Source organism: Ruminococcus hominis (assembly GCF_014287355.1).
In the GTDB taxonomy this organism is placed as follows: Bacteria; Bacillota; Clostridia; order Lachnospirales; family Lachnospiraceae; genus Schaedlerella; species Schaedlerella hominis.
Map to the genome: position 1 here is coordinate 3,401,703 of NZ_JACOPE010000001.1, position 42,524 is coordinate 3,444,226.

A 42,524-nucleotide genomic window follows, 5' to 3' on the forward strand; every position below is an offset into this window, starting at 1 on the left:
GGTCTATCTCTTGTTTTCGGTTGCTTGCTTCTTTACCGTACATGAGCATTTGCACCCGGGTTGTCGTTTCCATAACCTTCCATCAGGTTGATTACGCCCCAGACACCAAGGCCGGCACCGATTGCAACGACCAGTGTCTGAAGGATATTGATTGCACTGCTAAAAAAAGCCATAATCAAATGTATGAACAAACGCTTTTCTTATGGTCTGTAAGCGTTTGGCTCTACTCCTTTCCCTTTTATTCAGACCTTTTTGTACCCTTATCAGTAGTAGCAGGGTGCTCGAATTCTTTCTTTCATATCAGTCCTCACCTTCCTCAGCTTCAATCGCTGATACATCTTCTTGTGTTACAGTTACTTCATACATTTCAAATTCTGTATCTTTCGACATCACCAGTCGGTGTGCCAGATATTTTTCGACATCAAACGCATTATTCTTATTGAAATCGGCAAGCTCTTTGTACCGTTTGTGCTTTGTGATGTCATATTTGTTGCTTAAAAACGGCCGGACTCCACGAAGCTGTAAGATACATTTTTCTCCATCCATGACCGCCAGCTCATCTCTACTCATCAGTTCTTTTCCTGTCTTTTGATAGTTCAGCCCATAGGACCGGTTGCTGCCTCTGGTGTCTGATGTGTTGTAAAGATCAATGGTTTCCTTTCCCAGGGTTTCTGATATTTCTTTCAGTGTGGAACTTTCCTTTCCACCAAGGAAAAGAACAGTGTCACAGTTACCTGTGATCGTCTCTGCAGCATCCTTATAGATGGTTTTCAGCTGAGATTGTGACTGCAGAATGATAGAAGCGGAGATTTCCCTGCTTCGGATCGTAGCAATCAATTTGTCGAATTTTGGAATCTGTCCGATATTGCTGAACTCATCAAGAAGCAGCCGTACATGATAGGGAAGTCTGCCTCCATGCTCATCATCCGCTTTATCACAAAGCAGGTTAAAGAGCTGGGTGTACATGATCGCTACCACAAAGTTGAATGTGTCATCGGTATCACTGATGATGACAAACATAGCTGTTCTCTGATCACCGATCATATCCAGTTCCATTTCGTCATACGACATGATTTCTCTTAGCTCCTGAATATCAAATGGTGCGAGTCTGGCACCACAGGAAATCAAAATCGATTTTGCAGTTTTGCCGGCAGCAAGCTTGTACTTGCGATATTGCCTTACTGCAAAGTGTTCCGGATTTTCTGCTTCCAGTTCTTCAAACAATTCATCCACTGCATTTTTAAATTCTTCATCATCCTCCCTGGTCTCACTGGCATTGATAAATTCCAGCAAAGTAGAAAAGTTCTGTTCTTCCTCTGGTGCCTCATACCAGATGTATCCGATCAGTGCAGAATACAAAAGACGCTCGGCCTATAGTGATAGGTAAGGTTTTGATATTATCTCCACCTTTTCCCCCACTTCACACCGGACATGCGACTTTCACCGCATCCGGCGCTCCATCGATTGTCTTCACGAGACATTTAATCAGTCACCAAATTTAAGTTTTATATTATTGCTGACAGGTTCGCCTGCTCTCGCAGACTATTGATTTTCACGAGCATCTTTTTTGTGATATTGAGTGTTTTTATCAGGTCTTTTATTACTGCTTGGGGCAGTTCTTGTAACAGAATCAGATATTTTTTGTGAATCAGAACCATGTTTTTATATCTTTCAAATCCACCAAGTGCTCTTGGTACTTTGAGCCATACAGCTACATGTTCCGCATCTGCGAATTCTTCTCCACTGATTGCACATTTTCCCTTTTGAGCAGAAAATAAAGATATTTTACTGTCATGGTATTCTGTGCTATGACCAACGGATATTTTTTCTCTCAGTCCTTTCAGAACATACTGATTAAGGTTAAGTTCTGTATGAATCGGAGCACGACCTTCTTTTGTATAACTACAAACGATTGATCGCTTCGCCATCGGTATTTTATTTTTGATGAATGCAATCGGATAGATCATCTGGTCAATTCCTGAAACATATCGAATCATTTTTGACTGTCCGAATCTTTCCTTTTCTGCTTGGGTGATAGTTCCACCCTCATGTTTTAGCATACTTCCTGTTTCTGTATTTAACCTGTTCGTCAAAACTGTCATTACTCGCCTATGGAGTTCTCTGCAATCAATACTGATACAGGTGGCAAGCTGATAGTAATTCTGTATGCCTAACACCATAGAGTTATATAGCTGAATTTCTGATAAACAACTTTTTTTCTCTCTGGGTTTTGCGATGTTTTTCGCTTGTTCCACTAGCTTTGCTCTTTCAATTTCAACCTTTTTGTCACAGATTGCCGACTGCACCACATATTTATGATGCTTCAGCCTTACCCTTATTTTGAATCCAAGAAACTCTGACCACCGTTTTCTGGTGTTCACAATCCTTGTTTTCTCAGGGGACACCTCTAATTTCAACCTCTCTTCAATCCACGCCGTAACCGCTTCTTTTGTCCTGACTGCGTCCTCTTTCGTTCTACAGAAAATCCTAAAATCATCCGCATACCGAATGATATGCATTTCTTTCATTTCTGTGTTTTTCATAATCCTATAACCATGGCTTTTATCAAAAACTTTAGTTTTTCCGATTATTCTTTCTCGCCCTCTGCTTATAGCAATCGGATTTTCCTCCCATTGACTAGCTATCCACCAATCCAATTCATTTAGAACGATGTTTGCCAGTAGTGGTGAGATAATTCCTCCCTGTGGTGTACCCTTGTTGGGCAGTACCGTTGTATTATCGGGCATTTTAATTGGAGCTGTTAGTATTCGCTTGATAATAAAAATCAGCGTTTTATCATGGATACCCAGCGACCATATCTGTCTGATTAACTTGCTATGATTTACGTTATCGAAAAATCCTTTAATATCAAACTCAATAACATAATGAAGATTCATCATTTGAAGCATGGTGTAGGTTCTGTTAATGGCATGTTCAACGGATCTATTCGGACGAAATCCATAACTATTATTGCAGAACTTTGCTTCGCAGATTGGTTCCATGATCTGCTTGATACATTGCTGTATCAACCTATCCCATATGCATGGGATTCCCAGCGGACGTGTTTTTCCGTTTGGTTTCGGGATATCTTTCCGTCTTACAGGCTTTGGTCTGTAGCCGTGTTCGCTTCCCGTAACAATAAATCTCACTCTTTTTACCACATCATCAGGAGTTTGACTCCCAATATCTGTGATGTTCTTTTTGTCTGTTCCTGCCGTGTAGCTGCCTTTGTTCGCTTTGATGTTTCGGTACGCAAGTAAAATGTTATCCCTGCTCAGTATCAAATCCATAAGATTCTCAAATACTTCACCGTTCTGACTTTTTTGATATAGTTCATCAAAAGTACCTTGCATTCCGTAGTACTCCGCATGACGCAGGTCATCTACACATAATGTTTTACTTTTCTTTGGCATAAGGCATCACCTCCTCTCGAAAGTGACCCTTTTGGTCTTACTCGTAATCCTTATCATTAGACTGAATAATGCCTGTTTATTTCAACCGACTTGTGACCATTCCTCCGAGTTCCTCTTTTTCGCAGAACTCATCATAAGTTCGATCACGGCTTTTCAGCACCAGTTCACCTGCTTATTTTCTTCGTCAGGCTATCCTCTAATGGAATCTGGTGCCTTTCCACGTTCCGATAATCCTATCTGTACATATATCCTTAGATCTCTGCTATAGTCCTGTCAGCTTGGATGTGCCTGTAACACAACATGGTCGTTCGTAGGGCGAATTTCTACTGAACCACACTGACTGCGCTTTAACGCACCCATACATTTCTATATGGTCTTCTTTTAGAACCGTACATTCGCAGTTTTCGTCAGTTTACTCGCCAAAGTAAACATTCTAATCATAGATATTTTATAGATCCTAGACCTATAGGTAGCGCACCCCACCTCTGGGGCGTTTTCGAGAATCTTTTGGCAGATTCCTACGACTACTCTCGGTCGTTGTCACGGAGCTTCTCACCCCAACCATTACAGCTGACGCAAGTCCGTCAAGGATAGACGTTTCAGGGCGTTACCCCATCATTCCACCTATCGGATTACCAGTTCACAGACTGGTTATGATTTAATAAACCAACACTGTGCGCAGACTTTTTACCGCCTGCGAACGTGTCGCACTGACCCAGAAATCTTCAGTTGATTTTTCGCCCTCACCCTTGGTATTTGCGATAATGGTATTGACCAGCTTTAAGATGTCTTTTTCACTCCGGATATAATGGAACGGATTGTAATGCATGGACTTTTTAAAGTTGATCGTATTTAATACCTTGATCCGGTATCCTCCATTTACCAGCATCTTCCCGCATTCAACGATGATCGTACCCTTTGGATCAGTGACCACATAGGATACGTGGTCCGTCATCTGCATAAGATTGGGTTTCACATAGAATCTTGTCTTACCGGATCCGGAACCACCGATGACAATCACATTCTTATTTCTGGCATACTTTGGTGCTTTTGGTCTGCTGTTCATGGTCAGACGTTCCGTTTCTGTGAGGATGACATTGTTTTCAAAAACCGGATCCATGAAGGGTTCGATATCTTTTCTATTTCCCCATCTTGCAGATCCATACTCCACACCCTGCCGGAACTTCTTTGCGTTTTTAGAACGATAGTAGACAACCAGTTTTAATGCACTTGCAACCAGAACACCTACTGTAAGGTCCTGCAAAGCGATACTTGGCAGCCAGCTTAAAAATGCCAGTCGAAAATTGACTAACATCACGCCAAGTCTCTGGACCATGCTTTCTCCCAGGCAATGCCGGTACAGCCAGGATCCTTTATCTGCTACATAGAAGATAAAGAAATATGGGAGATTTAAGATCACCAGCCGTTTGATCTGGACCTTCTGTAATTTCTCCCGCATCATCGTTCCTGACCTCTGGATTTTTGTCTCTGCTTCACACGCTGGCGGTGCTTTGCTTTTCTTTCTACAGATTTCTGCAGTTTCTTTCTGACAGATGGTTTCTTCACCTGTTTCTTTTTCAGTTCTACTCCGGCATATTCCCGGAAAGCCGCTGTCATCACATCCACATCTTTAGCCTTAAAGAAGACCAGATATTTTGGTGGATCCGCACCGACTTCTTTTTTCAGGCTGTAATCAATCCCGTACTTTCTTGCCACACGGTCAAAGGATTTGATATTTTCATCTGTGATCTTTATGTTGGAAAGCTGTACTCCCTGTGCATTCAGCTGCTTGATGGTCTGCTTTCCATGTGGCTTTTTCTTTTCAATCTTTTTTCGGGCTTTTTCCCTTCCTTTCTCCTGGGCCCGTCCGGTCTTTTCAGCCATTTTCACCTGCGTTGCTTTCTGTTTCCTCCGGTTGTCCATTTCCAGGAACTTCCGAAGGGCTGCTTTTAGCACACTGGCAGTGATCTTGACTCCCTGGATGCTCAGGCTGATCACTTTCTGATTTACTTCTTCCTGCAATTACCCACGTCCTTTCTTTCCTTTCATTTCAGAATGAAGACGGGCAATACAATATCCGATGCATGGAACATGTTTTCCATACGGACAGCCACCACATGGTGTTGTTTTTACCGCTTTTTTCTTTTCAGGAAGCAGATAATGGCACTGCTTCAAGTTACAGCCTTTCTTTTTGCCTCCCCACCAGTAACAGTACTTACAGGACCATGGCTTTTCTTCGCTGTACTTTCTTCCTTCTATAGCTGCATTTGGTTCTATGATCAGATCTTTATTTGTCTTCATTCTGTTCTTCCTCTTTTCTCATGATTTCTGTCAGTTTTTTCTCTGCCTGACTTCCGGCAGCAATGAGACAATACAAAACTGTAAATATTGCCGCTGCTCCCAGAAGAGCAACAAAAATAATGATATTTCTCATGGTTTCTCCCATCTAAAAAAGCGTCCACAGATTCCTTTCGGTTTCCATGAACGCTCATTCTTATTTGATTAGTGTTTCTTTTTTCTCATAAATGCAAGGGCTCCTGTACCAGTCGCACCAATGCCGAGAAGCATAAACCACAGCCACAGATTGGTGTTATCCCCAGTCTTTGGTGAATCACTGACAGGTTTTCCACCTTCCGGTGTCTTTTCTGCCGGTTTTTCCTCATCTACCATGGTTACATGCTGTACTTCACTAGTATCCTTTACTTCGAATTCCACATCTTTTGCAACCAGATAGCCATCCGGTGCTGTTTCTTCACGGAGAGTGTATTTTCCGATTGGAAGCATTTCGATGTAATGTGCTTTCTCTGTACTGGTCCAGCTTTCGACAACTTTTCCATCCTGATCAAGGATCGTGAGTTTTGCTCCCGGAAGTTCTTTTCCGGCGATATCCTGTTTGGAGATTTTCACCTTCGTCACATCATCCTTCATCTCAACTTTCTGCACATCGGCAGTATCTTTGATGGTGAACTTCACGCTTTCAGCTGTCACATAACCATCGGCCGGTTTTGTTTCAACCAGTGCGTATTCTTTTCCGACAGTCAGCTCACGGATCACATGTGCTTCTTTACCGGAAGTCCATTCATCCACGATATTTCCATCGGCATCTACCACTTTCAGCTTACATCCTGGAAGTTCTTTTCCGGTTGTCAGACTGGATTTGGTAAATTCTACAACGGTTGGCTGATTCTCAAAGGTAAAATCATAAGTGACTGTCGGCTGATCCTCACCTGCATACTCAAAAGTAAATTCCTTTACTTCATCGTTGGTTACGAATCCATCCGGTGCATAGAGTTCTTTTACATAGTAAGTGGCTCCTATTGGAAGATCTGCAACAAATGTGATCTTTCCTTCTTCATCCGTAGATTTCAGTTCAATGATCTCATTGGCTTCGATCAGGACTTTACCAGTTGTCTCAGACTTAATGTCTTCTTTGGCAAATAATCCAAAGATAGCGCCTTCCAATGTACGGTCAGAATCTTTTTCTTTCTTAAGTACACTGACTTCTACTCTCTGGCGGTTGTTCTGCCAGTCTTTGTCATAGACTACAACTGGTGTATTCTGATCCACGTAAGTCAGATCTACATGACGGATCTCACCATCCAGTACATGACCGTAAGCAGTTCCTGTTTCTTTCACATAGTATTTACCAAGTGGAAGATTTTCCAGTTTTGCAATACCGGTTTCATCTGTCTTTATTGTTGCAATCAGTTCATCCTTTTTATAGTAATCGTCACTGACGCCATCGGCAGCCTTAATGTCTTCCTCAGCATAGACTTCAAACGTAACATCTGTCAGCTTTCCAGTTACATAGTTGAAAATGTGTTCCACCACACCTTTGACCTTATCGGCCAGTGTAACAGAATCCAGGAATTCTCCCTTCTTGTTGATTATGAGTTCACCAACCGGTACCTCGTCCTTCATTTCCACTTTTTGAACCTCTCCGGTATCTTTGACTGTGAATGTCACATCATTGGCTACCAGATAACCATGTGGTGCAAACTCTTCATGTAGGGTATAATTCTCACCCACTTTCAGATATTTGATCACATGCGGTGCATCTTTGGAAGATGTCCAGCTGTCTACTACATTTCCATCTTTATCCGTTACTTTCAGATAAGCTCCATCCAGTTCTACACCGGTTGTTGCATCTGATTTTGTGATCTCAACAGTTGTCGGCTGGTTCTTCTTTACGGATTTTAATGTTACTGTCTGTACATCCTGCCCCTGATAAGAAGCATCAAATCTCAGTACTTCATCCGAAGATACGAATCCATCTGGTGCTTTCAGTTCTTTTACATAATAGCTTCCAAGTGGAAGATCCAGTGTACATGCTGCCTGACCTTTTTCATCAGAAGTCATTTCCTGTAAAAGAGTATCTGCTTTAACGATCACTTTTCCATCTTTCGTCTGAATGTCTTTTGCATTGTAAATACCGAACACCGCTCCGGCTACTGTATTGCCTGTCTCAGCATCCTGTTTTTCGACCGTAATCGACACTTTCTGTCGTTCATCTGTGACAGAGATTTCTTTCTCGATCACTGCAGTATCCTGATCCGCATAAGCAAATTCGACATTTTCCAGCACGGTATTTAACACATAAGTGTCCGGTGCATTCTTCTCTTTAACATAGTACCTGCCAAGTGGAAGATTCTTTACGGTTGCATAACCATCTGCATCCGTTGTGACGGTTGCTACCAGTGCATCCTTTGCAAAATACAGAGTTCTCTGTCCATCTGCATCTACCTGATGATCGGCAGTATAAATATCCTCTGCCGCATAGACTTCAAATTCAGCACCTGCAAGTCCAGCCATTTCATACTGGAAGTCCTTATCAAATCCCTTTAACACTTCACCCTGTTTATAGATCTTTAACTGACCTTTGACCGGGGCATTGGTATATTCCACATCAATGACTGCATCTCCTGTGACAGGATCGGTCAGATAAGCAGTATCTGTATCAACTGCAACTGTCACATAGTTTTTGGATATTGTGTACCCATCGGGTGCCGTCACTTCCTCAATCCGGTAGTTACCAGGTTTCAGATTCTTTGGCAGTACCAGGTATCCTTCCTCGTTTGTGAAATAAGATTTGTGTACTGTTGGCTTCGGATAGGATGTTGTCTGTTCCACATATTTCTGGTTATCCAGGTCGTATACCTTGAACTCAGTATTTGCCAGGAGTACAGATTTCTGTGTTTCTGCATCCTTTTTGATAATCTTTAATTTTGCTTTGAATTCTTTATCCAGAAGCACTCGCCATGTCTGCGGTGTATCTGGATAATTCTCTGTGATCTTCACTACAAAATCATCAACCGGTGCATAGTTGTGTTTGCTTGTGGTTTCTCTTACCACATAAGTTCCATATGGAAGCGGAATCGATCTTGCATATCCTTTTTCATCGGTAAACATTTCTGTCTGTCCATCTGCAGTCAGTACAACCGGTCTGGCTGAATCAAAATCATAACTTCCATCTGCCTTTACTTTCAGATTACTGACAAGCCATGCTGAAAAACCAACTCCCTTAAGAAGATCTGCATCGGTTTTTCCATTGTTTGCTGCCTTAATGATCTGGAATGGCTGTTTGACGACAGTTTCTTTACATACAGAAGTTCTTTCTACTGTCGGAACAGTAGCACCTTCGTAAGTACAGTCCACATCATGTTCTGTCGGATCCAGTACGTATCCCACCGGAGCACTAAGCTCTTTCAGATAATACTTTCCAAGATAGAGATCCGATACAGAAGCTTCGCCATTCTTATCCGTTGTCAGGGATGTGATCAGGGTGTCTTTCTTATAGATTGTTCCGGTTCTTCCATCCGGATGAACAATGTCTTCCCTTGCATAAAGACCATATACCGCACCTTCCAGTGTTGCATCACCCTGGGCTTCATTGCCTGTCTCAGCATCCTGTTTTGCAATGTTGAGCTTTGCATTTACTCGTTTGTCCGTTACATTTTTAGTCGTTGTCTTTCCGATAGCAAGAGTCACATTATAAGACTTTGTATCAATCTGATACCCTGTTGGAACAGAGATTTCTTTCAGATAAACAACTTCCTGTGTCTTTTCCATTGTGAGCTGTGAAGCACCATTCTGATCAGTTGCAGGCATCTCTGCAATCAGCTTTGTACATGCAGCATCGGAATAGATCCCGTACACTGCACCAGCCAGTGCGTTGCCTGTATCCTGGTCTTTCTTTACAATGGATACCTTGCATTCTTTTGTCCAGGTTACTTTAAAATCCACATATTTCTCATTTCCGACACCTTCACCGAAAACAAGAGCCAGGTCCTGTGTTCCAGATCCTGTTACAATCTTGTAAGCAGAGTATTCTTTATCAATGCTTCCCTTCATCCGAGAAGAAAATGTAGCACTGACGCTCTCTGCCTGATCAAGTGGTGCTGTCAGATAAAACTGTGTACCTCCACTGATTTCTACACTTGCTCCTGCAGCACTGGTTTTACCGGTTGTCACATTTACAAGCTTTACACCGCTTGGCAACTTAAATGTGATTGTCTGCAGTTTATCTGCTTTGAATGTGATCACGCTTGTTCGCTGGCTGTTTCCTTCCACATAAGCCTTTACATTAGATTCGGAAAAGCTCATATCTACAGACGGAATGTCCGGCATATTTACACAATAATTGTAAAGCTCCATTGCCAGGTTCTTTCCTGTTGCATTAGTTCCGGATGCCCAGTCACTGGATCCATTTGCATAAGCTGCTGCAAGATGGGTAATGATGAATCTCTTTCCTGCCGGAAAATCCGGATGTTTCTCATCGAAGAAACCATTCTCATCACTTGCTTTTGTTCCGTAATAGCAGACCTTTGCAAGTGTCTTTCCATCGGCAAGTTTCTGGATTGTATAAGTTCCATTTCCCGGTCCTTTTTTCGATGGTTCAACACAGTATGCTGTCGCATTGATGCTTCCCCATTTCACATAATATGGACAAGTCAGATAAGAACCTAATCCATAATCTGCGTAATAGTACCAGGAACCGGCTGTGACTGTGACTGATTTTGTTCCTGTCTCACCAGAAGCAAGCATCATTGGCATATCAAAAGTAATACTTTCGCCTGCTTCAAGATCTGCAAGAGCAACTTCCTGGTCAACAGCTTCCTGCATAACCTCTGAGAGTGTGATCCCTGTTTCCGGATCAACGGTCTCCTGATTCTCCGTTGCTTCGATCTCTGCATCAAATTCTTTTTCTGTCAGTTCTGTTTTGCTCTCCGTTTCAGCAGCACCAGTTTCCTCTGTAGACGAGTCAGCCTCAGAATCCTCTGTTTCTGTCTTATCGGAAGAACCAGCATCCTGATCAGAAGAACTTTCTGACTGCGAATCTTTCTGCTGATCCGCTTCTTTTACCACGATCTTTCGATTGATCTGGTAGGTTGGGTGATCCGTTGTCTGTGGTTCTACATAATAGACTGCCTTATAGGAATTGGCATAATCGGTAGAAAAATCATTCCCGTCCGCATCTTTTGCTTCCTGAAATGTAACTTTTACTTTGCTGTCATCCTGGATCGTAAGACCGGTATAATCACTCTTTACATCGAAATTGTCTCCAACCTTGATCTCATAATCCTTTGCAGTTACCACTTCATCTTCATCCAACTGATCCTTGATCTCCTCATAATACGGAATCTTTTTTACAGATCCAGCATCATCAGAAGCATAGGCAACAGCGGGAGAGAGTACCGTCGATAGAACCGTTACTGCAGTCAGTAAACCGGACATCACCCTGCGTGCTTTCTTTTTCACGTTCATTCTCTTAAATCCTTCCTTTCTGATTCTTTTGTGTATGGTTATCTGTTAGTTTCTGCATATTATCTTTTATACGAAGATGATCGCCTCCTTTCCTGAAATTTGTGCTATTTGGGACAGTCAGCACAAGCTGAGATAACAGCACAAATATATGGCGGTACCTGTTTGTCACAAATACCGCCACATGATTTCTACTGTCATCCTCTTTTTAGATTCAGACATTTTATTTTGATTTAAGATTTAAGCGTTTTCCTGTTTTCTTTCCCGGATCCGTTCCTATATCAGTTTCCATCTCTAATACGTTTTCTTCTGGCAGACACGCAGCTTTTCGCTCTATGCATGTTCAAACCAAATATCACTCCGGGCAGGCTATTCATTTTTCAAGGTACATGAAGGTATTCTATGCAAACCCTTCATATAACGAAACGCTCAGAGCCTGTTTTACAGTGGTCTAATTCAATTTTTTTGAAATTTTTTTAAAATTCTTCGTTTTCCGCCTTTTTTTTCATCGTTTTTAATGCCCTGTTCAGGAGGTCATTTACACTCTGCTGTTTGATTCCCAGATAATCTGCGACATCCTGCTGACGCATTTCTTCGAAATAAACCAGATTGAGTACCATCTTTTGCCTCTCTGTCAATTCCTTGATCAGTGCATGCAGAATTTCTCTGTCGATAACATCGTCAACAAAATCTTTTGAAGATCCTCTCATAATCTCCGCATCATCTGTAACATCGCTGTTAGAAAATACACCATGATTGGTGCTGATTTTGCGCTGGCTGTATGCCATACGGTCTTCAGCCTCCATCAGCAGACGGATATACCAGTTTTCATTATCAAAGAACTCTTTATTGAATTCCTTGTTATCGCCAGTTACACTCACATATTCATAGTCATCACAACTATGAAGCGGAAATACGGTTGATTGATTTCCCGCTGTATAAAGCACATATCCGTGATCATAAACAGAGATCGTTGTATCTGCATTGATCATTTCTTTTACTACAACTTTGTGTTCTTTCAAGGATTTCACGCTTGGGATTCTTTTCTCCACATCAGCAACTTTCACGATTTTTTTCAGTTCTTTTAATGTCAACATAAAGACCACCTTTCTGCCTTTCGGCTCCGGGTGGTCCATTCCATCTTTTATAAAATTCCTGCACAGACATAAAGAACTGCAGCACAAGAGGTCACGAACTCACCCGTTTTTTTTGAACGGGAGTCCGCGACTCCTTTGTAACGCATGTATCTGCGTTTAGATTAAGTTTGCCAGATTACCTGGCTTATTCAGTTGCTATGTGCATCTTCTGATTCATTCTCTGTTTGCTCTTTGCGAAACATGGAATAATCGCCCATAGCATCGTAAGGACAATGCCTTACAAATTCCTGGTATTCGATTTCAGTCATCTTTGCTTCCTCCTTTGTGTCATATTATCAAAATCTCTATTTACAATTATTTTTGCAGAAGAGAATTCAACCTCTATATAACGAAACGCTGAGAGCCTGTTTTACAGTGGGGTACGACAAAAAAATTTAAAAATTTTTCGAAATACGTCAAAAAAGCCCGACAAAACAAATACTTCAACAATCTCCAAAACCAGAAAATACTTCTGATCTTGCAGTGTATCCGTAAATGTTTTGCCGGGCTCTTAGTGATTCCAGTCAGGTTCAGCTCCTTGACAAACTCTTGCTGTCTGGTGCGTTCTTGATGGTTCCTGCCAAATCCAACGCTTACTACAGACAGCTCATTCTATTCTGTTATGATCCCTGATTCATCATCTTTCGGGAATATGTCCGCATCCTGGACTTTAATTGTTCATCTCGGATGTGGATCGGACGAACCGACACCATATCATCCTTTACAAATATCTCCAATGTACTGCGACATTTTTTGCACTCCACTTCTGAATCGCTTTGTGCGCTCTTTTCAATAAATGCTCCACATACAGAGCAGTGTACATGCCATTTAATAGCACCTGATCCCATATAGGCTTCCTCCTTTAAGCAATAAGATATTTCTCCATTTATTACTCAACGGACCAAAGGGAAATCAAATCCGCCTTATGAGCATCATGCCATCCATTCCGTAAGTGCCAAAGCTGCACGAACAGCACGATTTCTATTCTGATCAGATCTGCTTTGTCGATCTGTGCATCCTTTTTTATCCTTTCACCAGCTACCACTCACTCTTTCCGGTATAAAAAATTCCGCTGTGATTAATTAACATGATATTTCAATAGTTTCAAATACATCACCAGTCAGATCACAGATGTCCTGGATCTGAATCTCGGTATCATCAATCCGTAAGTGGACTGATGGATCAAAAAATTCTACGGTTCCAGATAATGTATGGTACTGACCAATTAATGGATTCTTCCATGACTTTTGAAAATAAGTTGCCTGTATCTTCATTCCATATGCCAGGATTCTTAATTTCATATCCAGCTCATTTTTCTTTTCCTCAGATAAATCTCTTTTCGGTTCGTAAATGATTTCCTGTTGCCGGATTGTTTCATCCAGTCCACGAAGTGCCGCAAATGGAGCAAACTGTTTTGCCCTGCGTCCTACATCCATGGGATGTCTCCTGGAAACCGGTCTTGGTAAATATAAATACGGTTGATATGCACTTGCCAGCACTTTTTGCACCTCCTCTAAGCACGGTGACCACCTATTTGCTCGTTGCGTTCTCTATAAGTAGAACACTCTAGCAGGTTGGACCCCCGCATGATTGCATTCTTTCCATAACGCTGCTTTACATTCAATACTGCTTCCTGTAAATGTCGTTCCTTATCGGTCTGTTTGGGATCATCAAACAGGCTGTACTGCACATAACTTTCAGGAGCAACCCTGTTCGCACACACCTCGATTCTTCGGATTCCGGTATATCTGTCTGCAATCCTGAGATATAAATCTTCCACTGCATCTATGATCTTTTTGGAACTGTTACTTTCTCTTTCGAGTTTTACGGTTCCTTTGGATGCCTCATGCTCATACCTGTGGTCATAGGCGATCCATAAGGTGAGAGAGCTTGTTACCAGTCCTTTTTCAAACAGATCCAGGACCAGATTATCTGTCATTTCCCTTACGATCACAAGTGCTTCTTCAAAAGAATAATTTCGCATCAGCACCTGACCATTTGAAAGGCTGTGTTCCTCCGAATGATAGTTCTTGATGTCACTCATCCGGCATGTTTCATAGCCCCATGCATGATCGATCAACAACTCTGCATCAATTCCAAACATCTTATACAGCCAGTCTTCGGATCTTAAAGAAGCCATTGCAATATCGCCCATCGTATGGATTCCATAACCGGCCAGTTTTTTTTCAGTACGGGATCCAATCCTCCAGAAGTCACTTAATGGTTTATGATCCCATAGCTTCTCTCTGTAAGAGAATTCATCCAGGATTCCGATATGGTCATCCACATGCTTTGCTACGATATCCATTGCGATCTTAGCAAGATACAGATTGGTTCCCACACCTGCAGTTGCAGTGATGCCAGTTTCCTCCATGACTGCCTGCATAAGCTTTACCGCCATTTCTTTTGCAGTGAGATGATAAAGCTGCAGATAGTTTGTCACATCAATAAAACACTCATCAACACTGTACACATGGATATCTTCTTTTGAGACATACCGCAGATAGATTCCATAGATCTTTGCGGAATAATCCATGTACAACTGCATCCTCGGCATGGCTGTAATGTACTTCACACAATCCGGTATCTCATGGATCCGGCACCGGTTCTTGATGCCAAGAGACTTCATAGCCGGAGTGATTGCCAAACAGATTGTTGACTTTGATCTGGTCGGATCTGCAACCACCAGGTTTGCTTTAAATGGATCCAGTCCACGTTCTACGCATTCTACAGAAGCATAAAAGGACTTCAGATCAATACAGATAATAGAAGTCTGATCCTGACTCACATTTCCACCTCCCATACGTCTTTCCTCTTTTTGTAACATGTATCCCATTTTAACTATCAATGACTGTCTATCTTTCCTGTTTTCTTCAAAATACAGGAAATTCATTTCACATATTCATTGACAAAAGAGGAAATATTGTGTATCTTATAGGAAAGATGTTTCCCTTATCTGTGATTCACATTATAGGAGAGATATTTCCCTTTGTCAAGATTAATTTTTATTTTTTAGGAGACACATTTCCCGTTTTGCCTTGAAGCGGCTAATGAAACTTATAAGACAAGGCTTAGAAAGAGGTATGTTTATGACATTCGGTGAAAAAGTAAGATCATTAAGAAAAGAAAAAAAGATGAGTCAGCAGGAACTGGCCAGTATGGTTGGTGTTTCATATAGGACCATTCGATCCTGGGAAGTAGAAGGACGTTTTCCAAAACAAAATGTTCTGTATCAAAAACTGGCAGATGCATTACAGTGTGACGTTTCTTATCTCATGAGTGAGAATGAAGCTTTTATCACAGAAGCATCCGAACAGTTTGGTAACCGTGGTGCCAGACAGGCTCAGCAGATTCTGGAACAGGCTGCAGCTATGTTTGCCGGTGGATCACTGACAGACGAAGATAAAATAGCTTTTATGGATGAGATCCAGAGCCTTTATCTGGATTCCAAAAGACGTGCAAAGAAATTTACACCGAAAAAATATCTGAAAAACCAAGAGGAAAAATAATAGAAGGCGGGATTATTGTACACCTAATCTGTTACCTTATAGTTACAAGGATATTTCTGCCCTTTTTATTTTTTACTTTTGAGGTGATTTATTTGAGAAACACTTACATATATACAGAAACAAAGAAATTAATCAAGAAATATGGAACCCGAGATCCATTTGAGATCATGGATCAGATGAACATTGTGGTCGGTGAAACTTCCAGATATAAGACACTGAAAGGATACTGTTTTATGAGCTGTAAGACAATCTATGTCATGATCAGCAGTTTCCTTTCAGAAGAAGAAAAGATGATCGTTGCCGCCCATGAATTAGGGCATATCATCCTGCATCGTTCCCAGCTGAAAATGGCTCCAATGCAAGATGATACCCTCTACAATATGACGGATAATACAGAATACCAGGCCAATCTGTTTGCTGCCGATCTTCTGATTGATGATGAGGAGATTGAAGATATGGTTCAGAACGAAGACCTGGATTATTTCGGACTCTGCAGCTCTTTGAATGCGACTCCGGAACTCATGAGCTTTAAACTATACAGCCTGACAAAACGAGGCCAGGCTTATCATATGCCGATGGAGATACAGAGTAATTTTCTGGCGAAATAATAGCGGATAAGATTATTCTACAATAGAAAAACTATAGATTTATCTCACTGAAAGGAGGATCATTTATGTCAAGACATCATATAGAAAAGGTAACTTGTCCTTCCTGCCATCATGAGGGAGATTTTGAGCTCTGGGACAGTATTAATACTGCACTGGATCCTGAAATGAAAGAGAAGGTACTTAATCAATCTATTTTCCTTTATACCTGCCCGAGCTGTGGAGAGACCTTTCGTTTAAACTACTCCACACTCTATCACCAGATGGAAGATCTTGTCATGATTTATCTGGTTCCTGAATCAGAAGTAAAGAAGACATATGAAATATTTTATGAAAAAAATGCTTTGGCTGATTATCGTACCGAAAAGTACTTATACCGGATTGTGACATCAGCAAATCAGCTCGTTGAAAAGATCCAGATCTTTGATGCAGGTAAAGATGACAGGGTAATGGAACTTGTTAAATTACTTGCGACAGATTCTATTCTCAAAAATGATCCCTATATAGAATTTGATGAACTGCGCTTTGCTGTCGACGACGACGGAACAAATATTCTTGTAATCATTAATAAGGGTGAGATTACTGGTGCAGTTGACATTGACAATATGTATGAATTTGCTTCTTCACACTGCAATGATTTCAAGGATCTCCGCGATGATGATGAAATAGTTATCAATAGGGAGTGGATCCTTAACAAACTTGCCGAAGCAGAAAACGAATAGTATATTTGGTGGCTACACCCCCAAGCCCCTGTAGAATAAATAACGCCAGTACTGGATATCAAAAATCCCGCACCGGCGTTATTTATTAAAATATTTTGTTTTTTAATCTTCAACACTCTCTACTGAAACTTCTTTTTTCTTCCTACTTTTACCAGAAATCATCTTGTGTCCTGTATAAATAGCCATAATCATGCAAAGCAAAGAACTTGCTGCAAAGTACTTATGGCCTTCTTTTGATCCCTTATAACCTGTATAAAAAGTTCCAAGCATTGTAATCAGTGCACCGATAGACCAATATTTATGTGATTTCATTCAGATACCTCCTGCCGTTTTTCTTAATCATATACCTTTTAAAAGATATATACAAACTGGTATTTTGAATCAATCGACAAGCAGCTCGGATCTTCCACTATAAATTCATACCTTCAGCAAATAGGATATGGCAATAAAAATATATCCGGAGATTTCTCTTCCTACTGGATGCAGTCATCCTTAAAGATTTCACCAGTAGAACAAGTTGAACTTTTGAAAAATTTATATCGAAACAACTTCAACTTTACTCCTGCTAATATTCATGCCGTCAAAAATTCCATCCATCTTACCGCCTCTGAAAATGGAGAATTTATGGAAAAACCGGAACCGGACGAGTGAACGGGCAGGATATAAATGGCTGGTTTATAGGTTTTATAGAAAGCCAAAATAATACATACTTTTTCTCCACAAATATTCAAAGCGAACAACGTGCAACTGGTAGTAAAGCATCAGATGGTGCTTTATCTACTCGTATTGATTCGTCACATAAATATAAGCATCTTCCAACGTTGCAGGAATTGACATACACTCCAATTCTGGCTGTATTTCAGAAATCACTCTTAACTGCAATCCCCCCTCAACATACTGTTTAGATGTAATACGATACTTCTGTTCCACTTCTCTTGCTTTTCTCTCATCAGGTACTTTGCAAATCCAGATTTTCCCCTGTGCTTCTTCTGTCAAATTCTTCATAGAACCCGCATACAGAAATCGACCTTTATGCATAATTGCAAGCTGATTGCAGGTGGCAGCTAAGTCTTCTACCACATGAGTTGAAAACAAAACCGTTCTGTTTTCAGAAAAATCTACTAACAAATTGCGGATGCGAATACGTTCCTCCGGATCTAAACCGGTAGTTGGCTCATCCACAATTAAAAATTCCGGTTCATTTAAAAGCGCCTGCACCAATCCTACCCGTCGCTTCATACCGCCTGATAACTGCTTCATTTTCTTCTTACGATGTTCTATAAGACTGGTCTTTTTCAAATAATAATCTATCCGCTTTCTACATTCTGCTTTCGGAACACCTGCCAGATCTCCCATATACTCCAAACACTCCTGAACCGTCAAATTAGGATACAGTTCAATTTCCTGTGGTAAATACCCTATCTTTCTTTGGATTTTTTCATAGTTTCCTTCGCTATACAAAATTCCGTCTAATGTAACCATTCCGTTTGTAGGTTTAAGCACAGTAGTCAAAACTCTCATCAAAGTTGTCTTTCCCGCTCCATTTTCTCCCAATAGTCCAAATATCCCATTTGGTATATCTAAATCTGCATGGTCGATTGCTGTGACACTATTCTTAAATCTTACCGTTAAATCCTCAATATGAATACTCATAAATTTACCCTCTCTTTCTTACGATCTTCGGCAATGCCAGTAACAAAATCAGTCCGATACAAATACACAAGCCTTTCCCATACAGCCATGTAATATCGGCAGTATTTTCTATATCTCTAAAAGAATAAGAAAACAGATTCCATGCTCCAAAAAGTTTATCTCCACCTGTGGAATTTGTTGCTACCCATATCAAAAGACTGCTTCCAATTCCCATCCACATATTGCGAAAAAGCATAGACAATGTATTAGCCAATATTCCCCAAAAGAAAATAGTTACTACAATCGCCCCAAAACAGGTAATAAACTGAAGTATTTCACTTTCTGTTACTGGATGTGTAATTGGTTTCTGAAACGCAAAAAACAATCCATATCCAAGAACAGCGAGCAGCAGCAAAAAAGTTCCCTGTATCATCAGTCTCTGTATAATAGAATAGATTCTCTTTTTTATCTGATACAGTCTCTGAACTTCGGAACGGTTGCTTGTAATTTCCTGCACATAAGTATCTGCACAAAAAACAGCAGTCAATATCGCAAAAGGCGGCTCTATGGATAGTCCTATTTCATACGTGAAAATAACTGCACGAATCACACTTAAAATTACAACAAAGGATACTGCATAAGCAATTTTATAAAATGGCAGAACAATCTTCATTTCCTTCTTCATTTATATTCGCCTCCGCTTCCAAATCTGTATCGAAATCAGTATAATTACTACCGATACAATAATAAGAAAACTTTGATTTAAGAGCGCCATCGGGGGCGGTGTCGTATCAAAAAGCTGCCCCGGAAATCGTACCATGATTGCCAAAGGTTTGCCCCAATATCCGTAAACTCCCTCTGCATTAGTTCCGCCCAAATTGGAATACACCATATAAAGAATCAAAAGTGGTACACCCGGAAGTGGATTTTTAAATATGAGTGAAATCAATGTATATATACTCACAATCATCAGCATATTAGGCAATATATAAAGTACCGTAGAAGCCACAAAATCCCATAGTCGCACTTCAAATCCACTATCCTTTGTATAGATGCGGCACAATACCCAAAACAGTATATTCAAAATAGTTAGTACAAGCAAACAAATTGTAAATCCTGCACTCACTTTTCCCATTACATACTTCCCGGCAGTCACAGGCTTTGTATGCAACAATTCATAAGTATGCTTTTTTGTATCTTGTAAAAATAAAACCGCCAACATAATAATTGCAAAAAACACCATATACAGACCCGCAAAATCAGCAAATTTTCTTGCGTAATAAAAAGAAAATGTCTTATCTTCCAATTTTTTATCTAGATATGCGTTGATTTCTTCTGCCGTTCCCTTATAATACGTACTGTCCTCGTATAAATACCTTGCCCCGTACCAGTCATATTCCTGCTCCAAATACGCATAGGCCTCTTTTAAATTCATGCTTTCCAGCTTTTCAATGACATTCTGTGCTTCTGAATCCGTCAATCCAAACACATCCGTTAATTTTATTTTTACCTTTTCATGCCATACCTCTCTGTGCTTTTCAGGCGTGGCTGGAATATAGCCCTCATACACTTCTCCTTCAACCGAAGTGTTGGACTGATCATTGATGATTTCCTCCCCCGTTGTAAGATAATGTGTGGTTAAATATGGACTTGTCGCATTAAACACACCATAAATCACAAGCAGAACACCTACCCAAAATAACGGTCGCTTTAGATAATTCCTAATCTCTCTTTTAAAAATAGCAATCATACGTATTCCTCCTTTCCTTCGTTATAGACATCATAAAATATAAATCACAACAAAAAGACAACAGCATAAAAAAATCGGACCGCTCATGCAATCCGATGAAATACTGCTGTTATTACAGCTCCACTCTGTTTTTCATTTTCTATCAGTAACTGACCACCATGCTTTTCACAATACAATCTGCTGATATACATGCCCATTCCTGAATGTTTCAAACTGTCTTTCACATTTTGCTGATAAAAAAGCTCTGTTGCCTTTTGCTTATCTATTGTAAATCCCACTCCATCATCCTTTATTCTGATCTGTAATTCAGAACAGGTAAGAAACACTTCCATTTCCACTTTTGTCTTGGCGTAACGAAAGGCATTTGACAAAAGGTTTTCTATAACCTCTAAAATCACTTCCTTATCTCCTGAAAATTTTTCTTCTGTTTCCGAACATTCTAATTCATATAGCTTTCCAAATTTTTTCCTAAACACGTTCATCTCTGCCCGTACGTCTATTTCTACCTGTTTACTGGTAATTTCTTCTGCTACTAACTCCCTTGTATCTAAACTGCTCATCTTTCGCATAGTTTCCACAAAGATATCCATACGTTCAATCTGTTTTTTGCTTTCATTTACCATTTCTAAGGCTTGCTCCATATTTATCTCTTTCTTCGGAAGATATTCTGAAAGCATTTCCTGATACCCCTCCAGCACAGAGAGCGGAGAACGTATATCATGTGCAATGGCAGCCCGCAAAGCCTTTTCTTCCTCAAGCATTTTCCATAACTGTTGATTATTCTCTGCCAGCTGTCCTCTCATTCGTTCAAACTCTTTGCACAATCCGCCCATCTCATCTTCATTTTCATAAGTGATATGGAAATCTAAATTATTTCGACCAACTTGTCGGGAAGCCAGTTCTAATTCTTCGATAGGGCATTTCAGTTTATGCTTATAAAAAAGAAATACCGCTATAATACTCCCTGCAACAGATACGATAAGCACTGTAAATGTCTGAAGAAAATCACATATTTCCGATACATGATAATCAAATTCTTTCATTTCATAAGAATGTGGTCTCGGAACATCTGGCAAATACCTTCTACCATCCCCTTCAGCCATTTCAAAATATTCTTCTTGGTCTACATAATTCCACCAAATGTTGTTTTGTACTGTGCTTGCTATTCGCATAATTAGTGCTGAAAGATAAAAACTAATTATTAAACTAATTATCATATACAAAACAATGGTTTTCCTTAACGAAAGATTTTTTATTTTGCCCATTTATATCCCCTCCCCCATACCGTTGCAATATATTCGTGTTCCGAATACATTTTCATTTTCTTGCGGATTCTGCGAATCAACTCCGTAACCACCCGGCTGTCCCCTTCTGCATCATATCCGCCAATCTTCTCATAGATTCGTTCTTTATCAAATACCATTTCAGGGTTCATAGACAAAAATTCTATGATCTCATACTCTAATTTCGTAAGCTCTAAAGCATTCCCTTTAATATGTACACATTTACTGGCATAGTCAATCACTAATTCTCCATAAAACCTTTGTTCTTTTTTCCTATGTAAACGTTCTTCACGTTTCAAATGGGCAATAATTCTAGCATCTAATTCTTTCAAACTGAATGGTTTTAAAACATAATCATCACCACCAGACAACAATCCCATTACTCGATCCTGTTCTTCTACTTTTGCAGTCAAAAAAATAATCGGACAGGAAACCATATCTCTGATTCTTCTGCACACTTCAATTCCGTCCATTCCCGGCATATTTACGTCCAATAAAATAATATCAGGATTTGCACTTATCTTTTCCATTGCTTCTATGCCATTTTCTGCAATCATTACCGTATAATTCTTCAATGTAAAGTATTGATTCAGCATTTTTAGCAATTCTCTATCATCATCAACCATTAAAATTTTATAGTTCATAAATTTCACCTCTGGCTCTAATGTTATCTTTTCCTTATAGTATAGCTTATAAAAAACAACAAATAAACAACAATTCCTAAAAGGCAACAGCCTTTCTAAACTGCCGCCTTTTCTCCTTCATTTTATTTCCATTATTGATAAACCATCTCTGTATCCACAATCTCCCTTGCACACGATTATATATTGTTCATTCTCGCTACCCATTCCATCTGATTTTCTGCCTTTAACTGTTCCGTGATCCCCTGTGCCTGTTTCATCTGCTCTACAATTCTTTCAAACCTTAAATACTTATAGTCATCTGTATCCAAACAAACAAGCCGAAGTCGCACAACAACTTGAAAATCTTATCAACGGAACAACAGTCCCAGATACTATTATAAAAAAGGAAAAAGAGCTCCTTCGAGCTCTTTTGATTCAGTTCTGTAAACTTGAATTTATCTTGCAATTAGAAACCATTTATCTTGTATATGGTTCAGTGTCTTTTCCATCATATACAAATGCTTTTATATCCGTATTTTCATCAACCTCAGCATGAATACCTACCGTGTATTCTTTATCTGTAACATTCTGAAAAGAATAGCAACCGCCAGCAGGAATACTGTCAGATACAAGTTCCTGTTTTCCTTCACAGAGCAGATGTACAGTAATGTCAAAATCGTTTCTGTTCTGGACTGTCAACACGCCTGTATTAGACAAAATTTTTGCGTCAGAATATGTAATTACATAGGAATCAGGCGTTGACTTTTCCGCACAGACCACAGAACACTCCCACTGTGTCTTTGCTTTTGCTTTTCGATAGGCTTCCGAAGACTTATATGTTGAAAATATAATCATTGTACTTATAGCAAGAATGCCAGTGATGACAAACGCTATTATTACTTTTTTCTTCACAACCATCACCTCCACACACAAATTCCGATTTGCACTTCAAATCGTTTTCTTTATTCTATCATAGCATCCATTATTCCGCCATCAGTCTTTCGAACCAGGTATCCATGACAATGATAAACTGGCCTGCTCCTGGCAATTCTTGTAGCATTTCGTCAAGAGTTTTCTGTTTCACATATTTCTGCACATACACCCAACAGGCAATGCTACTGGCTTCTGATACAATGTCAGCTATGGTTTTGCGCATAAGCTCTTCAAATTCAGTAATTTCTTCTTTTGGGACAACATCATACAGTGTTGGTGCCTGATGACTTAATTTTACGCCATTTTCATTTGCATCTTTAAGCAGATTCTTAACTTTTTCTCTTGAATCCTCCGGTACTTTTATGTACTCCCACATAAATGCTACCACATCGGACGGTGTGTCTTTTTTAAGTGGTGGTAACTGAATATAATCATTGTTTTCGCTCATTTTCATATTCTCCTCACGATATAATAAAATCAATAATGCGTTCTCTTGTCATGTCCAGTACAGTATCTACGAACACTCCTGCAAAAAGGATCAGATACAGAATTACACTCAGCGAAAACAGAAATGCAACCTGTACCCAGTCACGGTAACAGTATGCAGTCGCTATAATCAACAAAGTGAATATAAACCCAAGGATCCCTCTGACAACCGCATAAGTCTGTACTGTCATCTTTACTGCCAGTCCGATCACAAAAAGGATCAGCCATACCGGCAGTAATAATATTTTCCCAGCAAGTTTTAAAATAAACATGTGCACCTCCTATCTTACCAGTCCTGGCATATCATGGTTCACCTCTGCCTGATAATACCCGTTCATCGTAGACGGTGCATTAAACAGGGATGCTAATAAATATTTCTTGATGTTCTTCACTTTGGTGGTGTTACCACGCATACAGTGTAAGACATACTCGATATGTGAATAGGTCAGCATCAGAAATTTTTTCTTCACCAGTGATGCCGGATACCAATTGCTGGCAATCAATATCTTGTCATTTTTACACATCACAGTTTCTACGATCAGGTTCACGATTTCATCTACCTGTCGCATATCGTCATGATGGGTTACTTCCAGTGATTCATAATCAATGGTCTCTTTGACAAGGTTTTCATAAGCCTGATAATCCTCAGAGCGGTTATCGCTATCAAATCTTTTCTCATCCACAGATATGATAGGATTAGATTTATTATCATTCATTTCAGTATAACTAAGATTAGTATTATTAGGGTTTGAAATGTAAACTTCTTGAAGTTTGTTTTCGGGACTTCTAGAAGTTTGATTTTGGGACTTCATGAAGTTTAAATTGTAAACTTCTGCAGGCTCTTCATTTTCCACAGAAGTTTGTTTTTTAAACTTCTCTAATTCCTCTCCAAATTTTTTCTCATCTGTTTTCTCAGGCATAAAGGTTTTTACGTAGATAACATTCACCTTTCCAAATCCCTGCCTGCGTTTCTCAATCAGACCAATTCCTGTTTCGTCATCCAGCTCTCTCATGGATTTGATGGCTTTATTTCTGCCACAGTTCAGTAATTCCATGATATCTTCGATGGAAAAGTAGATATATGCTCTGTTTTTGTCGTCAAACCACTGATTTTTGATGGAAAGAGACATTCGATCCAACATCAGTCCATATAAAATTTTAGCATCGCTTGATAAATCTTTAAAATAGCTGTCTGTAAATAATGCTTTTGGTATGCGGTAGAAGCTGAACTGATCAGCTTCGGTACCGTAAAAATAATTAAATGTCATTTTTTTCTCCATAATTTCCTCCTTTCATTTTCTGCTAAGAAGTCCTCTTTTTAAACTTCTTTGACATTGTTTTCTTAGCTTTTTCTCTCCTTAACAGGACTGTTCCTGCATCCACTTTTCTAATAATGATTCAATCACCTGCTCCATATCTTTGGCTGTATAATCATCCGGAAAATACTTTGTCAGTTTCTTTTCTGAGAAAGTAAGAGACCGGGATACTTTCTTTGCCATCACACAGTTATTGAAAATCGATAACATCTGAATCTGATTGATTGGTCCATCATTCAGCTGATTTCTGAGTGCTGCAATCTGTTTTGGTTTGATGAATCCGGTGTCGCTGATATATTCGTAGATCCATCCCTGTACTTCCTTATCGATGTAGGAGATATCAATAGCAACTGTAAATTGGAGCTTTTTCTTATCTACCAGATCTAAAAGTTCTGGTATTAATTCCGTAAGACGAATATATCTTTGAACCTGTCGTCCACTTTCTCCATTATCCTTTCCAATGAGATCTGCCGTCTCATAATTCCCGACATTTTGTCGGGGATTTTCTTTGGTCGGACGACCTGCTGTTCTTCTCATAGCATCCATTTTCATCTTATATGCAAATGCTTTCTCACTCGGTAACAGTTCCTCTCGCTGAATGTTAGCGTCCACCATCGCAATCACGGCATCATCATCCGATAATTCTCTTACGATTGCCGGAATAGTCGTAAGTCCTGCAAGCTGTGCTGCATGCATTCTTCTATGACCGGATACCATTTCATATTCTTCATTATCATCCATTCGAAGCAGTACCGGTGTCAGTACTCCATTGATCCTTACACTTTCAACCAGATCCTGCATCTTTTCATCATCCAGCACCTTGAACGGATGATTTTTAAACGGATGGATCTTACTGATTTCTATCTCCATTGCAGATTCTTCATTTACCACACCCAGCAGTTCATCAATGCTTGCCAGTTTAATCTTTTCGCCACTTCTATTTTTCATTTTTCAAAACCTCCTGTGTTAAGTTCTTATATGCTTCGGCAACTTTTCCTTTCGGGCAGTGCATGTAGATGCTTTTTCCCTCTGCACTGGTCTCAGCAGCTTTTACAGACATCGGGATCACATTTTCAAATACCTCGATCTGACTTCCGTAGGTTGTATGTACTCTCGATGCAATATCCCTTGCGTAATTGGTTCTGAAATCTACCATGGTCAGGAGAATGCCCTCAATCGCCAGTTTCCGGTTCAGTCTTTTCTTTACTGTAAGAATGGTCTTGATCAACTGTTGAAGTCCTTTAACAGGCAGATATGCGGCCTGCACAGGTATCAGAACAGAATCAGAAGAGACCAGTGCATTGATCGTCATCATACCAAGACTCGGCATACAGTCGATCAGGATATAATCGTATCGTGATCTTATCGCATCGATATATTCCTTCATGATCATTTCTCTGCTCATAACATTTCCCATCGTTACTTCCAATGCAGAAAGCTCAATATTTGCCGGAAGTAGATCTACATTTTCCTGGTGATGTAAGATACCATCTTCCAGATTGATTTCTTCTTCGTTGATGACATCCATCATGATCGTTGCCAGTGTGATTCGAAGATCATCCGGTTCCTCATATCCGAGACTTGCAGTTAAACTTCCCTGTGGATCCGCATCGATTAGCAACACTTTCTTGCCTTCTCTTGCCAGTCCAATACCTACATTTACAGTTGTGGTAGTCTTGCCAACTCCACCTTTCTGGTTTACTACGGATATAACTTTACACATGATTTCTTCCTCCTTTAACTTTCCCATGATTCTTTTTTCCATAATTTTAGCAGTGCCAGTATTTCCCGTTTCATCATTGCCGGTGTATAAGAATTTGGAAAATACTTGTGTAACTGCTCATTGGTAAAAGCTACTCTGGTGATCTCACCTTTTTTAACTTCACACATGATTTCTTCCATCTTTTCTAACGATAACTGTTTTTCTTTACTCAGCTGCTTTATCCGCTGAGCCTGTGAGAGTGACGGAATCGCCTGTGCATAATCCATTGCTTTAAGCAGTTCTCTTTGTTCATTTTCTTTCAATGCAGCAATCTCTACTGCCGGACAAAAAGAAATAATCTCATCATCCAGTTTCTGCAACATTTCCGGTATAAGCTTTGTCAGTGATATATAACGCTGCACTTGTTTTGGGCTATCACCACAATCCTCACTGATAATATCTATCGATCGTTTTCTTGGTGTTTTGTGGTCAACTTGGCTCTTTTTTCGACCACTTTTTCTTTTTAGTACGTCATTCTTCAGTTTGTAAGCAAAAGCTTTTTCGCTGTAGCTGATCCGTTCTCTGTGAAGATTAGAATCCACCATACTTAAAATGGAATCATCTTCACTTAATACCCGGATAATCACCGGTACTTTACGATATCCCAGTTTCTCCGCAGCATGTTTTCTTCTGTGGCCAGATATGATCTCATAGTAGCCATCCGGTACTGGTCTGACGATCAGCGGATTTAAAATGCCATACTTCTCAATGCTTTCCTGCAGAAGAAACATTTCCTTATCATCTTTTACTTGAAATGGATGTTCCTTAAAAGGGCGAAGACGCTCAATCTCAATTTCTATGATTCTTTCTTCTTTTTCTCCTGATTGTCTGTTTGGCTCAGTCATCTTGACTCCTTTCCTCCAGGATTCAGAAACTAAAAAATGCCTGCCTGGAACTTTTATAGATAGTAAAGTTCCAAACAGACATTGCTGTTTGACCATTAGCTGTAGCTAATAGAATTGAATACTGTTTCAGCTAATTTATGTTTGCAGGTTTGGGAGAGATTGTTTCTTTTCCCTCCTTTTCTCTGATTTACATCCCCGAATAAAGGGTGACAACGGAGCGGAACCCAAATGTTAGCTGGACTTCCTAAAACCCAGGTTTGCAAACCGGTAATTTTGATTAGCTGTCAGCTAACAAAAATCGGATTGCGTTAGCTGGAAATTGATCATTTTGAATGGAATTTTGTGTCACGAACGTGATTTGAAAATAACAAAAGCGTTCGTTGTCAGCTAATCCAGCTAACATTTTCGAACGCTTTGAAGCCCGTCGCCAAGAGGATTTGAACCTCCGACCCCTCGCTTAGGAGGCGAGTGCTCTATCCAGCTGAGCTATGACGACACATGCCGCAAACCCTTGATTTTACTGGGTTTCTGGGATTTTTCCCTTCGGCCATATATAAGATTATCAACTCTTTTTCGAGTTGTCAATCTACAGATTTTTTTGATTTGGTAACATTAGAACGTTCCCCATTTTGGGGAATGCTTTGTTGTCACCATTAGCATTTTTCAGAATAGATTCGAACTGAAAGTTGTTTTTCATTTTTTCCCTTTGGGGAATGCCTCGGCTTTCTCTTAGGAGGCGAGTGCTCTATCCAGCTGAGCTATGACGACACATCCTATTTAAGAGAACTTATTCTCTTTTTATTTATGCACGAGTGCATCACGTTTACTATTTTAACACTCGTGCCTTCTAAATTCAACTAAATTTATATATCCTCTGTAAATTAATTGTTACTGTTCACAGTACCTGTGACCAGCAACGCATCTCGCCATTTTTAATCGCCTTTGGCGATGGACGAGATGCCGTTCAAGACAAAACGTGCATCCTCCGTGCCAATCAGCGTAGTGATTGACACGGGAGTAAACAGTAACATTCAATTTACTATTCTGTTAAAAATTAATATATCCCTGCAGCCAGATTTTTCCTTTGAATCTGCGCCCGATTTCCGGCTCACCAAGCACCTTACTCTTTGGTACGCAAATATCAAACTGCAGCTCATTTACATCTAATTTCATCTGATATACCACTTCTTTTGTAAGCACATTTTCCCGCTCACGAACTGCCAATATTTCACCCATGATTGAATACACATCACACTCTACACCATGTGGCATGAAATATGTATCTACGATTGAAAATACATCTTCTGTGATAAGTCTTCGGGATACCTTAGAATATATGTCCATATCATCCAATGTCAATGTTTCGATTGCTCCCGGGTCTCCTTGTCTGGCCGCATTTAGCAGATTTTTACGATTCTTGGAATTTTCTTGTTCCTGCTTGACCTGCACTTCGCTTTTCTTTATTGGAAATAAAATTTTTCCGTCAAGAGCAAGTCCTGAAAAGGTTACAGATGTTTGTTCTTGTGAAAGAAAACCAAGCTGTTTTTCTTTCATGTATTCCACGCCGTTCTGCAGATGAAATATCAAACTGATTCCTACTTTTGAATCTTCACATATTCCTACATATGCTTCTTTTTCAATTCTTCTTTCTATCGATACTTCAGAATATGTTGTGATTCCACTGCCTTCAAAATATGGAAAATAGTAATCTGCTTCAAAACGATCTTCTCCATCTAACTCACCGCAAACTGTAATTCCCATACACTGTCCATATTCTTTTTGCAGCTCACAGTAATCTGTATCGTCTGAATACGACACAACCATCTGATGTGTACATTCCTGTTCTACCTGATTTAATAATTGCTTTAATTCTTTCTTCGACTGAATTTTTCCAAAGCCAATAGCTTTTAAATATTGATGCATCTATTTCTCCAGAAAATCCCGGATTGCTCCGGGATTTTGCTTTATCTTCTTATTATTTATGTTTTGGAACAATAACTGTATTTCCACCCATATATGGCTGTAATGCCTCTGGAATCTTCACAGAACCATCTGCCTGAAGGTTATTTTCAAGGAATGCAATCAGCATTCTTGGTGGTGCAACTACTGTATTGTTCAAAGTATGTGCAAAATATTTGCTTCCATCATTTCCTTTCACACGAATTCCAAGTCTTCTAGCCTGTGCATCGCCAAGGTTTGAGCAGCTTCCTACTTCGAAGTATTTCTTCTGTCTTGGAGACCATGCTTCAACATCCACAGATTTTACTTTCAAGTCTGCTAAGTCTCCAGAGCAGCACTCTAATGTACGTACTGGAATATCCATGCTTCTGAAGAGATCTACTGTGTTCTGCCACAATTTATCATACCATTCTTTGCTGTCTTCTGGTTTGCAGACAACGATCATTTCCTGTTTTTCAAACTGGTGAATACGATATACTCCACGTTCTTCAATACCATGTGCTCCTTTTTCTTTACGGAAGCAAGGTGAGTAACTTGTCAATGTCTGTGGAAGCTGATCTTCTGTAAGCTGTGTATCGATAAATTTACCAATCATAGAATGCTCACTTGTTCCGATCAGATATAAATCTTCACCTTCGATTTTGTACATCATTGCATCCATCTCTGCAAAACTCATAACACCTGTAACTACGTTACTTCTGATCATAAATGGTGGTACGCAATATGTGAATCCACGGTTGATCATAAAGTCTCTTGCATAAGAGATTACTGCTGAGTGAAGTCTTGCGATATCTCCCATCAGATAATAGAATCCGTTTCCTGCAACTTTTCTTGCACTGTCAAGATCAAGACCATCAAAACTTTCCATAATCTCTGCGTGATATGGAATTTCAAAATCTGGAACAACTGGCTCACCATAACGTTCTACTTCCACATTTTCGCTGTCATCTTTACCAATCGGTACAGATGGATCGATGATATTTGGAATTGTCATCATATCTTTTTTCAGTTTTTCTTCTACTTCCTTCTCTTCTTTTGAAAGAGCCTCGATTCTATCTCCATTAGCAGCAACTTGTTTCTTTACTTCTTCTGCTTCTTCTTTTTTGCCCTGTGCCATCAATGCACCGATCTGTTTAGAAATTTTATTTTTTTCAGCTCTCAGAGCTTCTACTTCCTGTTTGATTTCACGGTTTCTTGCATCTAACTCTAACACTTCATCTACCAATGGTAATTTTGCATCCTGGAATTTGTTACGAATATTCTGTTTTACAACCTCCGGATTTGATCTCACAAATTTAATATCTAACATCTCATCTTCCTCCTCTTACTCTGTTTTGAGATTTTATACATTTTAATTATTTTGGACAATTATGCCCTTTTTGCTGTTTTCTTAAAATCTACATCTTTTATATCATATACTTCTTGGAAAATTGCACGCTCCAAAGATTCTTTTTCTTCTTCACCTAATTCCACATAGCTCTTTCCGTTTATTATTTCTTTAATATAAGTATAACAACCTTCACGACTATGCATTGCATTTAATAGCCATCCACTGTTTTGATCATTTAACATAGTAAGTACAAAACTTAAATTTCCTCCCATTTCGTTAAATGCATCATAACGGACAATTCCAACTTTTTGGTATGTCTTTTGCACTTGTTTTCTAAGATTTCTGACTTCCTCTTTGTTTTCTTTTGCAATTTTCTCTACTTCATCTAATAAACTAAATTTTTCAAAGAAACTCTCTTCGAGATTCTTTCCGTCTTTTCCTTTCAAAAATGTTGTATAGGCTGCTTTTAATCGATTATACTTCATATTGATATTGATTAAAAGTATAAACAGAACTACCTGCACTAAAAACAACGCTATAATCAAATACATCGGATCTATTTTCATACTTGACAAAATCCACCTTTCACTATCTATATATCTTCTTTTTACATTTATACATTATGGATTGTCATCATCAAATCATATATTCTCTCAAGTTCTTCTTCCGAATAATATTCAATTTCTATTTTTCCTTTTCCATTTGCTTTCGCATTGATATTTACTTTTGTACCCATAATGGATTTCATTTTTTCAGCAATATCATTATATATAAACTGATGTTCCGGAGTTGTCTTTTTTACCTCTTTTTTAGGATTCTTTAAAGACTTAACAAGTTTCTCTGTTTCTCGAACACTCAGTTTCTCATCGAAAATCTTTGTAGCAAGTAAATATTGTTGTTCTTCATCTTCAATTGCAAGAAGTGCACGAGCGTGTCCTGTACTGATCATATCATCTATAATCATTTGTTTTACTTTATCTGATAATTTCAAAAGTCGCATAGAATTCGTTACTGCTGTACGACTCTTTGACACTCTTTCTGCCACTTCATCTTGTTTTAAATGAAATTCCTCCAACAAACGTTTAAATGCCATTGCTTCTTCTATAGGATTTAAATTTTCACGTTGAATATTTTCAATCAATGATATTTCAACTATTTCCTGATCTGTATAAGATTTGATTAAAACCGGCACCTCTTTTAATCCCGCCAGTTTTGCAGCTCTCCATCTTCTTTCACCTGCAATGATTTCGTAATAATCTTTCTTTTTCTGAACTAATAATGGCTGTAAAACACCAAATTGTTTGATTGAATCTGCAAGTTCTAATAATGCATCTTCATCGAATTCTTTTCTTGGCTGATCACGATTCGGCTCGACCTGATTAATCTTTAATAATATTTCACTAGCTTTCGGGTCTTCTTTTATTTTTTTAGCCGGAGATACTTTTACTTCACTATTATTCTTTTTCGTTTCCGGTTTTGTCAGCTTATCGCTTTTATTTGGAATCAAACTGTCCAGTCCTTTTCCAAGTCCATTTCTCTTTACCGCCATCAGTCGTCTTCCTCCCCTTTGTTGATTACTTCTTCGGCCAGTAACATATAACTTTCTGCACCTGTAGATTTTGGATCATACAGGTTAATTGGCATACCATAACTAGGAGCCTCTGCCAGTCTGATATTTCTTGGGATAATTGTTTTATATATCGTTTGATCCAAATTATCCTTTACATTTTCTACAACCTGCAGCGAAAGATTTGTACGTGCATCATACATTGTAAAGACTACTCCTTCAATTTTCAAAGAAGGATTTAATCTTTCTTGAACAAGTTCGATTGTATGAATTAATTGGCTTAATCCTTCCAATGCATAATACTCACATTGAATTGGAACCAAAACTGAATCCGCTGTAGTCATTGCATTAATTGTAAGCATACTCAATGCCGGTGGACAATCAATAATAACATAATCGTAATTATCTCTTACTCTTGCCACTTCGTCTCGAATAATAAACTCCTTATTATCAACACCGATTAATTCAATTTCTGCTGCCGACAGATTTATATTAGAAGGAAGTACATCTAAGTTTTCAATTACATTTTTACAAATACAATCTTCTATTTTTGCATTACCTATGATTAAATCATACGCATTATATTCCACTTCATCCTTATCTACGCCAAGTCCACTCGACATATTTCCCTGTGGGTCGAGGTCAATTGACAAAACTTTTTTTCCAAAACTTGCAAGACAAGATGATAAATTAATTGCCGTTGTTGTTTTTCCAACTCCGCCCTTTTGGTTTGCAATAGCGATAATTCTACTCATTTTTGTACTCCTTTCGCGTTACTTCCATATTATATCACCAAACCAAAAGAGATTCTACTGCAAATCTTTTTTTCTCTAAAATGTTTCACGTGAAACATTATTTTATTGTTCTGTTGTGAAGTTTCACAAAAATGTTTCACGTGAAACATTTTGCAATTTATTAATTTATTTTTTCATCTGGAAAAGGTTTTATCCATTCTCATTTTGTAGTATAATAGATATGATTTTACAACTGTAAATTCAAAAAGTAAAAATCCAAATACACTATTTCAAAATGTCAGGAGGTTGATTTTTTTGAGTTTTAAAAAGAAATTTTTAACTTTATCTGCAATAACAGCTGGTACATTAAGTGCACTTCATATATTTAATCGATTCATATATCATATTTCTACTATAGATAATATTCTTGCCAAGAATGGTGAGAATTATTACGATTGGACTTACGGCCGCATTTTTTATACAAAAGAAGGCTCCGGTTCTCCGATTTTGTTAGTTCATGATTTAAATGTCTGTAGTTCTTCTTACGAATGGAATAAGATAAAAAATGATCTTGCAAAGACAAATACTGTATACACTATTGATTTGCTTGGTTGCGGATTGTCTGAAAAGCCAAATTTGACTTATACAAATTATTTGTATGTACAGTTACTGACAGATTTTATTAAAAATGTCATTGGCGAAAAAACAGATATTATATCCACCGGTCATTCCGCATCTATCGCATTGATGACTTGTGCAAATGATGATACTGTTATTGATCGTATTTTATTGATTAATCCTGAGAGTATTATTGATGCTTCAAAAACACCAAAGCATTATAATAAAGTGTTAAAATATATTCTCTGCACTCCTATAATCGGAACGTTTATTTACAATTTATTAGTAAGTAAAGATCGTATTGAAGAGAATTTTATGACTGATTATTTCTATGATCATTGTAAATTCAAGAAGAGGGATTTAGCCGCATATGTAGAAGCATCTCAGTCTGAGAAATCTCACGGAAGATATTTATACGCTAATATTTGTTCTAATTTTACAAATGCAAATGTATTAAACTGTCTGTCAAAAATTGACAATAGTATCTTTATTATTGTAGGAAATGGCAATCCAGAATATAGTCTTGCAGCAAGCCAGTATCAAAATCAATTACCTGCAATTGAAATTTGTGAGATTAATAAGACAAAATATCTGCCACAGCTTGAAGCTCCAACAGATGTATTAGAAAACATTAAGATTTATTTTGATTTAACCGCATAAACTATTTAAGGACGGAGTTAATGGCTTTTTCTGAATGAAAAAGCCATTAACTCCGTCCCTTTTGGTTTAACTCAGTGGTTCTTTAGATGGTAATCCTGCTTTTCTCGGATATTTTTTCTTTGTCATTTCCAATTTATCAATCTCCACAAAAGATCTTCCGATCTCTGTTCCAGGCAATTGGAATTTAACAACATCTCTTACGTTTCCGCCTAATATTTTAACAGCCTTCTTCGCCTGCTTTAATTCGTCTTCTATCTCTCCACTTTTATATGGAATAAATGCTCCGCCTACTTTTACATATGGAATACAGTACTCACTCAATATAGAGAGATTTGCAACCGCTCTCGACACGCAAAGATCAAATTGTTCTCTATATTCTGCTTTTTTTGCATAGTCCTCGGCTCTTCCATGAAGTGTCTCTATATCTTTCAACCCCAGTTCTTCTATTACTGTATTTAAGAATTTCACTCTTTTTTGCAATGAATCTAACAATACAACCTTCAAATGTGGAAATGCAATTTTCAATGGCAATCCTGGAAATCCTGCCCCTGTTCCTATATCTATCACTGTATTTACATTCTGAATATCAATCGCTTTTACAATTGCCAGACTATCTACGAAATGCTTTTCATTTACTTCATCATATTCTGTAATTCCGGTGAGATTCATCACCTTATTCCACTCTACAAGTAATTCATAATATCTATGAAATTGCTCTTTTTGCACCTCATTCAACTGGATATTAAGTTGTTGCAATTGTTGTTCAAACTTATTCTCCATTTATATGCCTCTCACTTTCTTTTGCTTTAACACGTTAATTCGTTAAATTTATTTTACTTTCTTTCCAAATATACAAGCAATACAGACACATCTGCAGGAGATACTCCTGAAATTCGGGACGCCTGACCGATGGAGGACGGACGCATTTCATTCAATTTCTGTTTTGCCTCAATACGAAGACTCTGAATCTCATCATAATTAATATCTTCTGGTATAAGCTTGCTCTCAAGTTTCTTAAACTGCTCTACCTGACGCTGTTGACGTTTAATATATCCATCATATTTAATATTAATATTAACCTGCTCTACAACATCATAGTCCAATTCTGGTCTGTTTGGATCTACCGGTGCAAGAGCTTCATAATTCAGTTCTGGTCTTCGAATCAATTCTGCCATCGTTGTTCCAGAAGTCAGCGGCGTACTTTCATGCTGTTTCAATAAATTTTGTACAGCTTCTGAAGTTCCTAAATTAATATGTTCAACACGCTCTATTTCTTTCTGGATGAGTTCTTCTTTTCTAAGCAGTTTCTGGTATCTTTCTTCTGAAATCAAACCAATCTCATAGCCTTTTTTAGTCAATCTTAAATCTGCATTATCCTGACGCAATAACAAACGATATTCGGCTCTTGACGTCATCATTCGATATGGTTCATGACTTTCTTTTGTTACCAGATCATCAATCAAAACGCCTATATAACCTTCTGAACGGTCAATCACAATACCTTCTTTTCCCTGCAATTTTCTTGCCGCATTAATGCCCGCAATCAACCCCTGTGCTGCTGCTTCTTCATATCCGGAACTTCCGTTAAACTGTCCGCCACTAAAAAGCCCCTCTACGGCTTTGAATTCCAGCGTATTTTTCAATTGTCTGGCATCGATGCAGTCATACTCGATTGCGTATGCATTTCGCACGATTTTGGCGTTTTCAAGGCCTGGAACACTTCTATACATTGCATACTGTACATCTTCCGGTAATGAACTTGACATTCCACCGACATACATCTCATTTGTCTCCAGTCCTTCCGGTTCAATAAAGACCTGATGACGGTTTTTATCTGCGAATTTGACAACCTTATCTTCAATGGATGGGCAATATCTCGGTCCTGTTCCTTCAATCATTCCTGAATACAGTGGAGAACGGCTCAAATTATTTCTTATAATCTCATGTGTCTTCTCATTTGTATAAGTCAGCCAGCAGGAAACCTGATCTATCTGAACGTCTTCCGGGTTTGTTGTAAAGGAAAATGGTACTACTCTCTCATCGCCTTTCTGCTCTTCCATCTTACTGAAATCAATTGTTCTTTTATCAATTCTCGCAGGAGTTCCTGTCTTAAAACGATACATTTTGATACCCAGCGACTTCAAACTATCTGTCAGGTAATTTGCAGGCTGGAGTCCATTTGGTCCTGTCTGTGTACTTACTTCTCCATAAATACATCTTGCTTTCAAATATGTTCCTGTACATAATACAACCGCACGACAACGATAAATAGCACCGGAATAGGTTTGTACTCCTGTTATCTTTCCATCCTCTGTCAAAATATCTGTCACTTCCATCTGACGGATATCTAAGTTTTCCTGATTCTGTAATACCATTCTCATCGTTCTACTGTAATTTGCTTTGTCAGCTTGCGCTCTAAGCGAATGTACTGCCGGCCCTTTTGATTGATTCAACATTTTAGACTGAATAAATGTCTTATCAATTACCTTTCCCATCTCACCGCCAAGTGCATCTAGTTCTCGCACCAGATGTCCCTTTGAGCTTCCACCGATATTAGGATTACAAGGCATCATTGCAATACTGTCAACACTCACCGTAAACATCACTGTTTTAAATCCTAAACGAGCCGTCGCAAGTGCTGCTTCACAACCTGCATGTCCTGCTCCGACAACCGCAACATCATAATAATCTTTATTTTCCCATACAGAATTTGCTGAATATTTCATTGACCAAATCTTCTCCTATCGTTTCTCCTGTAATACTTCCAAGTGCCTCATATGCATCCATCAGATCGATGGAATAAAAATCTTCCGGCATCCCCATCTCAATGCTTTCTTTCACTTTTTTCAATGAATTATATGCATCCTGAAGTGCCGATTTTTGTCTCATATTTGTAATATATACTTCATCGTTAAATGAAATCTCACCTTGCAAAAACATCTTTTTTAATAGATTTTCAAAATCTCTGATTCCCTGTTCTTCCTTCGCAGATATTTCAATCATCGGAATATTTTTGCACGCCCCGCCAATTTCTTTATGAAGCTGTTGTTCAAGATTTTCCTTTGAAATGAGTACGTTCAGGTCCATTTTATTTAATAAGATGACCGCCTTTTTACCTGCAATGATTTTCATGATTTCTATATCATTTTCATCAAGTTCACGTGATGCATCTACAACATAGATAATTAAATCTGCCTGCTCTGCATATTCTTTTGCTTTATCTACACCGATTTTTTCTACCTTATCTTCCGTCTCACGTATTCCTGCTGTATCAATCACATTTAAATTCAGCCCCTGAATCTGAATCTGTTCCTCCAGCACATCTCGCGTTGTTCCTTCTATATCTGTTACAATTGCACGTTCTCTTCCTGAAAGAACATTTAAAAGAGACGATTTTCCGGCATTTGGCTTTCCGAGAATAACTGTCTGAATTCCTTCCTTCATGATTCTTCCATTTTCCGAAGAATCAATCAAATCTTTTAATTCTTCCGACAATGTTTCCACAACACCTTCCAACTGCTCCCCATAACCATCAACACTAATATGTTCCGGGTCGTCCAATGCGGTTTCAATAAATGCCGTATGATAAATAATCTGCTTTCGAATCTCTTCTATCTTTTTCTTTACACTGCCCTTTAACTGGCTCATAGAACTCTTCAGTGCATATTCATTTTTTGCAGTAATTACATCAATCACTGCTTCTGCCTGAGAAAGATCCATCTTTCCATTTAAGAAAGCTCTCTTTGTAAATTCTCCGGGTTCTGCCGGTCTTGCCCCATTTCGAAGTACTGTATCTAATACTCTTTTTACCACATAAACGCCGCCATGACAATTAATTTCAACAGTATCTTCACCGGTAAATGTTCTTGGCGCCCGCATAATACTGACAAGCACTTCATCTATCGTCTCTTTTCCATCCACTATATACCCATAATGTATGGTGTGTGACTGCACTTTTGACAACACTTCTTTTCCCTTATATATTTTATCTATTACCTGAAATGCTTCTTCTCCACTAATTCGGACAATCCCGATTCCTGAATTCGACATTCCTGTAGAAATCGCTGCAATCGTCTCTTTACTATACATCGCAATTCTCCTCTTAAACAAAAGGAACGATTCACACTTCACGAAATTATTCCGTGAAGCGTAAACCGTCCTCTATCACCTACATCACTATTTTTTCAATGTGACAACTACTTTTCTATAAGGTTCTTCCCCTTCACTATGTGTTGTTACATAAGGATCATTCTGGAGTGCAGAATGAATAATTCTTCTCTCATAAGGATTCATTGGCTCTAATGCTACAGGTCTTCTATTTCTCTTTACCTTATGTGCAATATTTTTAGCAAGGTGTTTCAAAGTTTCTTCTCTTCTTGCACGATAGTTTTCTGTATCAAGCTTTACTCTTACATAACCGCTCTGATGCTTATTTGCAACACGGTTTGCAAGATATTGCAGAGAATCCAGTGTCTGACCACGTTTTCCAATTAAAATACCCATATTCGGGCCGGACATATTGATACTAAGAGATCCATCTTCATCAATATCCAATGCAATCTCCACTTCCATACCCATGGCTTTTAATGTGTCTTTCAAAAATGTCGAAACAGCTTCTTTTGTTTCATCTGTTACTTCAGCCAGTTCTACTTCTCTTTTTACTGGAGCATCATTTTTGATTTCTTCTTTTTTCTCTACTTTTTCTGTAGTCTGTTTTGGCTTTTCATCATGTTCGATCTCAGCCTTTACTTCTTCAACAATTTTCTCTTCTGCTTTCACTTCTTCTGCTGCTACTTGCTGAATCTCTTTTTTAACTTCCTCTACAATTTCAGTTTCCTGCTTCTCTTCCACTTTTCTTCTAGCTTCGATCACAGCCTGTTTCATCCCGATTCCTAAAAATCCGGCACTTCCTTTTTCAATTACCTCATACTCAAGTTTATCACTTGTAATTCCGAGCTGAATGGATGCCTCTGTAATTGCATCTTCAACTGTTTTTGCTGAAACTCTGATACTACCGTTCATCCCGAATCCATCCTTTCTCCAACAATCCGAAATCACTCATTCCCTTCGAAATTGCGATTCGTCTACCCTATCCTATTTCTCATTCTTGTTATCGCCAGAATTATTGCCATTAAATCTGCTTACCATATTGGCTTTTGAAGCAAGACTTCCTGCTTTCGCATTTTTATTATAGCTGGCAGCCTTCTCCAATTTTTCCTGTCTTTCTTTTTCTGACATAGTAGAAGTTTTCTTATGCTCTACATTCTTTGTACTTGTAGTTGCCATCTTATTTAATTCTTTAGCAGATGTACCCTTTTTCTCACGTTTTTTTGCAGCTTTTTCCTGATTTTCTTTGATCATATCATCCAAAGATTTTGTCTGTAAATATTTGTTGATTGCTACCTGCTGTACACATCTTACAACTGCACTGACTGCCCAGTACAAACCAAGACCTGCAGGAAGTGTAAATCCAAGAAATACTGAGAACAATGGCATTGTATAAGTCATTGTCTTCATAGATGCTGCCATCTGATTATTCTCATCCATTGCTGGCTGTGGCTGGAGTTTAACACTGATAAACTGTGCAAGACCTGCCATGATTGGAATGATTACAGCAAGAATAATTCCAACAATTGAAAATGGATGTAATGAATTTGTAAGCATTGTCATTGGTGTCTCACCAATATTAATTCCAAGGAAATTGTTCAAATGTCCCATTGTCTTTGTAGTAGCATCTACTACAGTTTCAATAGAAGGCATCTTATCTACCAATGTATTCCATGTAGAATCCTGGAATTTATACAATACCTGAACCAATGTGTCGGCTTTTGAATAATCATATGCAGTTGCACTCATTAATACCGGTTTTGCAGCGCCGATTGTCTCCATAATTTTCTGGAATCCATCTACCTGCATAATCTGGTCTACGACCGGCATATATGCTGCTTTTACACCATCAACATATTTTGGAATATTCTGAATGACAGGATACAACGCAAATAAAATCGGCATCTGGATCAACATCGGAAGACATCCGCCTGTTGGGGATACACCGTATTTTTCATAAACAATCTGTAATTCTTCCTGTTGTTTCAACATGGAAGCCTGATCTTTTTTATTTGCATATTTTTTCTGAATTTTCTGAATTTCAGGGTTCATTACCGCTGACATCTTTGACCACTTCTGCTGTTTTACAGTAAGTGGAATCATCAGCGTATAAATAATAATTGTAAATATAATAATACAAACACCGATATTCTGTACTCCGAATACGCTATCCATAATATTATAGATTCCATTCATCAATTTTCCAAGCAACCATGCTATCTGATGAATGATTGGCCAGTCACCATAACCGGCAGCCAATACTCCGTACATATTTTTTCCTCCTTAAGGTACTGGATCATATCCACCTTTTGCAAATGGATTGCAACGCAAAATTCTCCATGCAGTTAGCAGTCCACCTTTTAATACACCATACTTCTCAATGGCCTCAATTCCATATTGAGAACACGTAGGAGTATAAATGCAATGGTATCTCATCTTCATAGGTGAAAGATATTTTTGATAGAATCGAATCATACTGATACAAATCTTCTTCATCTGCGTCACATTCCTCTTATTTTTTCTACTGTTTAACTACAATTTTTTTAGTATTCTAAACAGTCTTATATATTTTATGAAGCTTTCCCAAATGGATGAGTGCACTTTCCATTTCTTTATACGTGACATCTTTTGCACTCTGTCTTGCTATTACCACTAAATCATATCCTCTTTGGAAACATTCTTCTTGAAGTCGATAGCTCTCTCTTATCAATCTTGTAAGGTGATGTCTTACAACACTGTTCCCTACTTTTTTACTTACAGAAATTCCAATTCTGTTTTTCTCTGTCTGATTTTCCATAATATATAGAACCAGATACTTATTTGCATAAGATTTTCCCTGTCGATAAACAGTCTGAAAATCTTTATTCTTTTTCAATGATTCGGAAAATTTCATAATTATTTCCTTTTCGAATTAAAGTCCTCATACGTTTCCACGTATCTCTTCTAAAAATTCAAGTCGAACGTCTATTACTCACCACCTGAAGAGGTTGGAGTCTTCTCGACTGAGATAAATCTGTATAGAAGAAAAGGCCACAAAATTGCGGCCTAAGCTGATAACTGTTTTCTTCCTTTTGCTCTTCTGGCAGCTAATACTTTTCTTCCGCCTGCTGTGCTCATTCTTGCTCTGAATCCATGAACCTTAGATCTAGATCTTTTCTTTGGCTGAAATGTCATTTTCATTCTGAATACACCTCCCTTTGTGTGATATAGTTCTTCAGGAATCTCTTAAGTATTCCTGACAATATCAAGTTCATCACTATAATATAGTATATAGTTTCTACAGTTTCAGTTCTTTCTTATATATAAATCCAGAAAGACACTGCTCTTAATTATATTCAAAAAACAGCTCTAAGTCAAGCAAATCCTGCCATATTTCTCGCTTTCTTCTAAATATTTTTCATTTTTTTCGTTATTCACATTTGTGGAAAACTCATTTTTTACATAGTTGTGCTACTTCAAGTGAATACTCGCCCCTATATCTTGTGTTTTAGAAGCAGTTATCCACGATTTTTCACAAAGTTATCCACATGGGGTGGATAACTTTGTGAATTTCTGTGAAAAACCTGTGTATAACTACAAAATAACTTGTTGAAAAATATTTTTTTCACAAAAAAAGTCTTATTTTTCAACTTTTTTCACGTGTTGAAAGTGTTTATAAGAGTTATTCACATCTTTTTTCATTGCTTATGTGGATATTTTGATGTACACTATAAAAGTAAAAGTCTCTCTAACGAACAGATTTGGAGATATTATATGGATTAGGAGTACGATTG

41 protein-coding genes, 1 tRNA gene and 4 pseudogenes are annotated in these 42,524 nt (G+C 38.5%); 6 read left to right on the forward strand and 40 right to left on the reverse strand.

All coding sequences use genetic code 11. From position 1 onward, the window contains the following. Window positions 1-44: 44 nt before the first annotated feature. The 12 genes and pseudogenes from H8S40_RS15630 to H8S40_RS15685 all read right to left on the reverse strand — a co-directional run. Window positions 45-173, reverse strand: a pseudogene (locus H8S40_RS15630) (Maff2 family mobile element protein); the annotation flags it as partial. Between the two features lie 127 nt (window positions 174-300). Next, window positions 301-1,371 (reverse strand): annotated as a pseudogene (locus tag H8S40_RS15635) (VirD4-like conjugal transfer protein, CD1115 family); the annotation flags it as partial. 134 nt (window positions 1,372-1,505) lie between these two features. Next, a complete protein-coding gene (gene ltrA / locus H8S40_RS15640; RefSeq protein ID WP_154781075.1) occupies window positions 1,506-3,413 on the reverse strand; it encodes a group II intron reverse transcriptase/maturase in 1,908 nt (635 codons plus the stop codon). A gap of 700 nt (window positions 3,414-4,113) precedes the next feature. Next, window positions 4,114-4,872 (reverse strand): annotated as a pseudogene (locus tag H8S40_RS15645) (type IV secretory system conjugative DNA transfer family protein); the annotation flags it as partial. Further along, complete coding sequence (locus H8S40_RS15650; protein WP_055163285.1) at window positions 4,872-5,435, reverse strand: PcfB family protein; 564 nt, start codon at window positions 5,433-5,435, stop codon at window positions 4,872-4,874. The pseudogene H8S40_RS15645 and the gene H8S40_RS15650, both read right to left, overlap by 1 nt. Next, the gene (locus tag H8S40_RS15655; protein ID WP_055297478.1) at window positions 5,436-5,714 is read right to left on the reverse strand and encodes a hypothetical protein; all 279 of its coding nucleotides are present in this window, start codon (window positions 5,712-5,714) and stop codon (window positions 5,436-5,438) included. Then, window positions 5,701-5,847, reverse strand: coding sequence for a hypothetical protein (locus H8S40_RS15660; protein ID WP_162290843.1), 147 nt, complete (start codon window positions 5,845-5,847; stop codon window positions 5,701-5,703). Before H8S40_RS15660 ends, H8S40_RS15655 begins: the two co-directional genes overlap by 14 nt. Window positions 5,848-5,915: 68 nt before the next feature. Then, complete coding sequence (locus H8S40_RS15665) at window positions 5,916-11,177, reverse strand: SpaA isopeptide-forming pilin-related protein (protein ID WP_186865586.1); 5,262 nt, start codon at window positions 11,175-11,177, stop codon at window positions 5,916-5,918. Between the two features lie 473 nt (window positions 11,178-11,650). Further along, window positions 11,651-12,271 carry a sigma-70 family RNA polymerase sigma factor gene (locus tag H8S40_RS15670; protein ID WP_243238278.1) on the reverse strand — a complete coding sequence of 207 codons (621 nt, stop codon included), beginning with the start codon at window positions 12,269-12,271 and terminating at the stop codon, window positions 11,651-11,653. Window positions 12,272-12,930: 659 nt separating this feature from the next. Then, window positions 12,931-13,158 carry a hypothetical protein gene (locus tag H8S40_RS15675; protein WP_005334838.1) on the reverse strand — a complete coding sequence of 76 codons (228 nt, stop codon included), beginning with the start codon at window positions 13,156-13,158 and terminating at the stop codon, window positions 12,931-12,933. A gap of 234 nt (window positions 13,159-13,392) precedes the next feature. After that, a complete protein-coding gene (locus tag H8S40_RS15680) occupies window positions 13,393-13,809 on the reverse strand; it encodes a hypothetical protein (protein WP_226820972.1) in 417 nt (138 codons plus the stop codon). A 14-nt stretch (window positions 13,810-13,823) separates the two neighbouring features. Beyond that, window positions 13,824-15,113: a Y-family DNA polymerase gene (locus H8S40_RS15685; protein ID WP_436286256.1), complete on the reverse strand. Its 1,290-nt coding sequence runs from the start codon at window positions 15,111-15,113 to the stop codon at window positions 13,824-13,826. Window positions 15,114-15,399: 286 nt separating this feature from the next. Here H8S40_RS15685 and H8S40_RS15690 point away from each other — a divergent pair, with 286 nt between their 5' ends. From H8S40_RS15690 to H8S40_RS15700, 3 genes are all read left to right on the forward strand, one after another. Then, complete coding sequence (locus H8S40_RS15690) at window positions 15,400-15,819, forward strand: helix-turn-helix domain-containing protein (RefSeq protein ID WP_033126080.1); 420 nt, start codon at window positions 15,400-15,402, stop codon at window positions 15,817-15,819. 92 nt (window positions 15,820-15,911) lie between these two features. Further along, complete coding sequence (locus H8S40_RS15695) at window positions 15,912-16,427, forward strand: ImmA/IrrE family metallo-endopeptidase (RefSeq protein ID WP_225876977.1); 516 nt, start codon at window positions 15,912-15,914, stop codon at window positions 16,425-16,427. Window positions 16,428-16,492: 65 nt separating this feature from the next. Beyond that, complete coding sequence (locus H8S40_RS15700; RefSeq protein WP_118534938.1) at window positions 16,493-17,146, forward strand: CpXC domain-containing protein; 654 nt, start codon at window positions 16,493-16,495, stop codon at window positions 17,144-17,146. Window positions 17,147-17,248: 102 nt separating this feature from the next. Here H8S40_RS15700 and H8S40_RS15705 read toward each other — a convergent pair whose 3' ends face one another. Then, window positions 17,249-17,458 carry a DUF6219 family protein gene (locus tag H8S40_RS15705; protein WP_008392833.1) on the reverse strand — a complete coding sequence of 70 codons (210 nt, stop codon included), beginning with the start codon at window positions 17,456-17,458 and terminating at the stop codon, window positions 17,249-17,251. Window positions 17,459-17,557: 99 nt separating this feature from the next. On the opposite strand from H8S40_RS15705, the gene H8S40_RS16500 reads away from it, so the two are divergent. Beyond that, window positions 17,558-17,797, forward strand: coding sequence for a penicillin-binding transpeptidase domain-containing protein (locus H8S40_RS16500; RefSeq protein ID WP_333491578.1), 240 nt, complete (start codon window positions 17,558-17,560; stop codon window positions 17,795-17,797). Continuing rightward, window positions 17,794-17,850: pseudogene (locus H8S40_RS16505) on the forward strand (hypothetical protein); the annotation flags it as partial. The gene H8S40_RS16500 and the pseudogene H8S40_RS16505, both read left to right, overlap by 4 nt. Before the next feature lie 73 nt (window positions 17,851-17,923). Here the strand turns inward: H8S40_RS16505 and H8S40_RS15715 are convergent. The 19 genes from H8S40_RS15715 to H8S40_RS15805 all read right to left on the reverse strand — a co-directional run bounded on the left by H8S40_RS15715 (window position 17,924) and on the right by H8S40_RS15805 (window position 33,387). Continuing rightward, entirely contained in the window at window positions 17,924-18,799 is an 876-nt protein-coding gene (locus H8S40_RS15715) for an ABC transporter ATP-binding protein (protein ID WP_015521697.1), read from the reverse strand. A gap of 4 nt (window positions 18,800-18,803) precedes the next feature. Further along, complete coding sequence (locus H8S40_RS15720; protein WP_186865588.1) at window positions 18,804-19,463, reverse strand: hypothetical protein; 660 nt, start codon at window positions 19,461-19,463, stop codon at window positions 18,804-18,806. Further along, entirely contained in the window at window positions 19,464-20,528 is a 1,065-nt protein-coding gene (locus H8S40_RS15725) for an ABC transporter permease (protein WP_022037030.1), read from the reverse strand. It abuts the gene before it with no gap. A gap of 83 nt (window positions 20,529-20,611) precedes the next feature. Beyond that, entirely contained in the window at window positions 20,612-21,793 is a 1,182-nt protein-coding gene (locus H8S40_RS15730) for a HAMP domain-containing sensor histidine kinase (protein WP_025580964.1), read from the reverse strand. Further along, on the reverse strand, window positions 21,781-22,455 hold the full coding sequence (locus H8S40_RS15735) for a response regulator transcription factor (protein ID WP_025580965.1): 675 nt from the start codon (window positions 22,453-22,455) through the stop codon (window positions 21,781-21,783). The genes H8S40_RS15730 and H8S40_RS15735 overlap by 13 nt, the downstream gene beginning before the upstream one ends. 176 nt (window positions 22,456-22,631) lie before the next feature. Then, window positions 22,632-22,784: a TnpV protein gene (locus H8S40_RS15740; protein WP_330378030.1), complete on the reverse strand. Its 153-nt coding sequence runs from the start codon at window positions 22,782-22,784 to the stop codon at window positions 22,632-22,634. Between the two features lie 127 nt (window positions 22,785-22,911). After that, window positions 22,912-23,352, reverse strand: coding sequence for a hypothetical protein (locus H8S40_RS15745; RefSeq protein WP_186865589.1), 441 nt, complete (start codon window positions 23,350-23,352; stop codon window positions 22,912-22,914). A gap of 64 nt (window positions 23,353-23,416) precedes the next feature. Continuing rightward, window positions 23,417-23,815 carry a hypothetical protein gene (locus H8S40_RS15750; RefSeq protein ID WP_330371202.1) on the reverse strand — a complete coding sequence of 133 codons (399 nt, stop codon included), beginning with the start codon at window positions 23,813-23,815 and terminating at the stop codon, window positions 23,417-23,419. A 13-nt stretch (window positions 23,816-23,828) separates the two neighbouring features. Beyond that, on the reverse strand, window positions 23,829-24,125 hold the full coding sequence (locus H8S40_RS15755; RefSeq protein WP_055171371.1) for a hypothetical protein: 297 nt from the start codon (window positions 24,123-24,125) through the stop codon (window positions 23,829-23,831). A 9-nt stretch (window positions 24,126-24,134) separates the two neighbouring features. Continuing rightward, complete coding sequence (locus H8S40_RS15760; RefSeq protein ID WP_005334866.1) at window positions 24,135-25,133, reverse strand: DUF6017 domain-containing protein; 999 nt, start codon at window positions 25,131-25,133, stop codon at window positions 24,135-24,137. A gap of 78 nt (window positions 25,134-25,211) precedes the next feature. Beyond that, the gene (locus tag H8S40_RS15765) at window positions 25,212-26,117 is read right to left on the reverse strand and encodes a ParB/RepB/Spo0J family partition protein (RefSeq protein ID WP_055171373.1); all 906 of its coding nucleotides are present in this window, start codon (window positions 26,115-26,117) and stop codon (window positions 25,212-25,214) included. Beyond that, window positions 26,107-26,892 carry a ParA family protein gene (locus H8S40_RS15770; RefSeq protein ID WP_055171506.1) on the reverse strand — a complete coding sequence of 262 codons (786 nt, stop codon included), beginning with the start codon at window positions 26,890-26,892 and terminating at the stop codon, window positions 26,107-26,109. Before H8S40_RS15770 ends, H8S40_RS15765 begins: the two co-directional genes overlap by 11 nt. Window positions 26,893-26,906: 14 nt before the next feature. Then, on the reverse strand, window positions 26,907-27,776 hold the full coding sequence (locus tag H8S40_RS15775) for a ParB/RepB/Spo0J family partition protein (protein WP_330376639.1): 870 nt from the start codon (window positions 27,774-27,776) through the stop codon (window positions 26,907-26,909). 422 nt (window positions 27,777-28,198) lie between these two features. Beyond that, a tRNA-Arg gene (locus H8S40_RS15780) sits at window positions 28,199-28,272 on the reverse strand. 551 nt (window positions 28,273-28,823) lie between these two features. Beyond that, on the reverse strand, window positions 28,824-29,699 hold the full coding sequence (locus H8S40_RS15785) for a DUF3881 family protein (protein ID WP_118738066.1): 876 nt from the start codon (window positions 29,697-29,699) through the stop codon (window positions 28,824-28,826). Window positions 29,700-29,751: 52 nt separating this feature from the next. After that, window positions 29,752-31,044, reverse strand: a complete 1,293-nt coding sequence (gene serS, locus H8S40_RS15790; RefSeq protein ID WP_022074903.1) for a serine--tRNA ligase — start codon at window positions 31,042-31,044, stop codon at window positions 29,752-29,754. A 59-nt stretch (window positions 31,045-31,103) separates the two neighbouring features. Further along, window positions 31,104-31,631 (reverse strand): DUF4446 family protein, encoded by a 528-nt coding sequence (locus H8S40_RS15795; protein ID WP_118725177.1) that lies wholly within the window; start codon window positions 31,629-31,631, stop codon window positions 31,104-31,106. Window positions 31,632-31,678: 47 nt separating this feature from the next. Further along, window positions 31,679-32,614 carry a ParB/RepB/Spo0J family partition protein gene (locus tag H8S40_RS15800; protein WP_118725178.1) on the reverse strand — a complete coding sequence of 312 codons (936 nt, stop codon included), beginning with the start codon at window positions 32,612-32,614 and terminating at the stop codon, window positions 31,679-31,681. Further along, window positions 32,614-33,387, reverse strand: coding sequence for a ParA family protein (locus H8S40_RS15805; RefSeq protein WP_186865590.1), 774 nt, complete (start codon window positions 33,385-33,387; stop codon window positions 32,614-32,616). Before H8S40_RS15805 ends, H8S40_RS15800 begins: the two co-directional genes overlap by 1 nt. 294 nt (window positions 33,388-33,681) lie before the next feature. On the opposite strand from H8S40_RS15805, the gene H8S40_RS15810 reads away from it, so the two are divergent. Continuing rightward, the gene (locus H8S40_RS15810; protein WP_118738067.1) at window positions 33,682-34,644 is read left to right on the forward strand and encodes an alpha/beta fold hydrolase; all 963 of its coding nucleotides are present in this window, start codon (window positions 33,682-33,684) and stop codon (window positions 34,642-34,644) included. A gap of 66 nt (window positions 34,645-34,710) precedes the next feature. Here H8S40_RS15810 and rsmG read toward each other — a convergent pair whose 3' ends face one another. From rsmG to rpmH, 8 genes are all read right to left on the reverse strand, one after another. Next, window positions 34,711-35,424, reverse strand: a complete 714-nt coding sequence (gene rsmG, locus H8S40_RS15815) for a 16S rRNA (guanine(527)-N(7))-methyltransferase RsmG (RefSeq protein WP_186865591.1) — start codon at window positions 35,422-35,424, stop codon at window positions 34,711-34,713. A gap of 53 nt (window positions 35,425-35,477) precedes the next feature. Beyond that, window positions 35,478-37,370: a tRNA uridine-5-carboxymethylaminomethyl(34) synthesis enzyme MnmG gene (gene mnmG, locus H8S40_RS15820; protein ID WP_186865592.1), complete on the reverse strand. Its 1,893-nt coding sequence runs from the start codon at window positions 37,368-37,370 to the stop codon at window positions 35,478-35,480. Continuing rightward, window positions 37,336-38,733 (reverse strand): tRNA uridine-5-carboxymethylaminomethyl(34) synthesis GTPase MnmE, encoded by a 1,398-nt coding sequence (gene mnmE, locus H8S40_RS15825; protein ID WP_118738069.1) that lies wholly within the window; start codon window positions 38,731-38,733, stop codon window positions 37,336-37,338. Before mnmE ends, mnmG begins: the two co-directional genes overlap by 35 nt. A gap of 87 nt (window positions 38,734-38,820) precedes the next feature. Next, a complete protein-coding gene (jag, locus tag H8S40_RS15830) occupies window positions 38,821-39,666 on the reverse strand; it encodes an RNA-binding cell elongation regulator Jag/EloR (RefSeq protein WP_117990338.1) in 846 nt (281 codons plus the stop codon). Window positions 39,667-39,738: 72 nt separating this feature from the next. Then, window positions 39,739-41,022 (reverse strand): YidC/Oxa1 family membrane protein insertase, encoded by a 1,284-nt coding sequence (locus tag H8S40_RS15835; protein ID WP_186865593.1) that lies wholly within the window; start codon window positions 41,020-41,022, stop codon window positions 39,739-39,741. Between the two features lie 12 nt (window positions 41,023-41,034). Then, window positions 41,035-41,247, reverse strand: coding sequence for a membrane protein insertion efficiency factor YidD (gene yidD / locus H8S40_RS15840; RefSeq protein WP_022074913.1), 213 nt, complete (start codon window positions 41,245-41,247; stop codon window positions 41,035-41,037). 55 nt (window positions 41,248-41,302) lie between these two features. Further along, a complete protein-coding gene (rnpA, locus tag H8S40_RS15845; RefSeq protein ID WP_022074914.1) occupies window positions 41,303-41,644 on the reverse strand; it encodes a ribonuclease P protein component in 342 nt (113 codons plus the stop codon). Between the two features lie 152 nt (window positions 41,645-41,796). Then, window positions 41,797-41,931 (reverse strand): 50S ribosomal protein L34, encoded by a 135-nt coding sequence (gene rpmH, locus H8S40_RS15850; protein WP_004613283.1) that lies wholly within the window; start codon window positions 41,929-41,931, stop codon window positions 41,797-41,799. Window positions 41,932-42,524: the final 593 nt, after the last annotated feature.

What these genes read in the sequence shown, in the direction of transcription:
- H8S40_RS15745 (WP_186865589.1), bottom strand. Translation starts at nt 23,352, where the DNA reads ATGGTTGTGAAGAAAAAAGTAATAATAGCGTTTGTCATCACTGGCATT.
- H8S40_RS15720 (WP_186865588.1), bottom strand. Translation starts at nt 19,463, where the DNA reads ATGAAGAAGGAAATGAAGATTGTTCTGCCATTTTATAAAATTGCTTAT.
- H8S40_RS15670 (WP_243238278.1), bottom strand. Translation starts at nt 12,271, where the DNA reads ATGTTGACATTAAAAGAACTGAAAAAAATCGTGAAAGTTGCTGATGTG.
- rnpA (WP_022074914.1), bottom strand. Translation starts at nt 41,644, where the DNA reads ATGAAATTTTCCGAATCATTGAAAAAGAATAAAGATTTTCAGACTGTT.
- ltrA (WP_154781075.1), bottom strand. Translation starts at nt 3,413, where the DNA reads ATGCCAAAGAAAAGTAAAACATTATGTGTAGATGACCTGCGTCATGCG.
- H8S40_RS15665 (WP_186865586.1), bottom strand. Translation starts at nt 11,177, where the DNA reads ATGAACGTGAAAAAGAAAGCACGCAGGGTGATGTCCGGTTTACTGACT.
- H8S40_RS15775 (WP_330376639.1), bottom strand. Translation starts at nt 27,776, where the DNA reads ATGACTGAGCCAAACAGACAATCAGGAGAAAAAGAAGAAAGAATCATA.
- H8S40_RS15755 (WP_055171371.1), bottom strand. Translation starts at nt 24,125, where the DNA reads ATGTTTATTTTAAAACTTGCTGGGAAAATATTATTACTGCCGGTATGG.
- H8S40_RS15660 (WP_162290843.1), bottom strand. Translation starts at nt 5,847, where the DNA reads ATGAGAAATATCATTATTTTTGTTGCTCTTCTGGGAGCAGCGGCAATA.
- H8S40_RS15685 (WP_436286256.1), bottom strand. Translation starts at nt 15,113, where the DNA reads ATGGGAGGTGGAAATGTGAGTCAGGATCAGACTTCTATTATCTGTATT.
- H8S40_RS15735 (WP_025580965.1), bottom strand. Translation starts at nt 22,455, where the DNA reads ATGAACTATAAAATTTTAATGGTTGATGATGATAGAGAATTGCTAAAA.
- H8S40_RS15725 (WP_022037030.1), bottom strand. Translation starts at nt 20,528, where the DNA reads ATGATTGCTATTTTTAAAAGAGAGATTAGGAATTATCTAAAGCGACCG.
- yidD (WP_022074913.1), bottom strand. Translation starts at nt 41,247, where the DNA reads ATGAAGAAGATTTGTATCAGTATGATTCGATTCTATCAAAAATATCTT.
- H8S40_RS15750 (WP_330371202.1), bottom strand. Translation starts at nt 23,815, where the DNA reads ATGAGCGAAAACAATGATTATATTCAGTTACCACCACTTAAAAAAGAC.
- H8S40_RS15700 (WP_118534938.1), top strand. Translation starts at nt 16,493, where the DNA reads ATGTCAAGACATCATATAGAAAAGGTAACTTGTCCTTCCTGCCATCAT.
- H8S40_RS15675 (WP_005334838.1), bottom strand. Translation starts at nt 13,158, where the DNA reads ATGGGATCAGGTGCTATTAAATGGCATGTACACTGCTCTGTATGTGGA.
- rpmH (WP_004613283.1), bottom strand. Translation starts at nt 41,931, where the DNA reads ATGAAAATGACATTTCAGCCAAAGAAAAGATCTAGATCTAAGGTTCAT.
- H8S40_RS15770 (WP_055171506.1), bottom strand. Translation starts at nt 26,892, where the DNA reads ATGTGTAAAGTTATATCCGTAGTAAACCAGAAAGGTGGAGTTGGCAAG.
- H8S40_RS15800 (WP_118725178.1), bottom strand. Translation starts at nt 32,614, where the DNA reads ATGGCGGTAAAGAGAAATGGACTTGGAAAAGGACTGGACAGTTTGATT.
- H8S40_RS15765 (WP_055171373.1), bottom strand. Translation starts at nt 26,117, where the DNA reads ATGAAAAATAGAAGTGGCGAAAAGATTAAACTGGCAAGCATTGATGAA.
- H8S40_RS15730 (WP_025580964.1), bottom strand. Translation starts at nt 21,793, where the DNA reads ATGGGCAAAATAAAAAATCTTTCGTTAAGGAAAACCATTGTTTTGTAT.
- H8S40_RS15715 (WP_015521697.1), bottom strand. Translation starts at nt 18,799, where the DNA reads ATGAGTATTCATATTGAGGATTTAACGGTAAGATTTAAGAATAGTGTC.
- H8S40_RS15705 (WP_008392833.1), bottom strand. Translation starts at nt 17,458, where the DNA reads ATGAAATCACATAAATATTGGTCTATCGGTGCACTGATTACAATGCTT.
- H8S40_RS15795 (WP_118725177.1), bottom strand. Translation starts at nt 31,631, where the DNA reads ATGAAAATAGATCCGATGTATTTGATTATAGCGTTGTTTTTAGTGCAG.
- mnmG (WP_186865592.1), bottom strand. Translation starts at nt 37,370, where the DNA reads ATGAAATATTCAGCAAATTCTGTATGGGAAAATAAAGATTATTATGAT.
- mnmE (WP_118738069.1), bottom strand. Translation starts at nt 38,733, where the DNA reads ATGTATAGTAAAGAGACGATTGCAGCGATTTCTACAGGAATGTCGAAT.
- H8S40_RS15805 (WP_186865590.1), bottom strand. Translation starts at nt 33,387, where the DNA reads ATGAGTAGAATTATCGCTATTGCAAACCAAAAGGGCGGAGTTGGAAAA.
- H8S40_RS15835 (WP_186865593.1), bottom strand. Translation starts at nt 41,022, where the DNA reads ATGTACGGAGTATTGGCTGCCGGTTATGGTGACTGGCCAATCATTCAT.
- H8S40_RS15655 (WP_055297478.1), bottom strand. Translation starts at nt 5,714, where the DNA reads ATGAAGACAAATAAAGATCTGATCATAGAACCAAATGCAGCTATAGAA.
- H8S40_RS15760 (WP_005334866.1), bottom strand. Translation starts at nt 25,133, where the DNA reads ATGGAGAAAAAAATGACATTTAATTATTTTTACGGTACCGAAGCTGAT.
- serS (WP_022074903.1), bottom strand. Translation starts at nt 31,044, where the DNA reads ATGTTAGATATTAAATTTGTGAGATCAAATCCGGAGGTTGTAAAACAG.
- H8S40_RS15690 (WP_033126080.1), top strand. Translation starts at nt 15,400, where the DNA reads ATGACATTCGGTGAAAAAGTAAGATCATTAAGAAAAGAAAAAAAGATG.
- H8S40_RS15785 (WP_118738066.1), bottom strand. Translation starts at nt 29,699, where the DNA reads ATGCATCAATATTTAAAAGCTATTGGCTTTGGAAAAATTCAGTCGAAG.
- jag (WP_117990338.1), bottom strand. Translation starts at nt 39,666, where the DNA reads ATGAACGGTAGTATCAGAGTTTCAGCAAAAACAGTTGAAGATGCAATT.
- rsmG (WP_186865591.1), bottom strand. Translation starts at nt 35,424, where the DNA reads ATGGAGAATAAGTTTGAACAACAATTGCAACAACTTAATATCCAGTTG.